The organism is Leptospira weilii serovar Ranarum str. ICFT (genome assembly GCF_000332415.1).
GTDB lineage: Bacteria > Spirochaetota > Leptospiria > Leptospirales > Leptospiraceae > Leptospira > Leptospira weilii_A.
The window spans coordinates 1-48362 of record NZ_AOHC02000010.1 but is presented as its reverse complement, the minus strand read 5'-3'; the positions used below and the strand labels follow the sequence as shown (position 1 = coordinate 48362).

Sequence of the window (48362 nt, the reverse complement as noted above, 5' to 3'; positions counted from 1 at the left end):
ACACCTAGTATAGTTATACAATATGATTATAAAATTAATAAAAATATCGCGATCGGCATTCTAAAAGGAGAACTTCCAAGGTTACTTTCCGGTACTGAACCGATGAACTCCGTTTTTGATGAAATGAAAGCCGAACTTTTAAAACATCGGCTACCTGTCATTCCAAATAGAACCTTCAATAGAAAACATAAAGTTCGAAAACGTAAGTTTGAAATCTATTACGGCAGAGTCTCTTAAATTGACAGCATTGACCCATAGGAAGCGAGTTAGTCATAAGGCAGCGGAGCGCCCTTAAACGCGGAATTTTTCGTCGTAAAGAAAACGCTTCTTTCTAAAAGGCCACGAAAAGAACGATTCTATAATATTCAGAAACCTTAATTCTTTTTCAGATGATAGGTTCTCAAAGTGAAGTTCAAAATTTTCTTTTGGTCTTTCAAGTTATAGTAAACGTTCGGGTCCGGAAAACGAACCGCGATTTTTTCTTTAAATTGTTTTTCCGGAAGATTCGGGTCGCGAGGAGGCTCCAGATCGTATTCTAATATGGAATACGACTCCACATGATTCTTTTTTAAAGTCTCTTCCAATTGAAGCGCGTCTTTTTCGGAGTTTACGGCAAAATGAACGGAGTCCATATAAGAAAAACCGATTAAATAATTCGTAAACTGTCCTTTGTGAACGATGATTTTTCGAGTCTGAAACTCGTTTTGAATTTCGTTATAAGGCGCAACGGCTCCGAATAGAATCTTAAAACCCTCTCTCGTGAATTTATAATTGTAATATAAGCTTAAAAAAGCCAACAAAACTAAAATTCTTCCTGCGTTCGGAAATTCGACGTATCTTCGGTGGAGGAAAATAAAAATTCCCAAGGATAAAAAGATAAAACCGGATTCCAAATAACGAAGTCCGAAATGATGAACCCCTGCTGTATAAGGACTTAAAAAGGAAATCGCAAATATGGTTCCAATTCCTACAAAACCGAAAATCGTTTCTCCGGAAAGTTTTTTCCTGCGGACGAGGTCGGAAAAAATTCCCAAAACCAAAATCGTGTAAGGCGAGGCCTTTAGGAATCCGGATTTAGTTTGGTCTCCCAAAAGATACCCTTGAAAGATTAAGATTTGTTTTCCAAGCGAGAATTGACTCATCGCATCCTGAGAGCTGACAAGAAAACGAATTCCCATCGGATGGCCGGAATAAAAGAAATTCAAAGCGCCTATAAATCCGAAAGAAACGATTGCACCTAACGTGGAAAAGATCAAATACTCTTTGAGTTGGTTCCTGGATTTTTCGGAAAAGAAGGAAAGAAACCCGAATAGGAATATCGGGAACGCGGATTCGGTTCTTAAAAAGAACGCGGCCGTCGCTAAAAGCCCGGAAATAAAAGAGAATATTCTAAAATTCGAATGTATATTTTCGTATTGGATCGTGATTTTGTCCGCAAAAAGCGAACGGGTTAAAAAATATCCGAAAGACAACAAGAGAAAATTATTGAGAGGAACTTCCGAAAATTCCACGGAAGATAAAACCGGAAAACTAAGTGCAAAAGGAATTAAGGCGCCGATCAAAACGATCCAAACTTTATCGATGAATAAGGAAAGGATTTTGTCAAAGATCAAAAGACATCCGAAAAGACAGAGAAGCGGAAGTAGAGTAATGATTTTCGTTCCGAATAAATAAGCCGGAAGTCCGTTTAAAAGCGCAAATAGGGGAGGGTATTGAAAGATACACTTGGAATTTCCGGTTTTTTTGAGAAAAGCCCAAGGATAGTCGAATGGAAAATAACTGAATTCAGGGTCGTAAACCTTTCCGGAATAGACACATTCCGATTCCGTGATCGCCTTAAATCCTTTTTCCGCAAACATTAAGGTTTGATAATATTTAATCTCCGAGTCGCTCGAAACGAACGGGATTTTTTCGTCCAATTTGGAACGATTGAAAGCGAGAAATAAAACTACGAGTACGTAGATACAATAACGGGAATAGGGATGAAACAATCGGTTTAACATTGAGTTTTATTCCGTAAATATGATATGAAACGGATCCGTTTTTTTCCCTTCTTCCAAGTCCCTGCCGATATCCGGTTTCGGATCCTTTTTTCCAAGAAAGTCGGCTTTTTCTTTCCAACAAACGGATGAATACGGATTTTTTTGGACACATCGATCCAGAAGAGATTCGATCAGATCCGGATAGTCCGAACTTTTACGAAGGATAAAGGACGCCAGAACAATGTTTTCCTCGGAACGGATCCAGAACTGATTCCTTACGATTTCTTCGAAGGGATGAGAAAATTTTTTGCGGTTTCCGGAAAATTTTTTTTCCTTATATATTAGAAAATTATCAAGTTCAATTTCGTCCTGAGTGGAAACTAAGATTAGATTTCTGAGTCTTTGTTCCCAGATCAACTGAAAGGAAAGAAATCCTAAAAGAATCAAGACGATCGTATAAGCGGTTTTAAACGAAACGTTTTGGCTGAACGTTCCGATTTGAACGTTGGACCGAATTCGGATCAAAGACATGGCAAGTATGACCGGAATGAAAAAATGTTGTTCTCCTAAATTGTAATCGAAGAACTCGTGAACGGCCACGAACACAAGAACTCCCGAGATGAAGATCCCTAAATTGGAAATTTCCTTACTCTTGGAAACCAACATTCGATAGGCGAGAATAGAAAGGTATACGGCAATCCAAAGAAAAAGTAAGGAACCTAAAATTCCGAGACTCGTAAAGGCTTCCACATATAGATTATGAGCTTGAGGATAGGATCGGAAAGAATGTAAAAACCTATAGAAATCATCGTAGCCGATTCTTCCCGAATACGTTCCGGGCAGATGAGCCAAAAGAGAATCCGCATCCAAGCCGATCCCGAAAATCGGAGAGTTTTGAAGCACGGATTGAAAGTGGAAATTCCAAAGTGAAAATCGAATGAGAAGGGTTTCCGGGTTGAAATATCGAGACGCGGTATCTTTCGGTAAAAAAAATACGCTTCCAATCGAGAACAAAAGAACTAGGAAAGAGACGGGAAGCAAAACTCGAAAGAAAATTCTTTTTTTAATCTGACGAAATAGGAAAATACATAACACGGAGAGGCCGAAAGCCAATAAACTGGCGCGAGAGTGATTGAAGAACGCAAGGTATAACGCGATAAGACCGCCGGGAATTAAAAACCAGGAATATCCGCGATATTGATACGCGGTATAAAAGGCGACTAACGCGGAAAATGCGGATATCACCGCGATGGCCGATACGGGAAGACCCGCGTAGGTAAGAAAAAGCGGAGGTAGTAAAAAGTTAAAGGGCCAGATCATATGAACCGCGGAGAATAAGTTGGCGGTATTCAAAAGAAGATTTAAAGAAAGAATCAAAAGAAGACCTCTTTTGATAAACCGACCGGGGTAAGAGGAAATCAAAAAGAAAATTAGAATTCCGGAAAATAAAAGACAAAGTTGCAAAAGAGCGGCCTGGGATTTAAAAGAAAGTAAGGATGAAATCAACAACACAAAAATGAAAACGGAAAGGACCGCGTGTAGTTTGCGGAATCGAATTCTTTTAGGAACCAGATAAAGAAAGGATGCGCTCACAAAGAGTAAAAGCGGGACCGATTTGATACTTGAAAAAAGAGGAGGGGAACACGCAAAAGCAACGGTGTGAACGAATAAGAAGATCGGATGGACGTTCTTAAAAAATAGATAGATCGTAAAACACAAAGCCGCTACGTAGAGAAGTTTTAAATTCAACTTTTGAGGGAAGTAGACGACGGGAGCGCTATTGATTCCGTTGATCGTGGAAAGTCCGATTAACAATAGACAGGCCAACTGAAAAAGCGGATGGATTCTGGATTTCTGTTTCCGAAACGATATTCCTAAATAGACGATCCAAACAAAAAAACTGAATACAGCCGAATCTCTGGAAAGGGACGGGTTGGATGGATCGAAAAAATACAACAGAGTGAGCGAAAAAACAAGGATTAGAAGGGGAAGGGTTTTTAAATTGAGAAACTGACTCATTTATTTTTTGTTTGGGCTTTTAAACGACAATTATGCAGAGTATCTTCTCTCCCTGATTTTAGCAATCAAGATTCTATTCGCTTTTCCTAACTCCGATTTCGATTGGCTCGGCTTGAGTTGATTACAAATTTTTTCGATACCATTCCTCTCTGTTTTTATCTTCTCCGTTTCGGAAGTAATAAGAGTCGAATTCTAAAAATTTCTCCTTTCGAAACTTCGGATCGAGCTTTTTATATTTGTATTTATAAACGTCCAAATAAGATTCAAAATTTACGGCGCGAAAGGAGGAAATTTTTAAAAGTTCCTTCATGACGAAAGGGGAATACGTTAGGATTCTCCAAGGTGTTGAAAAATCGCCCGTTAAAAATTCATCATATTCTTTTTTGTCGGGAAGTCCGCTCGAATAAAGAAGAAGATGTACGTTTCTATCTCGTAGATATTGTAACGGGGTCGGTTTGCCGTGTCCGATTCTTTCTCGATTCTTAAATTCCATTCTCGCAATTACCGGATCGGTAAGTCCCGCTTCCGTTTCGATCGCCAAGATCGGATTTAAGTAATAGATCAAAATACATTCCGAACCTTGAAAGGCGACTCTAACCTTGGACTTCTCAAAATGTTCTTTCCAGGGCAGAATTTCCTTTCGGATTCGTTCCACGGATTCCCTTTTGTAGATCTGATTTTCATCCGCGATTCCGGACACGATCGGAAACGGAAGGCCTTTGTAAATATCCCAACGTAATAAAATCAAAATCGGAATCGAATAAAGAAACGCGTTCGCAACCCATTTTCGTTCGGGAACGGATTTCCGTAACGAAAGAATTTCCTTCTCCACCCAAACAAAAACGACGGGCAGAATCGGAAGGTAAAACCGGGAGAACATAAAATCCCCTCCGATCCAAGTGTAATAACCCGCGTAAGAAATCGGAAACAAAACGAACAAGATCCAACGAAAGTCTTTTTCTTGTGGCGCCTCAAAGAATTGTTTTCGAATCGTTTGGAAGAAAAAAAAGAAAAAACATCCGACGATCGGAATCATTCCGTAATACATTTTAAAGAAGTAAAATAAATAGACCAACCCTTGAAATAGATTGGAACTTCCTCCCGACTTCGCGTAAAAAGTATTGGGAAGTAAGTTTCCATAATATTCCAATTTCCAAATATAGAAAAGAGCCGGAGATAAATAAACCGCGCAAAGGATTCCGAAAGAAGGTTTTAAAAACGTGGAACGTGCGCCTCTTGGTTTCACTTCTTGAAAAAATTTCAAAGTTAGATAAATGCCTACGAAAGTGTGAAATAAAATTCCGTCCGGTCGATTGAGACAACTCAAGGAGGAAAGAAAAACTCCCGCGAACGGTTGATAGCTCTCTCTAAAATTTGCGAAACGATAGGTAGATAACCGATCGCCGAGTTTTCTTTTTACCCGATCCAAATCGGCGACCTTAAAATTCATCAAATGATAGGATGCGGTTAGGAATATAAACCCGTGTAAAGACGTTTCCAAACCGCCTGTGGCAAAAACCCGATTGTGATGCAGCAAAACGAAACAAGAAAGAGCGAACGGAACGGGAAACTCCGTTTTTGCAAATTTGTTTCTAAAGAGAATGAGATAGATACAGGTTCCTAAAAAAGAAAGTATTCCAAAAAAGTAATTTGCGTCTACGGGATCCATTCGATCGGAAAGATGAAACGGAATCAAAAGAGCCGTCCAAAGAAAGTTCGTATAACCCTCCACAAACTCTCCTTCGTTGAAGACCAATCCTTTTCCGTCCGCAAAATTTTTAGCATACCGTAGACTGATAAACGCGTCATCCGCAATCCAACGCATCCGATACGCGGAGATAACGCCGAATAAAATCAACAGAATCGTAAAAGTGAAATATACAATACGTTTCAAAATTGTGTTCCTTTTTCATAAGTAACTTTCGGAAGATACGTTGTTTTTTTGCGGTGAGTGGAATTTCCTTGTAGAATTGGGACAATCCAAAAACGTGTAACCGAATGATCGAGTCTTCCCGCATATTTCCAAAAACGAAATCGGAATGGGAACTTTGGTTTCAATCCGGGGAAATCGTTCCTTTTTTTCAACCGATCCTTTCCGTGGAAAGAGATTCTATTTTCGGTTATGAAACCTTAGGAAGGTTTAAGGATCAATCCGGAAAAATTCATTCTCTTGGCCCCTTCTTTTTAAACGCCATGTCCGGGGTGGAGGATCTTCAAGAGAGAAGAGAAATCTACAATCTGAAAAGAGACGTCGATCGGGATATTCGTAAAAAGGCCGTTCTTCATCTTTTAGAAAATCAAAATCGATTTCCGGAAGCAAAGTTATTCGTAAATATTTCTCCGGCGTATATGAGAGATCATATCGAAGAAGAGGAAGCTGATGATCCTTACACGATTCGGCTCGTGAATGAATTGGGTTTGGATCCTTCCAAGATTGTGATTGAAATCGTCGAAGAACATTTCGACGGAAGTATCGAAAGTTTAAGACCTCTTATTTCTCGTTATAAGGAAGAAGGTTTTTTAGTCGCGATCGACGATCTAGGGACTCGTTCCTCCAACTTGGATCGAATCGGAATCTTTCATCCCGATATCTTAAAGGTGGATTTGCAAATGCTCCGGCATTCGGTCATTTCTCGGAATTTTCAGGAAATTCTTTTTACGATTTCGAGACTTTCCGAATCTCTGGGTTGTTCCCTTTTGTTCGAAGGAATCGAAAATGATACGGAACTCCTTCAATCGCTGACTTACAGCGCTCGTTTTTTGCAGGGATTCTATTTCGCGGAAGCGCTTCCAAACATGGTCGGTCAGGAGGAATTAAAACGCAGGTTTTCCGCCGTACACGAATGTTTCTTAAATCACAAAAGAAATCAATTGATGCGACGGATTGCGTTAGAGAAGGAATTGGAGCAAAAGCTGGACCTTGCCGGAATTCTTGTGAAAGCGGAAGGGCAATTTTGTTCGATTCAAATCGGTAATCCGGGACTTCTCGGCGATTTCGTGTTTCGAATCTACGTAACGAACCTTATCGGAAGTCAGGTTTCTCCGAACTACATGAAAATCGAGAACGATTCCATAGACGTGGATCCTTCTTTTGCGGGAAGGAACTGGAGTTGGAGACCGTATTTTTTGGAGCAACTTTATAAATCGATGAAAGATACCCGAGCGGAATGGATCATTAGCAATCCGTACTACGATATCAGTTACGGGATTCTTTTGGTGACCTACAGCAAAAAAATTTCAAAAGAAAACGTCTTATTCGTGGACGTTCAAGTTCTTGAATATTAGAAAAATAGAATTATTTTGGAACCGCTCGGCCGGTTTTAAGACGCGTTGAAGAACTAAAGCACGGCGCTCCCTATGGATCGTGTTGTAAAAAGTTAAATCGGATTGGTTTCCGTAAGGAGCCGGTTTACGTTGTCTATGTATTTTTTCCTTTCCCCCGGTCTGTAGGAATTTCCTTCGATGGAAAGACCTACATAAAGACTTCCTTCCGCGTCCTTGGTTACGGAACGAATGACTCCGAAAGCCGTAAGAGGAGCTTGCATCTTGAAAAAAATATCGAACGTAAACCCGGCCCTTTTTGTAAAATCTTGATTTAAGTCGGGGTGGTTGATTTTTACTTTCAGACCTCCCGTGGAAATATTCACGATCGGAAATCTTTCCTTCACTAAAATCGTATTGGATTCCCGGATTCGATCCACCATTTCAAAGGTAAGCGTTTTGATCTCCATCACTTCCAAAATGTCGATTTCCCGATTTCGATTTTGGGCGTGAACGAATCCGATCGGAATCGCCTGTTCTTCGTGGCTCAGATAAATCACGGGAACGATCAGTTCGGATTTGATTTTTTGATTCGCGTATTCAATGATTCGTTTACGAACGTCCTCCGCATCCCCTAACTCGGCGGAGTAGTCTATAAAATCTTCCTGGTTATAGGCCGTATAACTTTTTTCTTTTTGAGTGTTCGGAATAAAAAGGATCTTACGAGTTTTTTTTACGAGATCGAATTTATCTCCGATCGATCCGAAAACGTCTATCTTTAGAAAATCATATTTCGATTTTACCTTCGTTTCGTAATCGGCAAAATTTACCTTTACGGAAGTCGGGATGTTAAAAAGGTTCGCGTCGATCGTAGTTTTACTCGTGCGTATATTGGTGATCCAAACGGTTCCTTCGGGCGGTGTGATTCGATTGAGACTTCTTTCTTTGCTTGCGATCGAAATTTCCGAAACGGAAAGAATCAATTGGTTGTTCGGTTTTTCATCCAGAACTTCACAACTCAGTTCCACGTATTTAGCAAGTAGTTTTGTAAGAGTGACTTGGCTGTTTAACGGAAACACATTCGGCGTTTGTGTTTGAATCAGGATTTTTGTGGCGTCTTTGGAAACCTGTAAGATCTTAACGATTTGTTTTAAGGAGCCGGGAGCGCGTGCGATGATGTCCGTTTGTACGAGAAATTTCGAAATGATATGAAACTTTTTAGTCGGGTCGGAGACCGTTTCCTTCTCTCTTTTTTTTCTCTGAATCGTTTCCATAGTTTTTCAAAGCGAACGAGGGGAAATTCTCTTGATCTTAGTTCTCAGTTTACCTTTTATGTACTAGGTAATGTCAAACCAAACTTACCGCAACTCCGAATATTTAGACGGACTATCCGGAGACGAGTTATTCAGTCTTCAGATCGGCCTAACGTACAGAGATTTTCTCGTTCTCCCTGGATTTATCGACTTCCATCCCTCCGAAGTTGAGCTTGAAACCAGACTGACTCGAAATATAAAACTCAAGAGACCTTTTATAAGTTCGCCGATGGACACCGTAACGGAATCTCAAATGGCGATTGCACAGGCCTTAATGGGTGGAATCGGAATCATTCATTACAACAATACAATCGAAGAACAAGTCGCTCTTGTGGAAAAGGTAAAACGTTTTGAAAACGGATTTATCACCGATCCCGTGATTTTGGGTCCGAAGAACGTTATTCGTGATTTGGACTGGATCAAAGAACACAAGGGATTTACGGGAATTCCGGTAACCGAAGACGGCACAAGAAATTCGAAACTGATCGGAATCGTAACGAACAGAGACATTGATTTTGAGAGGAATCGGGAAATCACTTTAGACAAAGTGATGACTACGAACGTGATCACGGGTAGAGAAGGAATCACGTTGCAGGATGCAAACGAGATCATTAAGAAATCGAAGATCGGAAAACTCCCGATTGTGGATTCTGCCGGAAAGTTGGTGTCTCTTGTAAGTCGTTCCGACTTAAAAAAGAATAAAGAATTTCCGGATGCCTCAAAAGACGAAGGAAAAAGGCTTCGGTGTGGGGCGGCCGTTTCCACTCTCCTGGAATCCAGGGAAAGGGTGGCTGCACTTTACGAGGCGGGGGTCGATGTGATCATCATCGATTCGGCGCAAGGAAATTCGAACTATCAAATCGAAATGATTCAGTTCATCAAAAAGGAATTTAAAAATTTGGACGTTGTCGCCGGAAACGTGGTGACTCGCGGACAAGCGGAAAATCTAATCCAAGCCGGAGCCGACGGGCTTAGAATCGGGATGGGTCCGGGTTCGATCTGTATCACACAGGATACGATGGCGGTCGGTCGCGCTCAAGCGACTGCGGTATTCCAAACGGCAAAACATTCCGCAAAGTACGACGTTCCGGTCATTGCGGACGGAGGAATTTCCAATATCGGCGATATCGCAAATTCTCTCGCAATCGGCGCATCCACTTGTATGATGGGATTTATGTTTGCGGGAACTACGGAAGCTCCCGGAGAGTATTTTTATGAGAACGGAATCCGTCTTAAGAAATACAGAGGAATGGCGTCGATCGAAGCGATGAAAGCGGGTGGTGACAAACGTTACTTTAACGAAGGCCAAAAAGTGAAGGTGGCTCAGGGTGTCAGCGGATCCGTGGTGGACCGAGGATCCATTCTGAACTTCATACCGTACTTGTCACAGGGTCTCAGATTGTCCTTTCAAGATATGGGTTATAAATCGATTCCCGAAATTCATAAGGCGCTCCGAGCGGGAGAACTTCGTTTTGAAAGGAGATCCGAATCCGCACAGGCTCAGGGTTCCGTACACGGTCTTTATTCTTTCAGCGCACCGACGATGAGGGCGGAGTAAATTGGATCGGATTCTTGCGTTTACGGTAGGTTTTTTTGCTCTCACCATATTGAGCAAAGAAACAAACCCGCAAGGATCCGCGATCCGGGTCGCCCAGGAATTGGTCGCCAGACTCGATCAAGCTCTGGTAAAATCCAGTCAAGGTTTGATCAAAGGAAATTTGATCCTCATTCGGCGTAACGGAGAAACCTGGAGTTGGGACGTAAGTATATTCAGAAAAGAGGATGATACGCTTTATTTGTTCGAAAGCAGGGGAAGGGGACTTGAATATAAGATTTTGATCAAGGACGAAGGAGAACAGATTTACGCGTTTAACGCGCTTTCCAAAAAAATCTTTCGGAAAGTGGACGAGGAAAAATACGAATCCCATTTGGCGACGGGATTCAGTTTTATCGATTTATCGGGCGCCTCCTATCAGGCCAACTACAACCCGATCGTTCAGAGCGATCTCAAAACCGCGGATCAATCTTTCAAAAGGGTTTCGCTCAAACCGATCATACCGTATTTTTATTCCAAGTTGATTCTGCTTTTAAATTTGGAATCCTTGAAACCCTCACGATTGGATTTTCACGATCGGGACGGAGTGTTATTCAAAACGATGAACATCAAGTACGGACCCGTAAAAGTGAAACAAAACCGGAAGATCACAAAGGAAGAATACGCAAGCCGACTGGAAATGCTGGACTTGAACACAGGATCCATTAGTGTATTAGAATATACTGAAATAGATAAGGAAGTAAAACCCGATCCTTCCCTTTTCGAACTTGCAAACCTGAACCGATAGGATTTTTATTTTGGAAGAAACGATTCTTTTCAGAAGAGAATGGAATTCCGAATTTCCATTTTCCTTAAATAAGGAGGAAATTTCCCATTTAAAGGCGCTGCGAATTTTTTCCGAAAATAAAAATCTTAGAGTGTTGAACGGAATCGGATCGGAATGGATCTACGAAGTCGAAGGGAATTCGCTACAAGGAATTCTCAAAAAGACGGAAATCCACGTAAAACCGGAATCGATTTCTGCGATCGCGACCGCAATTCCGAAAGGAAATCGTTTGGAATGGCTTTTACAAAAAGGAACCGAGCTGGGCCTAAGTCATTTTTATTTTTTAAATTTCGAACAATCGGATCGGAAGGATTTTAATTTGAGTCGAGCTAAAAAGATCGTGGAGGAAGCGGCGATTCAATCCAAAAGGATTTTCCTTCCCGATGTATTACCCCCCGTTTCGTTAAAAGAATTTTTAAACTCGCAAGAAAACCGAAACGGTTCCGTCTATCAATTGGATCCGAAGGGAAAATCGAAACCGAGGCCGGAATTTTTTCAAAATGCGATTTGGATCGTGGGTCCGGAAGGTGGATTCCGAGAAAAAGAAACTCGTTTATTACAAGAAAAGAATATACTCGGAGTGAATGCAGGAGATTCGGTTTTAAGAATCGAGACCGCCGGAATTTTTGCGGCCTCGATGTTCCGTTATTTTACTTATTGAGATTGCTGAACTGAAGAAATAAACTGAGTACGTTACAGTTTGTAGAACAGGCGCTCGTGCAGGAAGTAAGGGATTGTAAATTTGCGTTCGTCGCGGTTTCTCCGTAAGTCGCTCCACAAGCCGCGTTGCAGGAATCGATCGTTCCGCCGGGACCGCAGTATAAAATATAGTTAACAATCGCTTTTTCCTTCGTTTCGTCCTTTCGTGGACTACAATCCGAAAATACGATGAAAAAGAAGAATGAAAAAAGTAAGACCGAAAATATTTTCCTCATAAATGTATGATCGCCAATTTTAGAATTCCGCGTAAATCAAAAAAGATTGGACTTTGAAAGATTCACAAACCAAACTTTCTAGGATCACTTTATGGGAGGAAATGGAAAACCGTTTCGTCTTTTGGAGTCGGAATCTACAAGAATTTTTTTCCTATTAGAATATTTGAAACTAAAATCTGAATGTTTGTCGTTTCAGGAACTAGGAAACTTTCTTCAAAGAGAGGATAACCTTATTTACGAGTCATTTTTTGGGGACGAATCGTATTTTTGCGGGAGTTCCCGTGTGCGATGTCAGTGAATCGGTGTTAGGGGCAGATTGAGAGTGAAAGAACGAAATCTATCGGTGCGGGATAAAACTTTCTTTTGGCCTTTGCCTGGAATTTATCCGATCCTTGATTTGGACTTTTGTAAGAAAAGAAATCTGGATATTTTGAGTCTTCCCAAACTTTGGCTGGAATATCCGGATCTCGTTCCTTTGGTTCAGATCCGCGCCAAGTCGGCTTCCGTTTTCGAATTGGAATTTCTCGTTAAGTCTCTGCAGGATCGTTATCCGGACGTGCCTTGGATTTTAAACGATGATTGGAAACGGGCGATCCAATGGAATTGTTTCGGGGCGCATGTCGGAAAGGAAGATTACGAAGTTCTAAATTCCGAAGAAGAGGCCGCACTATTGGAGTCCGATCTCTATCTCGGAACCTCGTCTCATACTTGGGAAGAAGTGAAGACGTTGGATGTTTCCCTTTGGAATTATACCGGACTGGGACCTATTTTTCCCACTGAGAATAAAGAAGACGCGAAGTCTGCAACGGGGACGAAAATTTTGGAGAAAATTGCGGAAGGAACTTCGTTGCCGGTAACTTTGATCGGAGGAATCCAAGTTGGAAATTTGGATCTGATTTTGAACAAGGGAAAATTTTTACTTTCAAGCATTTCCATGGCTTGTTTAGAAATGGAATTTAGATCCGCCGCCGCGAAAATACGGGAGCGAAATCGATAAGTTTCAATTGACTTCCGACTTATGTCGTATAAGATGCCTTTAGGATGAAAAAGCCTGGTGAAATCATACATCTTTCCGCTAAAGACGACCGAGATTATCTCTTGGATTATCAGGTCATTCAGACGGAAACATTAGGAAAAACTGATATTCTTGGAGTTCCGTTCGACAACGTAACCCAAGACGAATCGGTCGCCAAGATTTACAGACTTTTGGAGGAAAAGGAAAAGTTTCATCATATTCTTTTTTTGGATCCGATCAAGATCATGTCGGTTCGAAAGGGAAAAAAACTTCATAGGATCACGGAAAAGGCGACTATGATTCTGGCGGAAGGGGCCGGACTTCAATGGGCGGCGACTCGTCTCGGGAAAATTCTGAAGGAACGAATTTCTCCGATCGCCTTGATGATGGACTTGGTTCGTCTCTGTGAACTTAGAAATTATTCCATCTTTATGCTCGGCGGTAAGGAAGACATCATTGAAAAAGTATATTTCACTCTCTCCAGACATTTTCCAGGTGTGAGAATTGTGGGAAGACACGCCGGTTATATGAATCCTCAAAGAGAGTTGATGGTAAAGGAATCGATTCGTAAGACGAGTCCGAATCTTATTTTTCTTGCGATGGATTTTCCGGAACAGGAAATCTGGATCGAAAACAACACTGCGTTTTTCGGTCATTCGGTGATCATAGGAGTCAGCGGTTCTTTGGATATTCTTTCCGGAAAGGTGAGAAAGGCGCCTAACTTCTTTAAACTCAAGGGACTCATCTGGTTGTGGAGAATTTTTTCCAAACCTTGGAGACTGTTTCGTTTTTTCAGAATGGTTCAGTTTTTTACGATCGTATTTTTTAAATCTCTCTTTCGAAAAAAATCTTAATACACGATCGAATTCGTTAAAGGAAACTGATCGCAAAACTTGCATTTTATTGAATGTAGAGTCCTTACCCTGAACATCTCGACCGCGTGCGGTTGTCCTCGCCACTTGAATCATCGGAACCAACCAAAATCTTCGTTTCTTTTCACTTTTGTTTGTCGTAAGAATATTTATTTTTTTGAATATAGAAACGCCAAAAAAAGTGCTTGCTTTCGGTTTTTGAGGACGCAAGTCTATTGTATGACGGATTTGTCTTTTTTGACGTTGTTGGTCACCGCCTTTTTGGGTTTCGGTTCTCTTTTCGGTTTCCTTCGGACCATCTGGAAACAATTATCTTCCCAGCTCCAGGAATCGAAACAGGAAACGAAAACGGAAATTCAAGAATTAAAAACGGAAATAGCGAACTTACGTTTCGAAGTCAAAAAAGACCTTCATAGGTTAGAGACCCGTTTGGAAACTCGTTTCGATACGGCTCATTCCGCACTTAGAAGTCGAATCGACGTTTTAGTGGACAGCTTAGCGATTCGATTTGTAAACGATATTCCCCGCAAAAAGAAAAGGCTTCCAGGGTAATCGATTCATCAAAGATCAAAGCCTTGGTTTTATTCCGGTCTCATCAATGGAAATAGAATCGTATCTCGAATCGAATGAGAATTGGTCAAAAGCATCACTAAACGATCGATTCCGATTCCGAGTCCTCCCGTCGGAGGCATTCCGTATTCTAACGCGCGGATATAATCCTCGTCCATCATAAATGCCTCGTCATCACCCGCTTCTCTTTGTTTTACCTGATCCTCAAATCTTTCTTTTTGATCGAAAGGATCGTTTAACTCCGTAAAGGCGTTTCCGATTTCCCTTCCGGCGACGTAAGGTTCGAATCTTTCGACATAGTCCGGTTTGTCCGGATTTGATTTTGCAAGCGGGGAAAGTTCTTTCGGATAATCCGTAATAAAGATCGGTTGAATTAGATTCGGTTCCGCCTTTTCGGAAAAAACCTCGTCAGCCACTTTCCAGATCGTTTGGCATTTGGAAACGTCCACTTTTAACTCGGAAGCTTTTTTCTTTGCTTCTTCCAAGGAAGTGATTCGGCTGAAATCGATTCCGCTGTATTCTTGGATGATATCCACGTAAGTCGCTCTTCTCCAAGGAGGAGAAAGATCGATCAGATCCTTACCGTACTGAACTTTTAAAGTTCCGCAGACTTTCTTCGCTAAATGAGTGATGAGTTTTTCCGTAAGATCGAGCATCGTACTCATATCGCCGAAGGCCATATAAGCTTCCATCATCGTAAATTCGGGATTGTGTTTTGTGGATATTCCTTCGTTTCTAAAGTTTCGGTTGAGTTCGAACACTCGATCCATTCCGCCCACGATCAAACGTTTGAGATAAAGTTCGGGAGCGATTCTTAAGAACAATTGCATGTCCAGAGTATTGTGATGAGTTACGAACGGTCTTGCCGCGGCGCCTCCCGCGATCGGCTGCATCATCGGAGTTTCCACTTCCAAAAATCCCTCGTTCGTGAGGAAACTTCTGATTTCGGAAACGATTTTACTTCTCGTAATAAAAGTATCTCGCACCGAATCGTTGACCACAAGATCCACATAACGCATTCTATATCTCTGCTCGACGTCGGCAAACGCGTCGTAGACGACCCCGTCCTTTTCTTTTACAACGGGAAGAGGGCGGATACATTTTGCGAGAAGTTCGACGGAGGTGACGTGTAACGTGATTTCTCCCTTTCCGGTGGTAAAAAGATAACCTTCGAGACCGATGATATCGCCCAAGTCGAGGGACTTAAAGATCGCGTAAGAGGTCTCTCCGAGATCGTCTCGGGTCGCATAAAGTTGAATGATCCCGGCGTTGTCTTTGAGATGGGCAAAACTCGCTTTCCCCATTACCCTTTTGGAATGGAGTCTACCGCCTAACTTAAATTTGGTTTCGGGTCCGGTGGGATTTTTTTCGAATTTTTCGACGATGTCTTTCGATTTAGAATCCGGAAAAAAACGAACCGGATACGGATTGATTCCCTGTTTTTTTAGTTCTTCGACTTTTTGAATTCTTTGTTGGATGAGTTCGTTCGATTCTTTTGCGTCTGACATTTTCGATTTTATTTTCCTGGGAGTATTTGATAAAACGTTCTGGCTATATTCAAAAAAACGATTTCAAATCCTTCTTCGTTTAAGAACCAATTTCCGAATCCGATCTTATCCGACAAAGGAACTACGTGAATTTTTAAACCGGCCGGACCCAATACGGATTCGTAAAGTTTTTGATTGAGAGAGGATTCGAATCTTTTGGAGAGAATGAGAACATTCTTAAGTTGTCGATCCAGACAGATTTTTAAAAGAGACTTGGAAAAATTCTTAGCGCCCGTCGGATACGGTTCGAGTTTGTATATTAGAATTTTTGATTCTTCCACGCCCAAAGCGACCAGAGAATTTTGGATTTCGGTCGTTAAGTTTTGGGCCACACCCAAATTGGAATTGGCGGTTGCGGGGGAATAAAGAACGATCAGAATTCCCGCGTATCCTTTTTTGAATCCGTCGGCTGCGTTTTTGAGTATATCTTGCGGAATCGTTTCCTTGGCTTCCAATACGAGGGCGTCGCTTTTAGGAAAGGGACGGTCTTGGATTAAAAAAAGAGGACTTAAAAAAATCAACCCGAGGATTATGATCAGACAGAGAAAAAATCCGGAAAAAAATAACCGCGTTTTGTACAAAACTTCCTGTACGGATATCGGTCCTGGATTGGCAGACATAGAACGAGAGTTTTTTCCAGGAACCAAATTACAAGAGGAAATTAGGAGGCGATTTGGTCTTCCTCGGCGCTTTCACTCGTATAAATCATCGCTCCTTCCAAATCGATCGCGACTCTCGGTTCCACCCAATGAGAGACCGTGATCTCCGCCGGACGTTTGTTCATAGAAAGTAAAATATCTTCCCAACAGGATCTAAGCCCTATAAACTTGACGATCGCGTAACCTAAGAGAATTGCGTTTGCTAAATTGTAGATAGAATACACCCAGTTTCGATACAGATAGTTCGTGATAAATCCGAAAAGAAGTTGAGCCAAAAGCGAGAATTCGGCGACGACATAAAGTGTGGGCATCGCGGTTCTACCGATTACTTTTGGAGTTCTGCTGAATGGAATTTGTTTGCCTGTGATCGCCTGGTTGATCGACATAAAAACACCGGCTAAGTTTACGGGAATCAAAAGTAAGTTGAGAGAATAAACTTGAATCAGATCGATCCGTTTGTATCCCATTCTTACCAAATCCATTCCGTATAAAATAAAATACGGAAGGGAGGAAATTGCGATCCAATACGTTTCCATTCCTTCTCCCAAAGGACTTCCCATAAGAATCACAAGACCGATATTCACCGCGGCGATCGATCCGAGATAGTGAACTCGAAAGAACGCTTCGGTAAACTTTGCAAGGCTCCAAGGCCACTGAAATACGTGACGAAGAAGTTTCGGAAGAATGATGAGCCCTCCGTTGGCCCATCTTCTTCTTTGAATCAAAAGAGAACCGAAGTCGGGAGGAGTCGCGCTGTAAGCGAGTCTTTCGGGATAGTTGTAAAGATTCCAGTTCACGTCCAAAAGATCGATGCTGGATTCCGTATCTTCGATGACCGTATTATCCTGGATGTATTTATGAATTTGAAAACCGCGTTCCTCATAAACGGTACCGATATCCAAAAGAGCTTTGTATCGTAACATCGCATTTGCGCCCACCCAGAACGTGGCTCCGAAGTGTGTGAACCCTTGATGGATCTGATATTGAATATCGGTTGTGGCTCCGGCCATTCTCTCCAACACGTTAGGCGCTCCCGGAAAGGAACTGTAAGGAGTTTGAGCCACGGCGATTCTTTCGTTTCCGGGAGAAAACATGACGTATGATAATTTCAGAATATACTCAGGAAGAATTACGCTGTCCGCGTCCAAGGTGATTAAAAAATCCGCTCCGGGTATTTCAAAGGAAGAATGAAGATTTTTAGATTCCTCCAAAAAAACTCCGTGAGAATCTTCTCTTTCCTCCCATCTTTTTCCCAAAAGATAGACGTAACTGTTCAAGTTCATCGCTTTGTTCGGGAGATGGGAAAGGTTTACGTATTTCTTTCTTTCAAAAGTTGTAAAGTTTACGGTAAAGAGAGAGGCAAGTCGGTTGTATTCTTTTTCGATTCTTTCGGGATCGGCCCCGCCTTGTTCTAAAAGAAATTCCAATTCGGAGATTCTCTCTAAATGAAGTTTGTGCCACTCCTTAAAAAAAGAATCTCTCATAAAAACGCGAGTATGTTCCGGAAGTTCCCTTTGGATGGAAGGATCGTCGTAGGCGTCTACCCGATTCTGAAACCAAAAAGAGGCATTTTTATAAAGCTCGATCAAACGCTCCGTTTCTTTGAGGGCCTTCAACTTATAGGAAACCTTACGTTCCAGATATTCCTTCTTGGCCTGAATAAAAGGATGAGCCGTCTCGTTGAATTCCTTTTGAAGAGAATTCGGTAACTCTCTCATATTTTGAAGGGCTTCAAAATCCGCGTAACTTTTCGACTCTGGAGGATCGTCGATAAGCAATACTACTCTTCGATTCGGATAATCTTGAAGAGCGGCGGAAAGAAGAGTTTCGCGAACGATATCCAATTCTTCCTTGTAGGAAGGTATTAGAATCGCCAAAGGAGGGGAATCGTGTTTGTAGATTTTTTCCAATTCTTCCCGATCGGGAGAAGAATGTTTCAAAAGCCTTTTGAAGTAACCCAATCGTGTAAATTGATAAACGAAGTTACCGTAGGTCAGAAGTGCGATGAGTACAAAAAATGCGATTTGTCCGATGGCCGCAAACGGTTTATGATCAAGAAGTTCCTCCCACAAAACTCCGAACATTTCGAAACCGGCGAATGTGCAGGCGACGATCGTTAAAAGGAGAAAGATTCTTGTGATCCAGATCTGGTTTCGGTAATACCGGCTGTTTTTCAAATACGTGGACTGCGTTACGGAATCTGGATTGGTTCTCATTCAAATTTACTTAAACTTACAATAAACAAAACTATGCTTCTGCGATGAAATCATAATAATTCCTCGAAGAAGAAAAAGTAATCCGGAGTTTCCCAAAACCTTAAAGGAAATAAAGACCTAATCAAACTCATTGGAACGAAAATCTTGACGAATGGTTCGCATTTCAGGCTTCTTTTCTTAAAATTCGTTCAAATCGCATGAAAGGAAAGAAATGAGTTTAACGTTGGAAGTTGTGGTCAGATAAGAAAGAAGTTTAATCCGAATAGGGAGAGTTCCCTTTTGTGGGCTTTTGTGATTTTTGACAGACGATATATCTCGGATTTTCCAATTGTTGAATAAAGGACTCAAGATCACATTCCCCGTCTATAAAAACGCGTTTGATTCTGAGAGGATCTCCTCCGGGCAAATTAGTTCCGTCTTCCGTTGTAAGTATCGCTTTATAACCCGACTGTTTCGCTAACTCTATAAGTCGATCATTGTACCAACCGCAGGGCCAAGCCAGATATTCTACAAGAACGCCTAATTTGGATTCTAAGATCCTTTTGGATTCCTTCAGCTCAAAGAGTGCGTCCTTTTTATTTTTTCCGTCGATACGATCGTCAACCCAAGTCACCAAGTTATCTTTTGGATTCCAAGGATGACTGTAAGTGTGAGATCCGATTTCAAATCTAGGATTTTTTGCAAGTTCTTGGATATCGGACCATTCCAGATATTCTCCTTTTCCAATCCCTTTGGGTCCGGCTATGATCCAAAATGAAGCGGGAAACGAATAACGATTGAGTATGGGAACGGCGTTTAAGACGTTCTTCCAACCGTCGTCGAAATTTAGGACCAAGGATTTGTCCGGTAAAACTTTTTCATTTCGTATGTAGAGTAACAGATCCTTCATCGTAATCGGATTGTAACCTTTGGAAAAAAGATATTCCATCTGCTCTTCGAATTTTTCCAAAGTGATTACGGTTTCTCCCGGCGCTTTCGAAGAGTCCGTTACGATTTCGTGATAGATAAGAACCGGAACTCCGTTTGAATTCGGGCGATGGGAGGTTGGAAAATTTTTCGACGGAGAACTACACGTTCCGGTTAAAAAAACGAATATTCCGATCCAAAGAAGTTCGTATCTTAGAACATGAATAAGATTGAATTTCAAAACGGCCTCTTGGTTTTTGTTTAACTTTTGAAAGGCATTTCGCCGAGATAGTTCTTTTTTCCGATATCGACTCCGTTGTGACGGAGGATAGAATAGGCCGTGGTGATATGAAAATAGAAATTGGGAATCAAGTGTTGAATTGCGAATTCTTTTCCGGTGAGATATTTTCCTTCCCAACGAGGTTGCGATACTTTTATTTCGTTTGCTCCGACGAAATCTTTTTCCGTGAACGTTCCAAGATAGTCTAACGTGGATTGAATTCTTGTCTGCAATTCCGATAAAGTTTTTTCCTGATCGTCGTGTTTCGGAGCTTCTTTTCCCGTAAGTCTTGATACTCCCAACTTTGCTGTGTCGCAGACGATCTGGATCTGTTTGATAAAATTGAATTGGTCCGGGGCCAGTCTTGAATTCAAAAGAACTTCCACGTCGAATTTTTTTGTTTCGGCGTAAGAAGCGCCTTTTTCCAGAAGGAGTTTTAGGTTACGGAGCATTTTTGAAAATTGAAGGATTGTGATTTCGTAGAACATAGAGTTTAAGTTTGCCTTTTTAAAATGTAGATTTTCTCATTTTTTTGATACAGCTCGGATTCAGATAGGATTTTTTGCGGTGTTTAAGTTACGACACAACAAGACGATTTGTTGTCGTTGAATGTTTGATTGTTGATCAGAGAAGATCTTTTGCTCGTCTCAAGCGTTTGCTTGAGAAACAACGGCTACGCTTCGCTGCCTTTTGTTTGCGTCACTCTTTATGAATCGTGACGCAGGGGACTCGTCGTTCCGCAAATCACCATCCTGGTGATTTAATCTCCACGGCGTCTTTTTGGCTCACTCGCCATCCATGGGCTCGTGTCGCATTTGCGACGCTCTCTAAGGATCGCTGCCAATGCTCTCGCCAAAAAGCTTCGAGTCCCGATTTGTTGTTATTGAATGTTTGATTGTTAATCAGAGAAGATCTTTTGCTCGAGAGGGGACTCGAACCCCTACACCTAAACGGCACAAGCACCTCAAGCTTGCGTGTCTACCAATTCCACCACCCGAGCGGTTGCAATGGACAGGATGCGAGAGTTATCTTGGGAGTCAAGGTACTTACATTCAAACCAATTCGTATTTCTTCCGAGTCTTTTTATCCTCAGGATCGATTTGAATTTTTTCCGGATGGAAGACGATAGTCCAGTAACGTTTGGAATACGCGAAGATTCCGGCTAAAAGAATCGTTACAAGTATGTAACCTGAAATTTCAGGGTGTTTGAGAAAACTTTTACCGGGAATCCTAAACTCGATCAGAGGGATACACATATACCAGAGAACGGTGATTGCAACGAACCCGACTCCGAATTTTCCCCACCAGTTCGGCTTTCCCTGAATTCCTCGCTTGAGATAAAGAAAACTTCCCAACCAAACGCCTAACATTTCTCGAATCACGTAAGCGATCAATATCCAGATGGGAAACCGAAAGTAATGAACGATGACCGAAAGCCCTCCGATCGTCACAATCTTGTCGCAGATCGGATCCAAATATCGGCCGAGTACGGATTCTTGATGGAGAAGTCTTGCGAGGAAACCGTCGAAGTAATCCGTGAAGACCGCTAAAAGACAGGTAAGTATTGCGTAGAATAAGAATTCAGTCTTATCCGGCGATGACATATAAGTTTTTGTGAAAGTGATGAAAAAAGGTAAGAGGAAAACCCTGCTCACGGAAAGAAAATTGGAAATCGTAAAGATACGATCTTCTAAAAGTTCCTGAGGTTTTTTTTCCTGAACGATCATCCTTGTTTGGGTTCCCAATATTTTTATGCGAAGAATTTTGTATTCCAGTAAATGAAAGAATGGATTTTCGGAATAGAATTTTTCGAGTCAATTGAATCAAAATCGTTTGACCGTAGGAGTTCCTTTGAAAAAGTATCAAACGAACAAGGAGCTGTAGCTCAGCTGGTTAGAGTGCCTGCCTGTCACGCAGGATGTCGCGGGTTCGAGTCCCGTCAGCTCCGAAATTTTCTTCTTCTCCAAATAATCTTACACGACTCAAAAAATCGGACTCGAAGCTTTCGAGCGAGAGCTAATTTCGTTTCCGTAAGAAACGAAATTAGCGATGCGAATTTTTCCAACGTCGTTGGAAGCCAACGCTTTTGCTTCGCAGCTTTTGGCTATCTCGCTCTTTATGAATCGCTCGATAGATGGATGAGCCGCGAGGAAGACGCCGTGGAGCTTAATTTCGCAGATAGATTTCGATCCGTAGTGAGAGTTTAAGGAGGTGCGTTGCGATCATTTTGTAATATCTCCTGTGGATTTTGGTTCAAACGTAAATTCGGGCTTTTCTAAATCCATAGGAACCGTTGGAGTTCCCACCTCCTCAGTTCGAGGATCTTTTCTAAAAATGTGGGAGCTTCAACAGTTTCTGAGACGGTAAAATGGCTTTTACGGTAAAACGCAAGTGTCACAAATCATCCCTTCCCTATTTTGCGGACTTTATCCGGGTTTATATTCGATGGGGCCGATCTTTTACAACAGATTGATCTTCAGGTTGAAGCGCTCGTGAGATGAAGTAATGCAGATTACCCCGAAAACTGCTGAATGATTTTACGCAAGCTCGTCATCCATACGAGATTCTGCAATTCAAAAATTTTATCCGAGTTCTTAGGCGCAATTTACGTATAACATTCGCGAACGGAGTGAAAAACTTTGTTCGTTTTTGAATCGACTACGAAGCCTTTTCGTGGAAAATATACGATGTTATACAAACGTGCTTGGAGAAAAAATCATGAAGAAGATTATAATTTTAATACTTTTCCTGTTCGGATTTTCCAGTGGAATTTTTGCAATTTCGGAAATAGAAGAGTTATTAATCAAAGAAGCAACGAATCCGGAATTAAAAAAGATTGCAAAAGAGTATCTGTTTAAAAAAGCGAAGGACCATAAGGAACTCGCGGAAAAGTATAAAAACCTATCCAACCTGAGTAAAGGTGGAAAAGCGATTTCTTCTATAGAAGAACACAAAAAATACAAAAAATTAGCGGAACATTGTGAAAAAGAAGCGAGTATTTACGAACGCGAAGCTAATAATCTTTAAATGATGGGAACGGGTCCGATGGCAGATAAAGTTCTGGGAGATGTTTTAAAACTGCTTACAGGAAATTTAGAGATTTCGAATATGAGTCTACATGTGGACGCCTCAGCCGTGGGAATCTTGTAATTGCAACTGTGAAATTTTCGGATTTCCAGTCGCATGTTTCCCCGCGCAACCGCCAATATCGGATCGGTGTGTAAATTTCGGGTGTTCGCTTTTTTGACTTCGTCCTTTCTCTTTTCAATCGGATAGATTATAATAATATTTATAATAATATTTATAATAATATAATGATTTTCTAAACTATAAAAATTGGATTTATAGTTCTAGTTTGGGATCCGATTCGTAAAATCTTATCTAAAAGCCTGTCCCAAATCTCAAAACAATCGCAGAGATTTGCGGCCATTTCGATAAAATCGGACGGTTGGCGGACAAACTCTAAGGTGGGTCCGGTATAACCAATGCGAAGGCGATTCCATATTTCGATCGATCAAACGCACTTGAGTTTCTGATTCGCCCAAATTTTCAACGCCGAACTCACGTTAGATATATTCTTCTCCGTCTTTTTTGACGAATATACTTCCTTCTTCCTCCAATTCCCGAACCAAGTTGAGAATTACATTTCTTGCATCATTAATTTCGCGTAACGTAAGTTTGCCTCGAATGTCCATCATATCCATAATTTCCGCGGCCCTGTTTCTGGACATGGCGTTTAAAAAATGATTTCTGAGTTCGTCTCCGGCGCCGCGCAAAGCCATACTCAGACAATCGTCGTCGTTCAAACGATTGATTAGAATTCTCATTTCCTTTTGATCCAAACCCAAAACGTCTTCAAAGGTGTATAACTTCTCTTTGACCTGTTTTGCAAGTTCGGGAGAATTCGCTTCCAGTTCTTTGAGAATATTCTCTTCCTGGGATTTGTCCATGTGGTTGAGAATGTTTGCAAGCGCCTCGGCGCCTCCCGCTTCGCTGTACTCGGAACGATCTCTTTGTTCGTATTTTTTCTTGAGAACTCTTGCGATCTCTTTGATCGCGTCGGGATGCGTTTTGGTCGTATTCGCCAAACGATAGGCGACACCGGCCTGCAATTCTCCGGGAAAGAATTTTAAAATATCCGCAGCTTTTTTAGGAATCATAAACGCGAGAGTCACGGCGATTGTTTGAGGAGATTCGTGTTGTAGTAAACTCGCAAGAACTCCAGGTTCGGCCTCGCTCAAAAAGGAAAAATCGTCCTCGATATCCTTGCGCGAAAGTTTACCGAGAATATTCTCCGCCTTTTCTTTTCCCAGGGATTGCTGAAGGATTTCTCGGGCGGCGTCCATTCCCCCTTTGATTTCCCCGTCTCCGGGAAGAACCGAATTCTTAAATTCTAAGAGGACGTCTTCTTTTTCTTTTCTAGAAATCGATTTGATCTGAGCCATCTGCAAGACGATCTCCTCGATCATGGAATCGTCTAGTTTGGATAAAACTTTGGCTGCGTCTTCTTTGTTAAGCGACAATAAAAGCAAAGCCGATTTTCTGATTTTTTCTTTTCTCGAACCGGAAGCTGATTCTTTTTCCACAAAAATAAAATCCTTAACCCGTAAGTAGGCGAAGGGGACGTTCCGTATATTCTCGAAATGAAGAAAGAAATCTGGCTCCGGTCGCTCCGTCCACGACCCTATGGTCGCAGGATAGTGTGACAGATAACGTTTTTCCGGGAACGATACTTCCTTGCAGGACAACCGCTTTTTCCACAAGCGCACCTACCGCCAGGATTGCGGCTTCCGGTTCGTTGATAACGGCGGTAAAGGAAGAAATTCCGAACATTCCGAGGTTGGAGACGGTAAACGTTCCGTCCGTGTATTCACCCGGTTTGAGTTTTCTTTCTCTCGCTCGGGAAGCAAGTTCTTTTATTTCACGACTGATTTCGCTTACGGACTTCCGGTCCGCGTCTCGAACATACGGAGTGATCAGTCCACCTTCGATGGAAACCGCAACTCCGATATCGACCCTTCCGTGTTCAAGGATATGATCCTCTCTCCAGGAAGAGTTGACTTCGGGAACGTCTCTTAAACAAAAAGAACAGGCTTTGAGAATGAGATCGTTGACGCTGATTTTAGCGGGACCTTCGAGCCCCAGGTCTTTGTTGTAAGAGTTTCTAAGAGAGTCTAACGGATTGGCGTCCAGTTCCAACGTAAGATAAAAATGAGGAATTGTGGAAGTGGAATGTGCAAGTCGAGAAGCGATCGTTTTTCTCATTCCGGTGAGTTCTAATTTACGATCTTGTCGCTTAATAAAAGAACTCTTCTTACCGCCTTCCGTTTCTTGAAAGGAAAGAATGTCTCGTTTGATGATTCTGCCTCCGGGACCGGAACCGATCACTTCGCCCAGATCGACTCCTTTTTGAAGGGCCAAATTTTTTGCCAAAGGAGAAACCTTGACGGGACCTCCCGCACGAACGGATTTGGGTTCTCTAAATTCTTCCCGTTGAAATTCTGGAAAAATTTTAGAAACCGTTTCGATTGAAGACGATTCCGATTTTTTTCCGGCAATTGGCGCTTCGGTTTCGGATAACGTTACATGTTGTGTTTGTAAGTAGGCCGACGCTTTTGACCGCGGCTCGGTTTGCGCGGATGACGGCGGGGTATGAGGCGACATTGGCGTTGTGGATCGTATCGTCGAACTTTCTTTTTTCGAGGGAGTCGATTTTATTGCGGTTTCGACTAACGCGGAAATGTCTTCTCCGGATTTGCCGATGATTGCGACCGGAGCGCCAACGGGAAGTAAAGTTCCTTCGGGCGCGAGAATTTCCAATAAAACTCCCGTTTCAAAGGCTTCCATTTCCATCACGGCTTTGTCCGTTTCCACTTCGGCGATAATTTCACCGGGGGAAACGGAATCTCCTTTGTGTTTGAGCCAACGTACGATTTTACCTTCCGCCATGGTGGGACTGAGTTGAGTCATCTCTGCAATTTTAGCCATTTTGAATATTCCTTTTCCCTTATTCGAGCATTTCCCGAACTTTGGAGATGATTTTCTCCTCACTCGGAAGAGACGCCTTTTCCAAATTGGCGGCGTAAGGCATCGGAACGTCTTCTTGAGTGATTCTTTCCACGGGGGCGTCCAGATCGTCGAAAGAATTTTTTTGAATCAAGTAGGCGATTTGTGAACCGAAACCCGCGACCTCCCAACCTTCTTCCACGATCAAAGCCCGGTTTGTTTTACGGATCGACGCATAAATCGCCTCTTCATCCAAAGGACGGATCGATCTCAGATCCAAAACTTCCACGGAGATTCCTTCTTTGGCGAGTTTTTCGGCGGCGGGTAAAACATACATCAAGGCTCTGGACCAACTAACGATCGTTAGGTCCGATCCTTCTCGTTTGATGTCCGCTTTTCCGAAAGGAATGGAATATTCCCGATCCGGAACTTCTCCTCTGCTTCCGTACAACACTTCGCTTTCGATAAAGATGGTGGGGTTGTTGTCGGCGATCGCGGTTTTCAAAAGGCCGCAGGCGTCCGCCGGAGTATAAGGGGCGATCACTTTGAGACCGGGAATATGCGCGTACCAACTTTCAAACGATTGGGAATGTTGAGCCGCGAGTCTTCCACCCGCGCCACCCGCGCCTCGAAATACGATCGGAATCGGAAATTGGCCCGCGCTCATATAATTCATCTTAGCCGCCGAGTTGATGATCTGATCGATCGCTACGAGAGAAAAGTTCCAAGTCATAAATTCTATGATAGGACGTAAACCCACCATCGCGGCTCCGATTCCCACACCCGCAAAACCGTTTTCGGAAATAGGAGTATCGATCACTCTTTTTTCTCCGTACTTAGCAAGCATTCCTTGAGAAACCTTATAAGCGCCGTCGTAGTGACCGACTTCTTCTCCCATGAGAAAGATGTTCGGGTCCTTATCCATCTCTTCGCACATCGCTCTGTTCAGAGCTTCCCTATATGTGAGAATCGCCATCAAACATCCTCCGCATAAACGTTCTTATACAACCAACCGAGCGGCGGTTCTTCACTCTTATCGGCAAATGCCATCGCTTCTTCCACTTGTGCTTGCAAATCTATATCTAGCTTTTCTAATTCTTCTTCCGTCCATTCCGAGTGAAGAAGGTCGTTCCTCGCTTTTAACAACGGATCGCTTTGTTTATAACGATCCAATTCTTCTTTGGTCCTATACTTTGCGGGATCGGACATCGAGTGTCCTCGAAAACGATACGTGGAAATTTCCATCAGAGTAGGGCCTTCGCCTCTGCGCGCTCGCTCGACCGCAACACTCACGTGATCTCGAACCTTACGAACCTCGTCTCCTTCAATATGATCTCTCGCGATATCGTAGGCGCCCGCTCGAATCGAAACGTCTTTGACCGAAAGGGCTCTGTATTCGGGGGTTCCCATCGCGTAGTGATTGTTCTCGCAGATCATGACGAGAGGAAGTTTCCAGATCGCGGCGAGATTCATTCCTTCGTGAAAGGAACCGATGTTTGCCGCTCCTTCTCCAAAAAAACAAATCGTGACTGAGTGTTCGTTTTTATATTTGGAAGCGTAGGCGATTCCCGCGGCGAGAGAAATGTGGCCTCCCACGATTCCGTGTCCGCCCATGAAGTGTTTGTCCTTATCAAAGAAGTGCATCGAACCTCCGTAACCTTTGGAGATTCCGGTTCGTTTCCCGAAAAGTTCGGCCATCAAAGCCTTTGGGTCCAAACCTCGGGCCAGTGCGTGACCGTGATCCCTATAAGTGGAAACGATGTAATCTTGTTCTCTGAGAGCCGCAATCGATCCGACTCCTACCGCTTCTTGTCCGATATAAAGATGACAAAAACCGCCGATCTTACCGGTGCTGTAAGATTTGGCGGCGCCTTCTTCAAACCTTCGGATGAGAAGCATTTGTTTGTAGAGTTCCAATAAGTCCTGAGTTTCTTTTTTGGTTTTGGGTTGATTCATAGTAAAATGTGAATTGGTAAAACAATCGCAAAGTATCGGTGTGGAAGGAGGATATGCAAACGGATTTCATTGTGATCTGAAAAAAATTCGAAAGCGTATAAACGAACGAAAACTTCTTTTCATAAAAAGAAGATCGGATTTTCCTTTTCTTACATGCGTACGATTTTAGTCACCGAAGACGAACCCGGAATTCAAGATACGATTCGGAATAAAATAAACACGGATGACGAGTTAAGAAGAATGGGCAACCGTGTTTTTTAAGTGTTTCATAGTTTTCGTTTCTACAAAAGGTAATGGAAAACTTTTTCGTTGATGCGCTCTCTTTCCGTAACGATCAAGAGATATTCATTCATAAACTTCCGATGGAATTGGATTCCGTTCCAGCAATGGGAGTGGCGGCCTACAATAGAACTCATCAGTCTACCGCAATCTTATTAAGGGTCTGAGATTCCCAATTGTTCACCTTGTTCTTCACCTTACCAAAATCCCGTACAGACCCAAATTGATGTAATAATTCGACTTTCCCCATTTTTGTTTTTTCAAAAAACCTCGTTCGCAAAGTTCTTCCAAATACTTTGCGGCAGTGAGACGTGTGACTCCCAGATCCCTTTCAATAAATTCAATTTTTGTATAAGGATGATAGAATAGATTATTGATCAAGTCCTGGTTATAGAATTTGCAAGAACTCCGGATTCTATGTTTATAATCCATCATGACCCGTTTGATGGATTGGATGGTCTCAATGGTTTGGATCGAAGTTTCCTCTACTCCGGTAAGAATAAATAAGATCCAAGACTCCCAATCTTGTTTGTCTCGGACTCCTTGAAGAAGTTCGTAATACTGAGTTTTATTTTGAATAATATATCGGCTTAAATAGAGAATAGGAAGAGTAAGCAGATCTTTTAATACCAGATAGAGAATATTGATGATCCTTCCAGTTCTGCCGTTCCCATCGTAAAACGGATGGATACTTTCAAATTGATAATGAATCACAGCCATCTTGATTAAAATATCCGTATCGGACAAATCATCGTCATTGATATATCTTTCCAAATTTTTCATTAAGATTTCGATTTCTTCCAAATGTTGCGGGGGAGTATAAATCACTTCTCCCGTAAGTTGATTTTTCAAATCGGTCCCGGGCAATCTTCGATAACCGGCTTTATTTTTTTCCAATTCCTCTTGAATGGCAAGGATATGATTTCCCGTTAATAATTTGGATTCTTTTACCAATTGGAATCCTTTCCGTAAGGCGGATGCATAGTTCCCCACCTCTTTGGCGGCAGGATGGATTGTCTCGTTCGGAAAAATGTCTTCTTTGAAAAGTTCGTCGTGGGTTGTGATGATATTCTCCACAGCGGAACTGTCTTTAGCTTCCTGCAAGGAAAGTGTATGGATCAAAATATTCTGATTTGGAATACCCGAAGAAGTCCCCTTCAATTCCGCCAAATACCTTTGAGCCAGAGAAACCTTCTTCAAAACCGTCTTGGTCTCCAGTTCCCATGCCGGAGGTAGCTTTTCCAATACAAAGCTTGGATTCATGGGTCGTTTACCATATGTATAAAAATATTAATTTTATATACATATCAATCAGAATCTGCATATTTTTGAGAAAATTCTATACATATCTTAGATCTGTTTTGGGAGTTCGGACAAACCTTTTTGGATTTGTTTTTCTAGATCTTCTAGTTTAGCTAAAATCACCCGAGGACTTTCCTGCTGAATTTCTTCATAGATTTCCTCCTTATATTTGCTTAAAGAGAAATCATGTCCGCTTTCCAGGATTTTCTATTTTGGAACGAAGAATGCCTTTCTGTTCGTTTGATCTCCTTTTGGATCTCGAGAATGGAATCGACCACGGATATCCATAAAGATCGCTTTGGTCTATCTTGGTTCGTTTACTATCCCAAACTGTACCCATCCGCCAACGTCTATAAAACCAGGTGTGTTCTATTTTCCCACCCTTCGTAAAAATCAGAATCGTTATACTGACTCCGATGTAAGGCTTAAAGACTCCGCTTGGTAACGTGATTACCACTTTAAATTCTGATTCTTCTAAAAGTTTTTTACGAAGACTCACAAAAGCTTTTCCGCTTCCAAAAAGTAGACCCTGAGGAAACAATCAATCGGCAGTTCCACCCCGTCCGAAGCATATTAACAATTCTTCCTTCAAACTTCGTTACAAGCGGAACTGATCCATCGCCTCCTTCGGATGAGAAGCATTTGTTTGTAGAGTTCCAATAAGTCCTGAGTTTCTTTTTTGGTTTTGGGTTGATTCATAGTAAAATGTGAATTGGTAAAACAATCGCAAAGTATCGGTGTGGAAGGAGGATATGCAAACGGATTTCATTGTGATCTGAAAAAAATTCGAAAGCGGAGAATGGAACAAATATCTTTTCTCAAGGAGGATCGAGAGATACTCATTCATAAACTTCTGATGGAACCCTCTCGCACATCTAAAGAGCCGCGTATGACCGCCAAGAAACTCCGTGAATCGGGAATGATCGGACAATCGTTCAGACATAACAGATAGCGTCGCCTACTCTCGCAAATTACGCACGGCTTCCGGAGCACACAAGACGGAATGATCTTTGCGGACAGTGATGTTCTCATTGACCTCTGCGTGACGGCCCGTTCGCGTATCGATGACTCGATACTCTAACGGACGAAGGGGAGTTTGTTATCTGTGCGGTTTTTCAGCCTTTGAATTGTTAGATGGATGTCGAAACAAAAAAAGACCTGAAAGAACCTCGGAGCCATTTTATCCGACAATCCCGAATCGTATGGCCTGATTCAAAAACAATGGTGAAGGCGCTGGATACGTTTCAGATGTACAAACTCAGTCACGGAGTGCAAATCAACGATGCGTTAATCGGTCATACGGCGCTCGCGTTGCATACGTCGATTTACACATCGATCGTAAACACTTGTGGGAAGCTCGGAAAAAAATTCTAAAAACGCAAAGCGCGGAAAAATTTCCTTTTCCTAAAAAGAAGATCGATTTTTCTACTCTTGTAATGTATGCCGTTCGGACAATTCTACTGACAGAAGACGAACCGGGAATTCAAGAAACAATTCGAATCGTTTTAGAATCGGAAGGATTTCGGATGCTCTCTGCAATGACCGGGATGGAGTGTCTTTCTCTTTTGAAAGAATCTCCGGATCTACTGGTACTCGACGTAGGTCTTCCGGATGTTAGCGGCTTTGAAATTCTAAAAGAGCTTAGAAAAAAACATTCGATTCCGGTCATTTTGTTAACCGCTAGGGAATTCGAATTGGATCGTGTTTTGGGTCTGGAATTAGGCGCCGATGATTATATGGTAAAACCGTTCAGTCCGAGGGAACTGGTCGCAAGAATCCGAGCTGTGCTTCGGAGATACGATGGAAATTCGGAGGAAAAACGAATCGAGTTTTTTACGGATGAGGATCGTAAGGTGATTTACTATTACGGTAAATCCTTGCCTCTCACTCCTTACGAATACAAGACTTTACTATTGTTTTTAAAACGACCCGGTAAAATTTTCACCCGAGAAGAAATTATGGACATGGTCTGGACGGAACCGGAGGAAAGTTTCGATCGAGCCGTGGATACTGTGATCAAAAACATTCGAACTAGATTGAAAGAAGTCCGGAGCGACGTCGATCCGATCGAAACCAGACGAGGTTTAGGTTACGGATGGAAGGTTACGTTATGAGTCTTTGGATCCGAATCGTAATCGGTTTTTTTTTGCCTTTTTTGTCGGTTATTACTACTTCGTAGATAAAATAGAAGATTCGATTCGACCTCGTTATATGGAAGCGGTGGAAGAATCGTTGAACGATACCGCTCATCTATTGGCTTCTTTATTGGAAAGAGAAGTTTCCCAAAAAGAATCCACTTTGGAAAAAGCGAGCGAACGAATTCTTTCTCCGATGTTACGGACCGCGAAAGAACGAAATCTAAATTCTAAAATTTTCGAAATCACAAAGAAAAAAGTCGATCTACAAATCTACGTTACGGATGCAAAGGGAATCGTGATCTACGATTCGCAAGAGTATAAAAAAGGATTCGACTATTCTAAAAAAAACGACGTGTATCTCACCTTACAAGGAAAATACGGAGCGAGGTCGAGTCCGTTATCGGTTTCCAAATCGGATAAAGGAATATTCATAGGTGCGCCCATCCGACGATCCGGGAAAATCATCGGAGTATTGACCGTGATCAAACCCAAAAACAGTTTGATCCCTTTTATCGAATCGACTCGAAAGAAATTTTGGAATTTGAGTTTGTATGCGGCTTTGTTCATCGTAGTATTGTTTATCTCCGTTCTATACTTCCTATTCTCTCCCATAAGAAAATTATCCGAATACGTTTCCGCTCTTCGGTCCAAAAAAAGAGTTCCTTTTCCAAAAATAAGCGTACCGGAAATCCGAGGTCTGGGAGAAGAAATGGATCGATTGTTTCGTGAACTCGCGGGAAAAGAATACGTAGAAAATTACGTACAATCCATGACCCACGAAATCAAAAGTCCTCTTTCTTCTCTCCTTGCTTCCGCCGAGTTGATCTCTGAAAATCCCGATCGTCTGAATCTTTTGATCTCTAACATTCAATGGGAAGGAAAAAGAATTCAAACGATCCTAGAAAAATTATTGGAATTCAGCGCCTTGGAAAATCTATCCCAATTGGAAAAAGTTCCGAATCTAAATTTGCAGACGATCGTCCGAGAAACGGTTTCTTCCGTAACTTCGGAATCGATTCGAAAAAAAGTAAAGATTCAAGAGTTAACCGAAACCGTGTGGGTAGAAGGAAATTCTTTCTTTTTAGAAATGGCTCTTCGGAATTTAGTACAGAACGCTTTGGATTTTTCAAGCCCCGGTTCGCAAATCACAGTTCGTTGCGGGAAAAAGAACGATTTTCCTTTTTTAGAAGTGGAGGATTCCGGCGCTGGAATTCCAGGGTACGCTTCCGAGAGAATTTTTGAAAAATTCTATTCTCTTCCTCGTCCGGATACGGGCCGCAAAAGTTCCGGATTGGGTCTTGCCTTTGTGAGAGAAATTGCAAAATTACACGATGCGGACGTGGAAGTAAAAAACGGAAATTATCTCGGAGTAACGGCTCGAATCGATTTCAAAAATAGTTTTCAAAAGTAACGTCCTCACACAATCCTCACATTCCGCTCATCGTTCTCTCACAAAATCGGTGCATACTTTTTCCATAAGGAGAACGTAATGTTTAAAATTCAATCGTCGGTAACCATTCGGATTATCATTCTTGGGATACTACTTTGCGGATTTTTGATCCCGATTAGTATGATTGATTCTTTGGTAATGGAAAGACAACAAAGAGCTGTGGAAGCGGCGGAAGAAGTGAGTTCCAAGTGGGGAGCTTCGCAAACTGTGGCGGGTCCGTTTTTGGTAGTTCCTTATCGTATACAAAGAGAAAGAACCGAGGAAAGAGATGGGAAGGACGTTTTAGTAAAAGAAAACGCATACGAAGAAATGTATTTTCTACCGGAAGAGTTGAATCTGGAAACGGATTTAAAATCCGAAAAAAGAAAACGGGGAATTTATGAGGTTATCTTGTATGGAGGAGATTTAAAACTTCAAGGAAATTTCAAACGACCTTCCGTTTTCGATTTTCCGGAAGATACGAAACGTATTGATTGGAACAATGCTCGTTTGATCGTTTCGGTAACGGATTCTAAGGGAATCGGAAACAATATGGAATTGGTTTTTGCCGGAAAAGGAGAAACGTTTCAACCGGGAGGATCTTCTCCTCACATTTTTGATTCCGGCTTACATTCCGAAATCAAACTTTCCGAATCGAAAGCGCCTCTTACTTTCCGGATCAAAATTCCGATCCAAGGTTCGAATTCGATCCATTTAGTGCCTCTCGGAAGAAAGAGTAGGATTCAAATTACTTCGAACTGGAAAGATCCTTCGTTTGAAGGAGCCCTTTTACCCAAGGAAAGAAATATCTCCGAAACCGGATTCCAAGCTACTTGGGAGTCTTCGTATTTCTCAAGAAATTATCCGCAAGTAATTTCGAGTTACAACGATTTAAATCCGAATGAGATCTTATCTTCCGGATACGGAGTTCGATTGATTGTTAGAGCCGATCAGTATTTGAAATTGGAGCGATCTTTGAAATACGCGATTTTGTTTCTTGGCGCCAGTTTTACTCTTTTCTTTTTGTTGGAAATTTTCGGAGGAAAGATCCTTCATCCTTTTCAATATCTAATGATCGGATTTGCGATGATGGTCTTTTACATTCTGAACTTGTCCTTATCGGAACACTTGGGTTTTGTATTTTCTTATGCGGTCGCATCACTCGCGGTCTCAAGTCTGATCGGATACTATGCCGGTGCAGTTTTGCAAAATACGAAGAGGGGAATCATTGCGGGCGGGTACTATGTAGGATTGTATTCGTTTCTATACGTTATACTTGCTTCCGAAGATAATTCTCTGCTTTTAGGTTCGATCGCTGTCTTTTTGATTTTAGCGATTTTGATGCACTTTACTCGAAAGATAGATTGGTATTCTTTTGGATCTAAGAAGGGAGAGATCGCATCGTCCTAAAAACGAAATTAGAAATTTAGATTGGATTTTGAAATATAGAAAAGACAAATTCGATTTTATGTTTCTTGTTTATAGCCCTAACTCGAAAGAGTAGGGCTTTTTTATTGGATTTAGTTTTTGGAACTTTACAGCCTCTATTCAAGAGATGATGATTTTCGAAAAGACCAAAGTAGGTTGCCTATTTTGATGGACTTTTCTTCCGTAGTAAAAACGCTACCTATCACAATCAAGACTTACGTTTCCTAGGAGAATCATATATAATCATGAACCCATCCAAACTATTCGAAGCAATCCGAGAAGGAAAATTGGAAACCGTAAAAAAACTTCTGGAGGAAGGTTGTGACCTTTCCTCTTTAGAAGAAGGCGGACACAATAACGCACTGACTCTCGCTGCCTATATGAGACAACCGGAGATGATCGAAGTTCTTCTCAAGAAAGGTGCCGGTGTCAACGACAGAACGACAAGCGGGCGCACTGCACTTCACAATGCGGTTTGGCAGTACGACAAACGGTCCGTAGAACTTTTATTGGAGGCGGGAGCCGATATTCACATTGCAGATAATTCCAATTGGACTCCCATTTGGCTCTCGAATCGATGGGAGTCGTTTGCAACTCTCGTTGAGCGAGGCGCTCGGGTTGATGGTGTGGATCCGGAGGAGGGAGAAACTCTCCTCAGAAAAATCGCCGTAACAATGGCTCCTTTGAAACAAGACGAAGGGATCAAAATGTTAAACAAACTTGTTGAACTTGGTCTCAAAGTCTCTAATGAAAAACCAGATGATCGTGGGGAAACTCTATTGATGGAAGTGATAGATCGTTCCTCTATAAATAAGGGGGAGAATCAAATCGCTCACTGGTTATTGAAACAAGGAATGGATCCTCTACACGTTAGTGATGCAGGCACGACAGCGTTGCATTATGCGTGTAAGGTAGGAGATTTGGACATGGTAAAGACCTTACTTTCTCTCCGTGCCGATGTAAATGCACTCGTTACGGAAGACGGCGGCGGTTTCAAAGTCGGTATGAGTCCGATGGACTCGGTAACTCAGTACGGAAAGGAACGTAAATCGATTCTTGCAGAATTTAAAAAAGCGGGAGCCGGTAAGGGCACACCCAAACCTGCGATGGATTTGGAAATCGAGGACAATGTAGTTCAACTCAAAGGCAAAAATCGTAAGGCGATTTTGGAACATATCTTGGAGATTACAAAAGATCTCAAAGCCAACGTATTTTCCCACCCGGACTATAACGATCCGGATCATTACCTCGATTGGGAATTTCCAGGAGAAGAGATTGATGAAGCGGATTTTTTCTCCAAATGTGTAGACGATCCGACATTGCGTCCGTTAGTGGTGCGTTATGTGTCACAGATTTTGAATGCGAATGAGAAGGAAGAAGAGCCGATTTATGTACACGAGGAATTGGAAGCGGGAGGTTATGCGATGCAGTCGCTCGTTACAACCGGGGAAGAGGAATATCTGGAGCTACTTAACGAATACATTCACTCGATCGATATCGATCACACGGTGCATCTCTATGATCTGATGGATGTGGCGCGTTCCGTGTACAATGAAACACAACTCGCGACGATAGAAAGCGCACTTGATGAGTTAGGATTGGCTCGTTAAAGTTTGAAAACTTATTACTAAGATTTCGAAATTTTTTTTAACAGCCGTCTTTGAAATTTGCAATTTCCTCATTCGTTGTTGAAAAAGAAGTTTATTTCCTATTGCGGGAAAAAGCGGAGCTACCTAAAATAAAGATTAATATATCAGATCTCACGGATTCCGGAAAGATAGTAAAATGTATTGGGAAGATAACGAAGCGCAGATAGTTGTCGATTTATCTCAAGACATTGATGATGGAAAAGCTTATACGATTGTTTTAGCGGTTTGTAGAAAATTAAATACGGCGTCCGATGATTAAAAGGCGGGACGACTATTTAGAAAACTTCAAAAGGATGGAGCGTTTCTTTCCACCGAGGTTTTACTCTACAGGTGGGCTAAAAGAATTTTGTATCATTGGAAAGATTAAAGAATGTTCTTTTGAAAATTGAAAAATGCGCTAAGTATTTGCCACCTTAAAGATTCCGAATTCTCTTCATGATGGAGAGAAATTAAAGAAAGTTTGTGATAAGAGGGTTGTATTCATTCAGACGATAGAGTGGGTATAACATGTTTTTACTGAAGTTTTTTCCCCGAAAAAACTCGATTCGAAATTAAAAAATGCTTACGGGAATTTTTAAATCGATCGAACTTAAGATTAGCCCTGCAAAGAATTAATTTTTTCAAAAAAAGTGCAAAATTTAAATTCCTAAAAATCTACCATTTTCTACTAAAACCTACTAAAAACGACGATTTTTGAAGAAAATGCGCACTTATCCTAAACTCAATCCCAACCATTGAATCACCGAAGATAGAGTAGGAAGAAAAAGGACGTCTCGGATGAAAACTCCGGTCCGTTTGGATTCTTTCAAAATATATAAATATTCGACCAAAACCAAACTCACAAAGGGCTCGGGCACGGATGCCGGAGTCATGATCAGTTTCAAGGAGGAAACCCATGATCATCAATCACAACTTAGCCGCGATCAACTCTCATCGCGTTCTGAAGTTTCAGAATAACGAAGTAGCCAAGAACATGGAAGCCCTGTCTTCCGGTATGCGAATCAATCGCGCCGGTGACGACGCTTCCGGACTTGCCGTTTCTGAAAAAATGAGAACGCAGGTGAAAGGTCTGAGACAAGCAGAGAGAAACACCGAAGACGGTATGTCTTTGATCCAAACTACGGAAGGATATTTGCAGGAAACGAATGATATCATTCAGAGGGTTCGGGTTCTGGCTATCCAGTCCTCCAACGGAATCTACAGCGCGGAAGATCGCCAGATGATTCAGGTTGAGGTTTCTCAGCTCGTCGACGAGATTGATCGTATTGCTTCTCAAGCGGAATTCAACAAGATGGCTCTCCTTCAGGGGGACTTTGCAAGAGGTTCTAGAACTTCTTCCATGTGGTTCCATATCGGACCGAACCAACACCAAAGAGAAAGAGTGTATATCGCGACTATGACTGCGAAATCCCTCAATCTCATTAAGGCGGACGGTTCCCTCCTGACTCTATCTACGGCTGAATTTGCCAATGACTCTATCGGAACTCTGGACGACGCTCTGATGAAAATCAACAAACAAAGAGCGAACCTCGGAGCATACTTCAACAGACTGGAACACGCTTCCAAAGGTCTGATGGTTGCTTACGAAAATATCCAGGCTTCAGAGTCGAGAATCAGGGACACAGATATGGCGGAGGAAACAGTTGCATTTACGAAGAACCAGATCTTGGTTCAATCGGGAACTGCAATGCTTGCTCAAGCTAACGTAAGACCTCAGTCGGTTCTCCAGCTTCTTAGATAAGATTTTAACCGAAATCTTGTAGTCGCCGATTTTTTGGCGACTGTAAAGGCAGGAGAATAACTGACCGGAAGAGGAACACATTTCTTCGGGAATGTGTTTCCTTCCGGAATTGATTTTTAAATTCCATCCGGTCCTTTTTCCGACCTTTTTAAGAAGCCGCTTTTCGCGGCTGTTCGCGTTTTAAGTTCCCTAAAAGTACGACGGAAGGTTTTGTCAAAGAACATTCTAAGTAAAAATTAAAATATTAGAATATTCGCTTTCCGTGGTCCTTTTGGGATCAAAGAGATTCGTTGAACGAATCGCGATTGATAATCGAATATTACTCCGCGGTGTAGACGCCTGGTCTTTCAGGTGGTCTGAATACTGTCCATCCCGGAGCACCGGACAGACCATGTCCGGCCGGCAGATAGGGAGATTTGCCGGTTCATCTCTACAAAGGAGTGTAGAATGATTATCAATCACAACCTGAGTGCGGTGAATGCTCACCGTTCTCTAAAGTTCAACGAGCTTGCTGTAGACAAGACGATGAAGGCTCTGTCTTCCGGTATGCGGATCAACTCCGCGGCGGACGACGCTTCCGGACTCGCCGTTTCCGAAAAGCTGAGAACGCAGATCAACGGTCTGCGTCAGGCGGAACGGAACACCGAAGACGGGATGAGTTTCATCCAAACTGCCGAGGGTTTCCTCGAACAGACGTCGAACATCATTCAGAGAATCCGGGTGCTCGCCATCCAGACCTCGAATGGGATCTACAGCAACGAAGATAGGCAGCTTGTGCAGGTGGAAGTATCTGCGCTGGTGGATGAAGTCGACCGAATCGCTTCTCAAGCTGAATTTAATAAATTCAAGCTTTTTGAAGGGCAATTCGCGAGAGGGTCCAGGGTCGCTTCCATGTGGTTTCACATGGGACCGAACCAAAATCAGCGTGAGAGATTTTTTATCGGCACAATGACTTCGAAAGCCCTGAAGCTTGTAAAGGCGGACGGGAGACCGATCGCGATTTCTTCTCCGGGAGAAGCGAACGACGTGATCGGCCTGGCGGATGCGGCCCTTACGAAGATCATGAAGCAGAGGGCGGATATGGGAGCCTATTACAATAGGCTTGAATATACCGCAAAGGGTTTGATGGGTGCGTATGAAAATATGCAAGCGTCGGAATCCAGAATTCGAGACGCCGATATGGCGGAGGAAGTTGTCTCGCTGACCACAAAACAAATATTAGTGCAGAGTGGTACGGCAATGTTGGCGCAGGCAAACATGAAACCGAATTCAGTTCTCAAGCTTCTGCAGCAGCTCTAAGGAAGCCTTCCAGGAGGGAAGGTAGAAAAAAGGTTCCACCGGGAGGCATCACTTCCGGTGGATTTTTTTTTGATTCTATCAGCCAAGTCCATCAAAACCGATTCGAAATTCTTTCATTCGAAAGAGCTGATCAAGGTCGGTAATCGAAAAATGACGTTCTTTAGAGACGGATCGGTCAAGTTATCGTTTCCGGAAATTGCATTGGGTTTATCCCCCGCGTCTGTCTGAGGCGAAAAGACGTTATTCGGATCGTTGGAATCCCAGAATAGAACGTTGTCTACCGAGACGTTGAAAACCAATTTTTTGGAAGTGTCCTTTTCGGGGGGATTTAAATTTACGACCATTACATACGGCTCCGTGGGAGATAAATTCTCTGCGGATTTAGGGAGTTTAAATTTTAATACTTTATCGGAAGTGTAAACCTCGCCGGCATTCAACGGCGGGTTTTTAAAATTCAATCCGCCTACGCCGAACAAATCGTTCGAGTTCGGACTGTCTAAAAAATTTCCAGTATTCGAATCGATATACGCGCCGCGCAAAGTACAGCCCATATCTTCCTCACCTGCAGCCAACAATTCAGAAAAGAAATAACTCGGAACATTTAGATGAGAGGCAGGACAACCGTTCTCTAAAATCAGCGTTTCTACATGGCCGCGATCCGAAAGAAGGGGAACGGTAAGTACAGGATTTAAACCCAAATCCGCAAATCTGTATGCGTTTTCAGGAACATCGGTCGGAGCAAAGAAATAGGTGAAGTTGCTAGCTACGATGCCCATACGATCGTAATCCGCTCTGTCGCTTTGAGGTATGAATTTGTCCATCGGCAATTCGGAGTTATTTGTATTGTTGCCTGACAAGGCCACAACCGTTGCAGTCTCACAAGGGCCACGTGCGGGATCAGACGTAAAATTTTCAAATTTTGGTCCCGAATACAAAACAAGAGACGCATTTTCAAAGGTTTCACTTCCGACTGCAGGCCCGCCCTTTTCCGGGGTTTTATACGCAACGATTTTACAAACGTTGATGGAAACGGCTTCGGGTGTTAAAAAATGGTCCGTAAATCCATCCGCATTACCATCTCCATAATTCTCCGGATTTTCTCCACCCAAGTCGGTTAGAAAACCCGTCGGAGAGGATCCGACTCTAAATTGAGGAGAAGCGGCCGAACGCGCCGCGATCAAAGAGTTCGTATTTGAAAAACGGAATTCCGAATTTTCGATCTCGTTTCCTTGCCCTGCGATCAAAAGCGCCAGGGTTAAGAATAGGTCCTTTTCACGATCGTTCTTGCCGGAAGAACAATTACTGATCGTGAATAAAAGAATCGAAAAAAACACCGCAAATGAAAGCGGCCCTCTTATGAAAGAGTCTTCGTATCGTTTCATGGTATATAACCTCTAAAGTAATATAAGGAAATATAGAATTTTTGGGTAGGAACCGAGACAAAATGGAACGAAAAAATGCGAGATTATTGAAAAATTTAAAAACGTTTCTTCGGATCGTAAATCACGTTTTTGGGAATGTTTCGTTTCCTCGCAGTAAGAAGGCCGTTGATCGAATCGATTTAGAACCTGTCCCAAAACTCAAAACAATCGCAGAGATTTGCGGCCATTCCGATAAAATCGGACGGTTGGCGGAAAAACTATAAATTAAATTAAACTAAAATAAATTCATAATAATGAATATTCTATTTATATGAAATTATTTAATTCGTATATGTGAATCATGCTCCTATGCATGAATCAGTGCGTTTTGATTTGTAAAAAATATATAATATAATTTTAATATTACCACTACCAAGGTAATGTATATTTTTTATAAAAAGGTTTGATTTGGAAATCTGTAAAAAAATATTAGAGAAGATCTATGGATAAAAAAGTTTTTAACCTTTTAAATCGATGAGATTGTATGCGTATTTTTTTGAATGTCTATGTTTTTGTAAAATTAAAGCGAATTGGAACGACTTGGTTTGGAAGTATTATCGAGTAATGGAGTGTTAGAGTGAAAAAGAAACAAAAAGTTTCAGGGGTAAAAGCTTTGAAACTAAATCCGTCAAGAATAGTTCAGGTTGGAATCCGGTGTTTTTCGCTGATTTTAATTTTTTCGTCGATATCGTTTTGTATCCCTGAAAAAAAGAATTCAAACAAGGACATTATGCTCCTGGCGTGGTTGGTCGGAGAGATGAATTCTTTTAAAGAAGGCAAGGTATTTTCAAACGCTAAATATTTAACGGGACCGCTGGGTCAAGTGGAGTACCGCGGTTTAGATTTTCATGATAATGTCGTTTTTAACGGGGTGGGGAAGTATAATTGGCAAGAGGCCGGTGATGCGACTCTCAACGTAGGAGTTACTCTTCATGCGATGGCTTGGAAATATAAGAACACTCGCGATCCGGATACGCTTGCTCTGATCAAGAGATACGTAAATTATTATAAGTTAATGCAATCTCTCAATGGCGGAGGGCTCGGTCGAAACTTTGTCAATGTGGAAGCCTATGATCAATTTTTGCCTTGTAATAAGAATGGAACCGTGGGAGTCGCGCCCGACAATGCGTCTTGCGGAACCATGAGATATAGCGATTATACGTTTGAAGATCAACAGTATAAGTTCAGATATGATTTTTCTCTGGACGCCGTTATTCATTCTCTCGTTGGACTTTATTGGACTTATGTTTTTGTGGATGAGTTAAAACCCGATATCGTTCGGATTTGTACGGATCTTTTGGGATATTATGAAGCTAACAATTATCAAGTGAGAGATGTTAATAACGTGAACCTTCGATATGGCGATCATAATCCTGGGACCAATCCTGTGGCCAAAATCAACGAAGTGATTTTGAAATACATCGCTCGAGGTCAGATAACGGACCTGGGAGCTTGGCGAGAAGTTATAACTCTCGGTTCCGTTTTTGCAGGGTTGATCGTTCAGGTGGAAGATGCCAATTTCTTTAATCATTATATGCTCATAAAAGGAGTCGGTGTTTTAGTCCATCTGGGATATCCATTGCAGAACGGATTGAAAAATTTGATCAGTGCGGTTAAGGATCAAGGTCATGAACTGGCGGAATCCATGGATATTTATTTCTTTCAAGCTTCTAAAATACACGTAAAGGATAAGGGTGGATTTCCGCTTTTCAATTATCATTGTTTGGTGGATCAAAACTTTACGGATATCATAGGACTTTTTGATAGAAAACCTTACAATAAATGGGAATATTCTCCGTTAAGAAGATGTATCGTGCAGCGGTCTTCCGCCTTAGGATTGAACGCGGGTTTTCTGGAAGCTTACTGGTTGTGGTGATTGACCCGAAGATCCAATGATATTTCAAAAATCTTATTTGAGATTTTCGGAAAATTTAAATTTCGAGGAATGATAGGATAACGTAAGTTGAATATAAAAAAATGTTTTGTTGGGGAATTTTCCATAACCAAATGTTTGTTAGGTGTTATAAGATTTAGTTAGATTTGTAGAAACACAAACGGGATAAAACAATCCCGTTTGTGTTTAGCGTTTCCGGTTGTTTCGATAAAATTTAGTTTAGAATCGGTTCCGGAACCCTGTTTCTGACCGGTTTTAAAGATTTAAGATAAGCGAAAATATCCTTCAATTCCTCGTCGCTGAGAGGATTCATGTTTCCGATAAAAATTCCGTTCATGGGCGGAAGAATCGGTCTTCCTACTCCCAACCTTTTTTGAGTACGAACCGTTTGAATGAACATTTCTTCCGTCCAACCGCCGATTCCGGTTTCCGGATCGGGTGTTAAATTCTTCGCAAAACTAACTCCCCAGGGGCCGACGACGGCGGTAAGATCTCCGGTAAATAAAAGCCACGGAGAATTGGTATGACTTTTGTAGTCCGGTAACTGATTCGTTTCCAAATAACCCGCTAAAAATTTAGAAGCGTCGGGTACGGGTCCCTGTGGCGTCATCGTTTTTGCGGTATGACAATCGCTGCATCCCGCGACCGTTACCAATTTTTTACCTCGTTCAACGCGCGAATTACCATCGTTTTTCGAACAGTTTGCGAAAAGGACGATCGCGAAGATGAATGTTGAAATCGTAGAAAAAATTTTTTTCATAAATTTTCCTAATTGTATTTTATAAAGAATCGACCGTACCAGAAACGATCGTCTACTTTATCGTAGGGCAGATTCCGGAGATTCAAAAAAGAAGGCTATCGAAAAATGGAATATTCGGTTTTTTTGAACGCTCTCATTGATACAGAGCCGATTTGAATTTTTGATTTATAAATGAAAATGATTTTTGAAGAACCCAAAAATACTCCCAAATTCTGATTTTCAAAAGCCGGAAGAATTGTCGGGAAAGGACCCAAAAAAATACCCGGAAAAAACTCCGGGTATTTTTATTTTTTTGAGGGAGAACGGTTAACGTTTATTTCAAAGGTTTGAATTCTAAGGTAACCACTCCGCGAGTTGTAGACTTCACTTCCAAAGATTTAGAAGACAAGAAAGAGAACCCCCTGTCTTTTTTGTAGACCAATTCTTCTTGGAAAAGAGCGTCCTTACCGGGATAAATGACTTCCCACTCGGAACCGTTCATATCGGAAGTTCTTACGTTTACTTCTTTTGCGGCGGTCAACTCGGTAAGGTCGTCCTTGAACTTAGTCGCCTCGTCCGCGTTTAAGCCCGTAAACTTCAGAACGATCGGGTTGTTTTCAGTGAGGTTGAACCATTCTTCTTTCAACTGATTGTTTACTTTTTTAGAAACGGAGGTCGCCCATTCCGAGATCGCTTTTTCTCTGGAAACTTTTTGAGTGATGTCCGCGCCGCGTCCGTCGGCGGTTCCACTGTCTACGATCTTACCGTCTCCCCAAAGAAGAACTACTTTGTATGTTCCCGTTGCGGCCGTGTTATAGATGGTTCTTTCCAGAGCCTTACCGTTTACGGATTCCAGAGGTTGTTGGTCTTCGGTTTCCACACTTCCTAAAACCAAAACTTCCGCTTGTAGAGCTTCCGCAAGAATTTTGATCAGGGGAGAACCTTCTACATTTTCAGCGTCCACTTGATTCTTACTTACTTTTTTTGCGGTAAGAGCCGGATCGATGATTTTGTTTCCGTTTTTCTTGAGGGCCTTGATGATTTCGGCTTCACCGAAATTGTTCGGGGTCGCCGGAAAAACGGGAGCTCCTCCCACTTTACCCAGAACTAAAACGGCAACTCTAGGATTTCCCACATCGGCGAGTAGGTTGTCAACCGCGGTGGAAATTTTGGATTCTTCCACTTCACATCGAACGGTGAGTTTCAACATGGGTTGAGTGTCGATTTTACCTTCGGCTTCGTCGATGATATCGTAACTCTTAACGAACGCATCCGTTTTGGAAAGAAGGCTGGAGCCTAAACTCTCTCCGTCGGAAGCCTTACTTTTGTTGCTGATCTCTTCGCCGATCACTTTACGAACCGCGTTGATTTTTGCGTCTTTCAGGGCTCTTTGTTTTGCGATCTGCTTGTCTCCGTTATAGATGGGAGCCTCGCCGATTACGGTAACCTTGTTACCTTCTTTTTCATACATTTCTTTCTTCTTACCACGAGTGGATCCGGAAGAACCGCAGCTGACTGCGAAGGAAATAACTGCTAAGGCTGCGATTAGCCTGGTGGTAGGGAAACGATTCATTGTGTCGTTTTTCTCCTTGAAGAATAGGTTTGAGGGATTTTCTTAAACAAAATAGGAATTCTCGGATGCTCTACACAAAAATAAAGAAAAAATTCTTTCTTTCAGTCATTTTTTTTCTCCTTCTTCCTTCGGTCGCCTGCGCGGAAAAAAGTTTTCGTAAACATATCGCGGAATCGAAACTCATTCCTTCCGAAAATGAATTTTACTCGAACATTCTTCCCGGACTTTCGGGGAAAAACGTGATTCTCATCACCAATCCTTCCGGAATCGGCAGAAGTCCGGAACGAATTCTCAGGGAATTTAAAAAACACGACGTAAAAATCAAACACCTCATCGGACTCGAACACGGATTTCTGGGATTGGAAGAAGACTTCAGTAAATCTCCCGTTACCGTGGATGAATTTTTCAATCTTCCGATTTATCATATCTATCGAGTGAAGAATGCGGAACTTCCCGCGATTTTAAAAGGCGCCGACGCGATCCTTTTCGACGTGCAAGATATGGGGATGCGATGTTATACTTACTTGACGGTTTTAAAAAGGATCATGGACGGGATTCCGGACCCGGCGAGTACGAGACTCATCGTGCTCGATCACGTCAATCCGGCTCTTTATTTAAAAGGAAGAGGGGAGATGCTCGATAAAAGATTCTTAAACTTTGCGGGAGAATTTCCTTCCCTCTTTTTCGGAGGTTTGACTTTGGGTGAATCGGCCGCTTATTATAACGCGGAATACTTGGATAAAAAAGTTCGATTGGAAATCGTATCGCCTAAAAACGCCAAACGTTCTTTCGATTGGGATAAGGAAGGAATTCCTTGGACGACTCCTTCTCCGAATTTACCAACCGTGGACTCGGCGATCAATTATCTGGGACTGGTTCTATTAGAAGGAGTGAATGTTTCCGTGGGACGAGGAACTACGGCTCCTTTTGTTTATTTCGGCGCGCCCTGGATGAACGAACCGGAAAGATTAGCGGAAGAATTGAATCAAAATTCCGAGGGGGACTACTATTATCAAACCGTATTCTTCAAACCGGTGTTCGGTCCCTACAAGAATGAAATCTGTAGGGGTTTGCGTCTAACCGTTGTTAATCGGAAATACGACCCTCTTAAGATGGCTTTTCGATTGATTACGACCTTAAAAACGAATTATAAGGAATTCAAATGGAGATCGTATCCGGACGGAACGTATAACGTCGATTTCCTTTGGGGAACGGAATCCTTTCGAAAAGCGGTCGACTCCGGAAAAAACTACGATCAATATTCGGAATATTTAAGTTCTACCGAGAAAGAATACAATGAGAAGATCAAAAAATACTATCTCTATTAAAATGAATCCCAAGTTCGGCGTTTTTTTGAGGACGGTTGCGTTTTTTATTTTATTCTCATTTTTGAATGTTCCCGTCTTCGCACAAAACTCGGATTGGAAGGAATATTCCCTCGGAGAATTGATAGGAAGACTCAAATATTACACGTACGCGAAGGTCGCACAAAGTTTAAGAAAAGAATACCCGATCGATCAAGAGCAGACGTGGGAAGACGTAGTTTGTACGATTCCCGTTCCGGAACTTCCGGGGCCTTTTTTCTGCGGCCTTTTAAAACGGCAACACCCGTCCGAGTCGCAAAAATTTTCCGAACCTGAAACGATTTCCTCTTCCCCGGCCTCGGAAAAACTTTCCGCATCCGTTCCCAAAATTCTTTCTCCCCATGCGGCTTACGGACTCAATCCGGGTTTGAAAGTATATAAGAATATTCAATTGTACTCAGGAACTACGATTTCCGGAAAAAACGTGGTAAAAATCGATTCGGAAGAAAATCCGGGGGAATCCTTACGCGCATTCTATCTAAACAACGGACAACTCAGTCACTACGAGTTTCGGGACAAAATTCTCATTTTTGACTGGTCCGGTTCCAAATTGAACGCGATCCTGGAAGTGAAAACGGATTCGATACGCAGACCGCTTGGCGGAAGAGAAATTTTATTTCCATGAAACCGATCGTTTCGGGTTTTCTACGAATGATGGATCATCAGGGGATCGATCCGGTTCGGTATATCTGGGTCACGGCGACTTACGATTCGAACACTTCCGAAAAACAAGAAGCTCATATTCAAGAAAATTCTGATATTCTAAACTACTTGGGTAAAAAGGTGAAGTTGGAATTTACCGGAAAGATCCGTTGTGTTTCCTGCGGAAGAATCACTAAAAAAAGTTTCAATCAGGGAAATTGTTTCACTTGTTTTCAAACGCTTGCGGAAAACGACATGTGTATCCTAAGACCGGATACTTGCCATTTTCATCTCGGCACCTGCAGAGAACCGGATTGGGGAGAGTCTCACTGTTTTATTTCCCACACGGTGTATCTCGCAAACAGTTCCGCGATTAAGGTCGGAATCACGAAAGAAAATCCGGTATCGAATCGTTGGGTGGATCAGGGGGCCGTTCAGGGAATTCCTCTTGTGGAAGTGACTTCGAGAAGGGATGCGGGAATCATCGAAAAAGAACTTTCTAAAGTTTTATCCGATCGAACGACTTGGCAGAAAATGGTGGCCGGCGACCCGGAAGAGGTGGATCTTTCCGAGAGAAAAAAAGAATTCATTCGAAAAATCGAAAGCCTTGATTTGGATCTGGATTATAAAATTTCTCCGCAGGAATCTCCGACTACGATTCGTTATCCGGTGCAGTCTTATCCTCTTAAGATACAATCCCTTGCACCCGACAAAAATCCGGTGATCGAAGACGTTTTGACCGGGATCAAAGGACAATATCTTTTGTTTGAATCCGGGGTCATCAACATACGCGCGTACGGCGGTTACGAAACGATCTTGAGCGCGGAATGAACAAAGAAAAATCGGTTCGTTTTAGAAAGAAGGTTATGCGACTTCAATTGTAAGAAACATTCAAGAATATTTGCGGGTACTCGCAAAACTTTTGTGGAAGTCGTTAAACGTTTAGAATGGGACGCTGAAAAAACGGAAGAAGCCGATTTTTGTTTTCGGTTTTTTTAGGAACGACCTTTTGCGATCCTAAAATTTTGCTATGAATTCTTTATCCTTTCGAAAGAAAATGCTTCCGATGAAAAAGATTCTTTCGACGTTATTCGTACTTTCCACCTTCTTTTTGTTTTCCGCATGTGGAGCCATCATTGATTCCGCGGTTCCGATCGAGTTGGATTTACAGATCGGAAAGTCGTTTTTAGAAAACGCAAAAGACGGAAAAGAAGGAATGCATATCTTAAAGGATGCGACCCTTGAAAAATACGTAAAGTCCGTTGCGGACCGGATTCTCAAATCGGATCGGATCCGATACAAAAAAGAATTTCCTTATAAAATCTCCATCCTGGACGACGACGATACGATCAATGCGGTTTGCACTCCGGGCGGTTATATCTTCGTGTATACCGGATTGTTAAAGTTGATCAAGGACGAAGCAACGCTCGCGGCCATTCTCGCGCATGAAATCGCTCACGCGGAAAAAAGACATTCCGTAAAACAGATCATCAGTTCATTAGGAATTTATTTTACGATTTACATCGGTCTTACGATTTTTAGGTGT

43 protein-coding genes and 2 tRNA genes are annotated in these 48362 nt (G+C 42.1%); 23 read left to right on the top strand and 22 right to left on the bottom strand.

What is annotated here, in order from left to right; genetic code table 11:
* A partial coding sequence (locus tag LEP1GSC060_RS01110) for a hypothetical protein (protein WP_036095041.1) occupies positions 1 to 237 on the top strand: 237 nt, incomplete at its 5' end.
* Between the two features lie 137 nt (positions 238 to 374).
* Here the strand turns inward: LEP1GSC060_RS01110 and LEP1GSC060_RS01105 are convergent.
* The 3 genes from LEP1GSC060_RS01105 to LEP1GSC060_RS01095 form a co-directional block, all read right to left on the bottom strand.
* Positions 375 to 2003: an LA_3751/LA_3752 family putative glycosyltransferase gene (locus LEP1GSC060_RS01105; RefSeq protein ID WP_002994218.1), complete on the bottom strand. Its 1629-nt coding sequence runs from the start codon at positions 2001 to 2003 to the stop codon at positions 375 to 377.
* A gap of 6 nt (positions 2004 to 2009) precedes the next feature.
* A complete protein-coding gene (locus LEP1GSC060_RS01100; RefSeq protein ID WP_002994204.1) occupies positions 2010 to 4001 on the bottom strand; it encodes an O-antigen ligase family protein in 1992 nt (663 codons plus the stop codon).
* 121 nt (positions 4002 to 4122) lie between these two features.
* Positions 4123 to 5826, bottom strand: coding sequence for a hypothetical protein (locus LEP1GSC060_RS01095; protein WP_420805470.1), 1704 nt, complete (start codon positions 5824 to 5826; stop codon positions 4123 to 4125).
* Positions 5827 to 5999: 173 nt separating this feature from the next.
* On the opposite strand from LEP1GSC060_RS01095, the gene LEP1GSC060_RS01090 reads away from it, so the two are divergent.
* Positions 6000 to 7286, top strand: coding sequence for an EAL domain-containing protein (locus LEP1GSC060_RS01090; RefSeq protein ID WP_002994117.1), 1287 nt, complete (start codon positions 6000 to 6002; stop codon positions 7284 to 7286).
* Between the two features lie 92 nt (positions 7287 to 7378).
* Here LEP1GSC060_RS01090 and LEP1GSC060_RS01085 read toward each other — a convergent pair whose 3' ends face one another.
* Positions 7379 to 8536: a DUF1577 domain-containing protein gene (locus tag LEP1GSC060_RS01085; protein ID WP_002994134.1), complete on the bottom strand. Its 1158-nt coding sequence runs from the start codon at positions 8534 to 8536 to the stop codon at positions 7379 to 7381.
* A gap of 70 nt (positions 8537 to 8606) precedes the next feature.
* Between LEP1GSC060_RS01085 and guaB the strand changes: the two genes are divergently transcribed.
* From guaB to LEP1GSC060_RS01070, 3 genes are read left to right on the top strand one after another with little or no spacing between them, the layout of a single operon-like run.
* A complete protein-coding gene (gene guaB, locus LEP1GSC060_RS01080; protein WP_002994163.1) occupies positions 8607 to 10133 on the top strand; it encodes an IMP dehydrogenase in 1527 nt (508 codons plus the stop codon).
* Between the two features lies 1 nt (position 10134).
* Positions 10135 to 10917, top strand: coding sequence for an outer membrane lipoprotein-sorting protein (locus LEP1GSC060_RS01075; protein ID WP_002994118.1), 783 nt, complete (start codon positions 10135 to 10137; stop codon positions 10915 to 10917).
* Positions 10918 to 10927: 10 nt separating this feature from the next.
* A complete protein-coding gene (locus LEP1GSC060_RS01070; protein WP_002994154.1) occupies positions 10928 to 11617 on the top strand; it encodes a 16S rRNA (uracil(1498)-N(3))-methyltransferase in 690 nt (229 codons plus the stop codon).
* On the opposite strand, the gene LEP1GSC060_RS01065 is transcribed toward LEP1GSC060_RS01070, so the two are convergent.
* On the bottom strand, positions 11607 to 11891 hold the full coding sequence (locus LEP1GSC060_RS01065; RefSeq protein WP_002994125.1) for a hypothetical protein: 285 nt from the start codon (positions 11889 to 11891) through the stop codon (positions 11607 to 11609). The genes LEP1GSC060_RS01070 and LEP1GSC060_RS01065 overlap by 11 nt on opposite strands.
* 343 nt (positions 11892 to 12234) lie before the next feature.
* On the opposite strand from LEP1GSC060_RS01065, the gene LEP1GSC060_RS01055 reads away from it, so the two are divergent.
* The 3 genes from LEP1GSC060_RS01055 (at position 12235) to LEP1GSC060_RS01045 (ending at position 14330) form a co-directional block, all read left to right on the top strand.
* The gene (locus LEP1GSC060_RS01055; protein ID WP_036095038.1) at positions 12235 to 12888 is read left to right on the top strand and encodes a thiamine phosphate synthase; all 654 of its coding nucleotides are present in this window, start codon (positions 12235 to 12237) and stop codon (positions 12886 to 12888) included.
* 44 nt (positions 12889 to 12932) lie between these two features.
* Positions 12933 to 13760 carry a WecB/TagA/CpsF family glycosyltransferase gene (locus tag LEP1GSC060_RS01050; RefSeq protein ID WP_002994209.1) on the top strand — a complete coding sequence of 276 codons (828 nt, stop codon included), beginning with the start codon at positions 12933 to 12935 and terminating at the stop codon, positions 13758 to 13760.
* A 237-nt stretch (positions 13761 to 13997) separates the two neighbouring features.
* Positions 13998 to 14330: a hypothetical protein gene (locus LEP1GSC060_RS01045; RefSeq protein ID WP_002994143.1), complete on the top strand. Its 333-nt coding sequence runs from the start codon at positions 13998 to 14000 to the stop codon at positions 14328 to 14330.
* A gap of 29 nt (positions 14331 to 14359) precedes the next feature.
* Here LEP1GSC060_RS01045 and lysS read toward each other — a convergent pair whose 3' ends face one another.
* From lysS to LEP1GSC060_RS01010, 7 genes are all read right to left on the bottom strand, one after another.
* Entirely contained in the window at positions 14360 to 15856 is a 1497-nt protein-coding gene (gene lysS / locus LEP1GSC060_RS01040) for a lysine--tRNA ligase (RefSeq protein WP_002994176.1), read from the bottom strand.
* 8 nt (positions 15857 to 15864) lie between these two features.
* Entirely contained in the window at positions 15865 to 16515 is a 651-nt protein-coding gene (locus LEP1GSC060_RS01035; protein ID WP_002994175.1) for a hypothetical protein, read from the bottom strand.
* Positions 16516 to 16556: 41 nt separating this feature from the next.
* Positions 16557 to 18770, bottom strand: a complete 2214-nt coding sequence (locus LEP1GSC060_RS01030; protein ID WP_002994151.1) for a glycosyltransferase family 2 protein — start codon at positions 18768 to 18770, stop codon at positions 16557 to 16559.
* A gap of 253 nt (positions 18771 to 19023) precedes the next feature.
* Positions 19024 to 19917 (bottom strand): polysaccharide deacetylase family protein, encoded by an 894-nt coding sequence (locus LEP1GSC060_RS01025; protein WP_002994129.1) that lies wholly within the window; start codon positions 19915 to 19917, stop codon positions 19024 to 19026.
* A gap of 20 nt (positions 19918 to 19937) precedes the next feature.
* Positions 19938 to 20444: a DUF1993 domain-containing protein gene (locus tag LEP1GSC060_RS01020; RefSeq protein ID WP_002994195.1), complete on the bottom strand. Its 507-nt coding sequence runs from the start codon at positions 20442 to 20444 to the stop codon at positions 19938 to 19940.
* Between the two features lie 429 nt (positions 20445 to 20873).
* Positions 20874 to 20956, bottom strand: a tRNA-Leu gene (locus LEP1GSC060_RS01015).
* A 52-nt stretch (positions 20957 to 21008) separates the two neighbouring features.
* Positions 21009 to 21683, bottom strand: a complete 675-nt coding sequence (locus LEP1GSC060_RS01010) for a CDP-alcohol phosphatidyltransferase family protein (RefSeq protein ID WP_002994211.1) — start codon at positions 21681 to 21683, stop codon at positions 21009 to 21011.
* A gap of 147 nt (positions 21684 to 21830) precedes the next feature.
* On the opposite strand from LEP1GSC060_RS01010, the gene LEP1GSC060_RS01005 reads away from it, so the two are divergent.
* Together LEP1GSC060_RS01005 and LEP1GSC060_RS00995 are read left to right on the top strand one after the other, a co-directional pair.
* Positions 21831 to 21904, top strand: a tRNA-Asp gene (locus tag LEP1GSC060_RS01005).
* Between the two features lie 770 nt (positions 21905 to 22674).
* On the top strand, positions 22675 to 22983 hold the full coding sequence (locus tag LEP1GSC060_RS00995; RefSeq protein ID WP_002994123.1) for an LIC_10421 family protein: 309 nt from the start codon (positions 22675 to 22677) through the stop codon (positions 22981 to 22983).
* 539 nt (positions 22984 to 23522) lie between these two features.
* On the opposite strand, the gene fliG is transcribed toward LEP1GSC060_RS00995, so the two are convergent.
* The 6 genes from fliG to LEP1GSC060_RS20450 form a co-directional block, all read right to left on the bottom strand.
* On the bottom strand, positions 23523 to 24542 hold the full coding sequence (gene fliG / locus LEP1GSC060_RS00990; RefSeq protein ID WP_036095031.1) for a flagellar motor switch protein FliG: 1020 nt from the start codon (positions 24540 to 24542) through the stop codon (positions 23523 to 23525).
* A 13-nt stretch (positions 24543 to 24555) separates the two neighbouring features.
* Positions 24556 to 25944, bottom strand: a complete 1389-nt coding sequence (locus LEP1GSC060_RS00985; protein ID WP_002994200.1) for a dihydrolipoamide acetyltransferase family protein — start codon at positions 25942 to 25944, stop codon at positions 24556 to 24558.
* A gap of 19 nt (positions 25945 to 25963) precedes the next feature.
* The gene (locus LEP1GSC060_RS00980; RefSeq protein ID WP_002994159.1) at positions 25964 to 26938 is read right to left on the bottom strand and encodes a pyruvate dehydrogenase complex E1 component subunit beta; all 975 of its coding nucleotides are present in this window, start codon (positions 26936 to 26938) and stop codon (positions 25964 to 25966) included.
* Positions 26938 to 27918 carry a pyruvate dehydrogenase (acetyl-transferring) E1 component subunit alpha gene (gene pdhA / locus LEP1GSC060_RS00975; protein WP_002994121.1) on the bottom strand — a complete coding sequence of 327 codons (981 nt, stop codon included), beginning with the start codon at positions 27916 to 27918 and terminating at the stop codon, positions 26938 to 26940. Before pdhA ends, LEP1GSC060_RS00980 begins: the two co-directional genes overlap by 1 nt.
* Before the next feature lie 471 nt (positions 27919 to 28389).
* Positions 28390 to 29460 carry a Fic family protein gene (locus tag LEP1GSC060_RS00970; protein WP_002994131.1) on the bottom strand — a complete coding sequence of 357 codons (1071 nt, stop codon included), beginning with the start codon at positions 29458 to 29460 and terminating at the stop codon, positions 28390 to 28392.
* Between the two features lie 223 nt (positions 29461 to 29683).
* Positions 29684 to 29998, bottom strand: coding sequence for an N-6 DNA methylase (locus LEP1GSC060_RS20450; RefSeq protein ID WP_230458287.1), 315 nt, complete (start codon positions 29996 to 29998; stop codon positions 29684 to 29686).
* Between the two features lie 635 nt (positions 29999 to 30633).
* Here LEP1GSC060_RS20450 and LEP1GSC060_RS20445 point away from each other — a divergent pair.
* The 6 genes from LEP1GSC060_RS20445 to LEP1GSC060_RS20705 all read left to right on the top strand — a co-directional run bounded on the left by LEP1GSC060_RS20445 (position 30634) and on the right by LEP1GSC060_RS20705 (position 36402).
* The gene (locus LEP1GSC060_RS20445; protein ID WP_002994207.1) at positions 30634 to 30873 is read left to right on the top strand and encodes a PIN domain-containing protein; all 240 of its coding nucleotides are present in this window, start codon (positions 30634 to 30636) and stop codon (positions 30871 to 30873) included.
* A 62-nt stretch (positions 30874 to 30935) separates the two neighbouring features.
* The gene (locus tag LEP1GSC060_RS00950) at positions 30936 to 31613 is read left to right on the top strand and encodes a response regulator (RefSeq protein WP_036095047.1); all 678 of its coding nucleotides are present in this window, start codon (positions 30936 to 30938) and stop codon (positions 31611 to 31613) included.
* A 4-nt stretch (positions 31614 to 31617) separates the two neighbouring features.
* Positions 31618 to 33048 carry a two-component system sensor histidine kinase CreC gene (gene creC, locus LEP1GSC060_RS00945; protein WP_002994115.1) on the top strand — a complete coding sequence of 477 codons (1431 nt, stop codon included), beginning with the start codon at positions 31618 to 31620 and terminating at the stop codon, positions 33046 to 33048.
* Between the two features lie 78 nt (positions 33049 to 33126).
* The gene (gene creD / locus LEP1GSC060_RS00940; protein WP_002994185.1) at positions 33127 to 34476 is read left to right on the top strand and encodes a cell envelope integrity protein CreD; all 1350 of its coding nucleotides are present in this window, start codon (positions 33127 to 33129) and stop codon (positions 34474 to 34476) included.
* A 263-nt stretch (positions 34477 to 34739) separates the two neighbouring features.
* Entirely contained in the window at positions 34740 to 36104 is a 1365-nt protein-coding gene (locus tag LEP1GSC060_RS00935) for an ankyrin repeat domain-containing protein (protein ID WP_002994148.1), read from the top strand.
* A 175-nt stretch (positions 36105 to 36279) separates the two neighbouring features.
* Positions 36280 to 36402: a hypothetical protein gene (locus tag LEP1GSC060_RS20705; RefSeq protein ID WP_002994182.1), complete on the top strand. Its 123-nt coding sequence runs from the start codon at positions 36280 to 36282 to the stop codon at positions 36400 to 36402.
* Positions 36403 to 36853: 451 nt separating this feature from the next.
* Here the strand turns inward: LEP1GSC060_RS20705 and LEP1GSC060_RS19095 are convergent, their stop codons facing one another.
* A complete protein-coding gene (locus LEP1GSC060_RS19095) occupies positions 36854 to 37015 on the bottom strand; it encodes a hypothetical protein (RefSeq protein ID WP_196221621.1) in 162 nt (53 codons plus the stop codon).
* 23 nt (positions 37016 to 37038) lie between these two features.
* Between LEP1GSC060_RS19095 and LEP1GSC060_RS00925 the strand changes: the two genes are divergently transcribed.
* Both LEP1GSC060_RS00925 and LEP1GSC060_RS00920 read left to right on the top strand, forming a co-directional pair.
* Entirely contained in the window at positions 37039 to 37884 is an 846-nt protein-coding gene (locus LEP1GSC060_RS00925; protein WP_002994206.1) for a flagellin N-terminal helical domain-containing protein, read from the top strand.
* A 447-nt stretch (positions 37885 to 38331) separates the two neighbouring features.
* Positions 38332 to 39183 (top strand): flagellin N-terminal helical domain-containing protein, encoded by an 852-nt coding sequence (locus LEP1GSC060_RS00920; protein ID WP_002994137.1) that lies wholly within the window; start codon positions 38332 to 38334, stop codon positions 39181 to 39183.
* A gap of 113 nt (positions 39184 to 39296) precedes the next feature.
* Here LEP1GSC060_RS00920 and srpA read toward each other — a convergent pair whose 3' ends face one another.
* Positions 39297 to 40565 carry a sigma factor sigX-regulated lipoprotein SrpA gene (gene srpA, locus LEP1GSC060_RS00915; RefSeq protein WP_002994161.1) on the bottom strand — a complete coding sequence of 423 codons (1269 nt, stop codon included), beginning with the start codon at positions 40563 to 40565 and terminating at the stop codon, positions 39297 to 39299.
* Between the two features lie 616 nt (positions 40566 to 41181).
* Between srpA and LEP1GSC060_RS00905 the strand changes: the two genes are divergently transcribed.
* A complete protein-coding gene (locus tag LEP1GSC060_RS00905) occupies positions 41182 to 42480 on the top strand; it encodes a hypothetical protein (protein WP_036095027.1) in 1299 nt (432 codons plus the stop codon).
* Positions 42481 to 42712: 232 nt separating this feature from the next.
* On the opposite strand, the gene LEP1GSC060_RS00900 is transcribed toward LEP1GSC060_RS00905, so the two are convergent.
* Both LEP1GSC060_RS00900 and LEP1GSC060_RS00895 read right to left on the bottom strand, forming a co-directional pair.
* Positions 42713 to 43258: a c-type cytochrome gene (locus LEP1GSC060_RS00900; RefSeq protein WP_002994167.1), complete on the bottom strand. Its 546-nt coding sequence runs from the start codon at positions 43256 to 43258 to the stop codon at positions 42713 to 42715.
* Positions 43259 to 43571: 313 nt separating this feature from the next.
* Positions 43572 to 44810: a lipoprotein LipL46 gene (locus LEP1GSC060_RS00895; protein WP_036095025.1), complete on the bottom strand. Its 1239-nt coding sequence runs from the start codon at positions 44808 to 44810 to the stop codon at positions 43572 to 43574.
* A 65-nt stretch (positions 44811 to 44875) separates the two neighbouring features.
* Here LEP1GSC060_RS00895 and LEP1GSC060_RS00890 point away from each other — a divergent pair, with 65 nt between their 5' ends.
* From LEP1GSC060_RS00890 to LEP1GSC060_RS00875, 4 genes are all read left to right on the top strand, one after another.
* A complete protein-coding gene (locus LEP1GSC060_RS00890; protein WP_002994215.1) occupies positions 44876 to 46138 on the top strand; it encodes an exo-beta-N-acetylmuramidase NamZ family protein in 1263 nt (420 codons plus the stop codon).
* A complete protein-coding gene (locus LEP1GSC060_RS00885) occupies positions 46107 to 46799 on the top strand; it encodes an LIC_11883 family protein (protein WP_036095021.1) in 693 nt (230 codons plus the stop codon). The genes LEP1GSC060_RS00890 and LEP1GSC060_RS00885 overlap by 32 nt, the downstream gene beginning before the upstream one ends.
* The gene (locus LEP1GSC060_RS00880; RefSeq protein ID WP_002994165.1) at positions 46796 to 47647 is read left to right on the top strand and encodes a DUF2797 domain-containing protein; all 852 of its coding nucleotides are present in this window, start codon (positions 46796 to 46798) and stop codon (positions 47645 to 47647) included. The genes LEP1GSC060_RS00885 and LEP1GSC060_RS00880 overlap by 4 nt, the downstream gene beginning before the upstream one ends.
* Before the next feature lie 235 nt (positions 47648 to 47882).
* The coding region (locus tag LEP1GSC060_RS00875) for a M48 family metalloprotease (RefSeq protein ID WP_196221620.1) at positions 47883 to 48362 on the top strand (480 nt) is incomplete at its 3' end.

What these genes read in the sequence shown, in the direction of transcription:
- LEP1GSC060_RS00950 (WP_036095047.1), top strand. Translation starts at nt 30,936, where the DNA reads ATGTATGCCGTTCGGACAATTCTACTGACAGAAGACGAACCGGGAATT.
- LEP1GSC060_RS01085 (WP_002994134.1), bottom strand. Translation starts at nt 8,536, where the DNA reads ATGGAAACGATTCAGAGAAAAAAAAGAGAGAAGGAAACGGTCTCCGAC.
- LEP1GSC060_RS00885 (WP_036095021.1), top strand. Translation starts at nt 46,107, where the DNA reads ATGAGAAGATCAAAAAATACTATCTCTATTAAAATGAATCCCAAGTTC.
- LEP1GSC060_RS01035 (WP_002994175.1), bottom strand. Translation starts at nt 16,515, where the DNA reads ATGTCTGCCAATCCAGGACCGATATCCGTACAGGAAGTTTTGTACAAA.
- LEP1GSC060_RS00985 (WP_002994200.1), bottom strand. Translation starts at nt 25,944, where the DNA reads ATGGCTAAAATTGCAGAGATGACTCAACTCAGTCCCACCATGGCGGAA.
- LEP1GSC060_RS01090 (WP_002994117.1), top strand. Translation starts at nt 6,000, where the DNA reads ATGATCGAGTCTTCCCGCATATTTCCAAAAACGAAATCGGAATGGGAA.
- LEP1GSC060_RS00995 (WP_002994123.1), top strand. Translation starts at nt 22,675, where the DNA reads ATGAAGAAGATTATAATTTTAATACTTTTCCTGTTCGGATTTTCCAGT.
- LEP1GSC060_RS01100 (WP_002994204.1), bottom strand. Translation starts at nt 4,001, where the DNA reads ATGAGTCAGTTTCTCAATTTAAAAACCCTTCCCCTTCTAATCCTTGTT.
- LEP1GSC060_RS01065 (WP_002994125.1), bottom strand. Translation starts at nt 11,891, where the DNA reads ATGAGGAAAATATTTTCGGTCTTACTTTTTTCATTCTTCTTTTTCATC.
- LEP1GSC060_RS00890 (WP_002994215.1), top strand. Translation starts at nt 44,876, where the DNA reads ATGCTCTACACAAAAATAAAGAAAAAATTCTTTCTTTCAGTCATTTTT.
- LEP1GSC060_RS01045 (WP_002994143.1), top strand. Translation starts at nt 13,998, where the DNA reads ATGACGGATTTGTCTTTTTTGACGTTGTTGGTCACCGCCTTTTTGGGT.
- LEP1GSC060_RS01050 (WP_002994209.1), top strand. Translation starts at nt 12,933, where the DNA reads ATGAAAAAGCCTGGTGAAATCATACATCTTTCCGCTAAAGACGACCGA.
- LEP1GSC060_RS19095 (WP_196221621.1), bottom strand. Translation starts at nt 37,015, where the DNA reads ATGACTCCGGCATCCGTGCCCGAGCCCTTTGTGAGTTTGGTTTTGGTC.
- srpA (WP_002994161.1), bottom strand. Translation starts at nt 40,565, where the DNA reads ATGAAACGATACGAAGACTCTTTCATAAGAGGGCCGCTTTCATTTGCG.
- LEP1GSC060_RS00880 (WP_002994165.1), top strand. Translation starts at nt 46,796, where the DNA reads ATGAAACCGATCGTTTCGGGTTTTCTACGAATGATGGATCATCAGGGG.
- LEP1GSC060_RS01030 (WP_002994151.1), bottom strand. Translation starts at nt 18,770, where the DNA reads ATGAGAACCAATCCAGATTCCGTAACGCAGTCCACGTATTTGAAAAAC.
- LEP1GSC060_RS20705 (WP_002994182.1), top strand. Translation starts at nt 36,280, where the DNA reads ATGTATTGGGAAGATAACGAAGCGCAGATAGTTGTCGATTTATCTCAA.
- lysS (WP_002994176.1), bottom strand. Translation starts at nt 15,856, where the DNA reads ATGTCAGACGCAAAAGAATCGAACGAACTCATCCAACAAAGAATTCAA.
- LEP1GSC060_RS00900 (WP_002994167.1), bottom strand. Translation starts at nt 43,258, where the DNA reads ATGAAAAAAATTTTTTCTACGATTTCAACATTCATCTTCGCGATCGTC.
- LEP1GSC060_RS01105 (WP_002994218.1), bottom strand. Translation starts at nt 2,003, where the DNA reads ATGTTAAACCGATTGTTTCATCCCTATTCCCGTTATTGTATCTACGTA.
- LEP1GSC060_RS20445 (WP_002994207.1), top strand. Translation starts at nt 30,634, where the DNA reads ATGGATGTCGAAACAAAAAAAGACCTGAAAGAACCTCGGAGCCATTTT.
- LEP1GSC060_RS01020 (WP_002994195.1), bottom strand. Translation starts at nt 20,444, where the DNA reads ATGTTCTACGAAATCACAATCCTTCAATTTTCAAAAATGCTCCGTAAC.
- LEP1GSC060_RS00935 (WP_002994148.1), top strand. Translation starts at nt 34,740, where the DNA reads ATGAACCCATCCAAACTATTCGAAGCAATCCGAGAAGGAAAATTGGAA.
- pdhA (WP_002994121.1), bottom strand. Translation starts at nt 27,918, where the DNA reads ATGAATCAACCCAAAACCAAAAAAGAAACTCAGGACTTATTGGAACTC.
- LEP1GSC060_RS01095 (WP_420805470.1), bottom strand. Translation starts at nt 5,826, where the DNA reads ATGCGTTGGATTGCGGATGACGCGTTTATCAGTCTACGGTATGCTAAA.
- LEP1GSC060_RS00970 (WP_002994131.1), bottom strand. Translation starts at nt 29,460, where the DNA reads ATGAATCCAAGCTTTGTATTGGAAAAGCTACCTCCGGCATGGGAACTG.
- guaB (WP_002994163.1), top strand. Translation starts at nt 8,607, where the DNA reads ATGTCAAACCAAACTTACCGCAACTCCGAATATTTAGACGGACTATCC.
- LEP1GSC060_RS00920 (WP_002994137.1), top strand. Translation starts at nt 38,332, where the DNA reads ATGATTATCAATCACAACCTGAGTGCGGTGAATGCTCACCGTTCTCTA.
- LEP1GSC060_RS00980 (WP_002994159.1), bottom strand. Translation starts at nt 26,938, where the DNA reads ATGGCGATTCTCACATATAGGGAAGCTCTGAACAGAGCGATGTGCGAA.
- LEP1GSC060_RS01010 (WP_002994211.1), bottom strand. Translation starts at nt 21,683, where the DNA reads ATGATCGTTCAGGAAAAAAAACCTCAGGAACTTTTAGAAGATCGTATC.
- creD (WP_002994185.1), top strand. Translation starts at nt 33,127, where the DNA reads ATGTTTAAAATTCAATCGTCGGTAACCATTCGGATTATCATTCTTGGG.
- LEP1GSC060_RS00895 (WP_036095025.1), bottom strand. Translation starts at nt 44,810, where the DNA reads ATGAATCGTTTCCCTACCACCAGGCTAATCGCAGCCTTAGCAGTTATT.
- LEP1GSC060_RS00925 (WP_002994206.1), top strand. Translation starts at nt 37,039, where the DNA reads ATGATCATCAATCACAACTTAGCCGCGATCAACTCTCATCGCGTTCTG.